Annotated in this window: 51 protein-coding genes (1 of these 51 running past the window's edge); 6 read left to right on the plus strand and 45 right to left on the minus strand. The window is 38.9% G+C overall.

Annotation, left to right across the window (positions count from 1 at the left end):
* Positions 1-304: transposase (locus BLQ57_RS04980; RefSeq protein WP_139162662.1), on the plus strand; the 304-nt coding region annotated here is incomplete at its 5' end.
* Positions 305-573: 269 nt separating this feature from the next.
* Positions 574-1221 (plus strand): DUF6266 family protein, encoded by a 648-nt coding sequence (locus BLQ57_RS04985; RefSeq protein ID WP_087938337.1) that lies wholly within the window; start codon positions 574-576, stop codon positions 1219-1221.
* A 553-nt stretch (positions 1222-1774) separates the two neighbouring features.
* Here the strand turns inward: BLQ57_RS04985 and BLQ57_RS04990 are convergent.
* From BLQ57_RS04990 to BLQ57_RS05175, 36 genes are all read right to left on the minus strand, one after another.
* The gene (locus BLQ57_RS04990; protein WP_240507749.1) at positions 1775-2155 is read right to left on the minus strand and encodes a four helix bundle protein; all 381 of its coding nucleotides are present in this window, start codon (positions 2153-2155) and stop codon (positions 1775-1777) included.
* Positions 2156-2751: 596 nt separating this feature from the next.
* Positions 2752-3813 (minus strand): glycosyltransferase family 4 protein, encoded by a 1062-nt coding sequence (locus BLQ57_RS04995; protein WP_087938335.1) that lies wholly within the window; start codon positions 3811-3813, stop codon positions 2752-2754.
* Between the two features lie 171 nt (positions 3814-3984).
* The gene (locus BLQ57_RS05000) at positions 3985-4365 is read right to left on the minus strand and encodes a four helix bundle protein (protein WP_205635611.1); all 381 of its coding nucleotides are present in this window, start codon (positions 4363-4365) and stop codon (positions 3985-3987) included.
* A gap of 463 nt (positions 4366-4828) precedes the next feature.
* The gene (locus tag BLQ57_RS05005) at positions 4829-6085 is read right to left on the minus strand and encodes a hypothetical protein (protein ID WP_240507748.1); all 1257 of its coding nucleotides are present in this window, start codon (positions 6083-6085) and stop codon (positions 4829-4831) included.
* Between the two features lie 246 nt (positions 6086-6331).
* A complete protein-coding gene (locus tag BLQ57_RS05010; protein WP_240507747.1) occupies positions 6332-7408 on the minus strand; it encodes a glycosyltransferase family 4 protein in 1077 nt (358 codons plus the stop codon).
* Positions 7409-7492: 84 nt separating this feature from the next.
* Complete coding sequence (locus BLQ57_RS05015) at positions 7493-8557, minus strand: glycosyltransferase (protein ID WP_087938332.1); 1065 nt, start codon at positions 8555-8557, stop codon at positions 7493-7495.
* A 1-nt stretch (position 8558) separates the two neighbouring features.
* Positions 8559-9509 (minus strand): glycosyltransferase family 2 protein, encoded by a 951-nt coding sequence (locus BLQ57_RS05020; protein WP_087938331.1) that lies wholly within the window; start codon positions 9507-9509, stop codon positions 8559-8561.
* A 177-nt stretch (positions 9510-9686) separates the two neighbouring features.
* The gene (locus BLQ57_RS05025; RefSeq protein ID WP_087938330.1) at positions 9687-10640 is read right to left on the minus strand and encodes a glycosyltransferase family 2 protein; all 954 of its coding nucleotides are present in this window, start codon (positions 10638-10640) and stop codon (positions 9687-9689) included.
* Positions 10641-10658: 18 nt separating this feature from the next.
* The gene (locus BLQ57_RS05030) at positions 10659-11738 is read right to left on the minus strand and encodes a glycosyltransferase (protein WP_087938329.1); all 1080 of its coding nucleotides are present in this window, start codon (positions 11736-11738) and stop codon (positions 10659-10661) included.
* Entirely contained in the window at positions 11735-12397 is a 663-nt protein-coding gene (locus tag BLQ57_RS05035; RefSeq protein WP_087938328.1) for a class I SAM-dependent methyltransferase, read from the minus strand. The genes BLQ57_RS05030 and BLQ57_RS05035 overlap by 4 nt, the downstream gene beginning before the upstream one ends.
* Positions 12398-12400: 3 nt before the next feature.
* Positions 12401-13276, minus strand: a complete 876-nt coding sequence (locus tag BLQ57_RS05040) for a glycosyltransferase family 2 protein (protein WP_240507746.1) — start codon at positions 13274-13276, stop codon at positions 12401-12403.
* A gap of 8 nt (positions 13277-13284) precedes the next feature.
* On the minus strand, positions 13285-14202 hold the full coding sequence (locus BLQ57_RS05045) for a glycosyltransferase (protein ID WP_087938327.1): 918 nt from the start codon (positions 14200-14202) through the stop codon (positions 13285-13287).
* 1 nt (position 14203) lies between these two features.
* Entirely contained in the window at positions 14204-15409 is a 1206-nt protein-coding gene (locus tag BLQ57_RS05050) for a glycosyltransferase (RefSeq protein WP_087938326.1), read from the minus strand.
* Entirely contained in the window at positions 15397-16164 is a 768-nt protein-coding gene (locus BLQ57_RS05055; RefSeq protein WP_087938325.1) for an FkbM family methyltransferase, read from the minus strand. The genes BLQ57_RS05050 and BLQ57_RS05055 overlap by 13 nt, the downstream gene beginning before the upstream one ends.
* Positions 16161-17075: a hypothetical protein gene (locus BLQ57_RS05060; protein WP_087938324.1), complete on the minus strand. Its 915-nt coding sequence runs from the start codon at positions 17073-17075 to the stop codon at positions 16161-16163. The genes BLQ57_RS05055 and BLQ57_RS05060 overlap by 4 nt, the downstream gene beginning before the upstream one ends.
* Complete coding sequence (locus tag BLQ57_RS05065) at positions 17072-17830, minus strand: glycosyltransferase (protein WP_087938323.1); 759 nt, start codon at positions 17828-17830, stop codon at positions 17072-17074. The genes BLQ57_RS05060 and BLQ57_RS05065 overlap by 4 nt, the downstream gene beginning before the upstream one ends.
* Positions 17827-18756: a glycosyltransferase family 2 protein gene (locus BLQ57_RS05070; RefSeq protein WP_087938322.1), complete on the minus strand. Its 930-nt coding sequence runs from the start codon at positions 18754-18756 to the stop codon at positions 17827-17829. The genes BLQ57_RS05065 and BLQ57_RS05070 overlap by 4 nt, the downstream gene beginning before the upstream one ends.
* Positions 18749-19858, minus strand: coding sequence for a glycosyltransferase (locus tag BLQ57_RS05075; protein WP_087938321.1), 1110 nt, complete (start codon positions 19856-19858; stop codon positions 18749-18751). Before BLQ57_RS05075 ends, BLQ57_RS05070 begins: the two co-directional genes overlap by 8 nt.
* On the minus strand, positions 19846-20547 hold the full coding sequence (locus BLQ57_RS05080) for a class I SAM-dependent methyltransferase (RefSeq protein WP_087938320.1): 702 nt from the start codon (positions 20545-20547) through the stop codon (positions 19846-19848). Before BLQ57_RS05080 ends, BLQ57_RS05075 begins: the two co-directional genes overlap by 13 nt.
* Positions 20540-21283, minus strand: coding sequence for a TylF/MycF/NovP-related O-methyltransferase (locus BLQ57_RS05085; RefSeq protein ID WP_205635610.1), 744 nt, complete (start codon positions 21281-21283; stop codon positions 20540-20542). Before BLQ57_RS05085 ends, BLQ57_RS05080 begins: the two co-directional genes overlap by 8 nt.
* Complete coding sequence (locus BLQ57_RS05090; RefSeq protein WP_087938319.1) at positions 21264-22526, minus strand: ABC transporter ATP-binding protein; 1263 nt, start codon at positions 22524-22526, stop codon at positions 21264-21266. Before BLQ57_RS05090 ends, BLQ57_RS05085 begins: the two co-directional genes overlap by 20 nt.
* A 9-nt stretch (positions 22527-22535) precedes the next feature.
* Positions 22536-23306, minus strand: coding sequence for a class I SAM-dependent methyltransferase (locus tag BLQ57_RS05095; protein WP_087938318.1), 771 nt, complete (start codon positions 23304-23306; stop codon positions 22536-22538).
* A gap of 104 nt (positions 23307-23410) precedes the next feature.
* Positions 23411-24229 (minus strand): ABC transporter permease, encoded by an 819-nt coding sequence (locus tag BLQ57_RS05100; protein ID WP_087938317.1) that lies wholly within the window; start codon positions 24227-24229, stop codon positions 23411-23413.
* An 11-nt stretch (positions 24230-24240) separates the two neighbouring features.
* Positions 24241-24966 (minus strand): class I SAM-dependent methyltransferase, encoded by a 726-nt coding sequence (locus BLQ57_RS05105; RefSeq protein ID WP_087938316.1) that lies wholly within the window; start codon positions 24964-24966, stop codon positions 24241-24243.
* Positions 24967-25011: 45 nt separating this feature from the next.
* A complete protein-coding gene (locus BLQ57_RS05110; RefSeq protein ID WP_087938315.1) occupies positions 25012-25833 on the minus strand; it encodes a glycosyltransferase in 822 nt (273 codons plus the stop codon).
* A 1-nt stretch (position 25834) separates the two neighbouring features.
* Positions 25835-26602, minus strand: coding sequence for a class I SAM-dependent methyltransferase (locus tag BLQ57_RS05115; RefSeq protein ID WP_205635609.1), 768 nt, complete (start codon positions 26600-26602; stop codon positions 25835-25837).
* A gap of 17 nt (positions 26603-26619) precedes the next feature.
* Complete coding sequence (locus BLQ57_RS05120; protein WP_139162664.1) at positions 26620-27501, minus strand: FkbM family methyltransferase; 882 nt, start codon at positions 27499-27501, stop codon at positions 26620-26622.
* Between the two features lie 462 nt (positions 27502-27963).
* The gene (locus BLQ57_RS05125) at positions 27964-29070 is read right to left on the minus strand and encodes a hypothetical protein (protein WP_087938313.1); all 1107 of its coding nucleotides are present in this window, start codon (positions 29068-29070) and stop codon (positions 27964-27966) included.
* 382 nt (positions 29071-29452) lie between these two features.
* On the minus strand, positions 29453-30667 hold the full coding sequence (locus BLQ57_RS05130) for an ATP-binding protein (RefSeq protein ID WP_087938312.1): 1215 nt from the start codon (positions 30665-30667) through the stop codon (positions 29453-29455).
* 621 nt (positions 30668-31288) lie between these two features.
* Positions 31289-32365: a DegT/DnrJ/EryC1/StrS family aminotransferase gene (locus BLQ57_RS05135; protein WP_087938311.1), complete on the minus strand. Its 1077-nt coding sequence runs from the start codon at positions 32363-32365 to the stop codon at positions 31289-31291.
* Positions 32366-33122: 757 nt separating this feature from the next.
* Complete coding sequence (locus tag BLQ57_RS05140; RefSeq protein ID WP_087938310.1) at positions 33123-33455, minus strand: HepT-like ribonuclease domain-containing protein; 333 nt, start codon at positions 33453-33455, stop codon at positions 33123-33125.
* Positions 33445-33816, minus strand: coding sequence for a nucleotidyltransferase family protein (locus BLQ57_RS05145; RefSeq protein WP_205635608.1), 372 nt, complete (start codon positions 33814-33816; stop codon positions 33445-33447). Before BLQ57_RS05145 ends, BLQ57_RS05140 begins: the two co-directional genes overlap by 11 nt.
* A gap of 1218 nt (positions 33817-35034) precedes the next feature.
* A complete protein-coding gene (locus BLQ57_RS05160; protein WP_087938307.1) occupies positions 35035-36267 on the minus strand; it encodes a hypothetical protein in 1233 nt (410 codons plus the stop codon).
* 124 nt (positions 36268-36391) lie between these two features.
* Positions 36392-36739 carry a HepT-like ribonuclease domain-containing protein gene (locus tag BLQ57_RS05165; RefSeq protein ID WP_087938306.1) on the minus strand — a complete coding sequence of 116 codons (348 nt, stop codon included), beginning with the start codon at positions 36737-36739 and terminating at the stop codon, positions 36392-36394.
* The gene (locus BLQ57_RS05170; RefSeq protein ID WP_240507745.1) at positions 36729-37106 is read right to left on the minus strand and encodes a nucleotidyltransferase family protein; all 378 of its coding nucleotides are present in this window, start codon (positions 37104-37106) and stop codon (positions 36729-36731) included. Before BLQ57_RS05170 ends, BLQ57_RS05165 begins: the two co-directional genes overlap by 11 nt.
* A gap of 688 nt (positions 37107-37794) precedes the next feature.
* Positions 37795-39273 (minus strand): hypothetical protein, encoded by a 1479-nt coding sequence (locus tag BLQ57_RS05175; RefSeq protein WP_087938305.1) that lies wholly within the window; start codon positions 39271-39273, stop codon positions 37795-37797.
* A 1157-nt stretch (positions 39274-40430) separates the two neighbouring features.
* On the opposite strand from BLQ57_RS05175, the gene BLQ57_RS05180 reads away from it, so the two are divergent.
* Positions 40431-41867 carry a hypothetical protein gene (locus tag BLQ57_RS05180; protein WP_087938304.1) on the plus strand — a complete coding sequence of 479 codons (1437 nt, stop codon included), beginning with the start codon at positions 40431-40433 and terminating at the stop codon, positions 41865-41867.
* Positions 41868-42533: 666 nt separating this feature from the next.
* Here BLQ57_RS05180 and rffA read toward each other — a convergent pair.
* The 3 genes from rffA to BLQ57_RS05195 form a co-directional block, all read right to left on the minus strand.
* The gene (gene rffA / locus BLQ57_RS05185) at positions 42534-43727 is read right to left on the minus strand and encodes a dTDP-4-amino-4,6-dideoxygalactose transaminase (protein ID WP_175444646.1); all 1194 of its coding nucleotides are present in this window, start codon (positions 43725-43727) and stop codon (positions 42534-42536) included.
* A 38-nt stretch (positions 43728-43765) separates the two neighbouring features.
* Positions 43766-44452, minus strand: coding sequence for a GNAT family N-acetyltransferase (locus BLQ57_RS05190; RefSeq protein ID WP_087938303.1), 687 nt, complete (start codon positions 44450-44452; stop codon positions 43766-43768).
* Between the two features lie 388 nt (positions 44453-44840).
* Positions 44841-45764: a glycosyltransferase family 2 protein gene (locus tag BLQ57_RS05195; protein WP_087938302.1), complete on the minus strand. Its 924-nt coding sequence runs from the start codon at positions 45762-45764 to the stop codon at positions 44841-44843.
* Between the two features lie 2412 nt (positions 45765-48176).
* Here BLQ57_RS05195 and BLQ57_RS05200 point away from each other — a divergent pair.
* The 3 genes from BLQ57_RS05200 to BLQ57_RS05210 all read left to right on the plus strand — a co-directional run bounded on the left by BLQ57_RS05200 (position 48177) and on the right by BLQ57_RS05210 (position 50944).
* Positions 48177-49049, plus strand: coding sequence for a glycosyltransferase family 2 protein (locus tag BLQ57_RS05200; RefSeq protein WP_087938301.1), 873 nt, complete (start codon positions 48177-48179; stop codon positions 49047-49049).
* Positions 49050-49052: 3 nt separating this feature from the next.
* Positions 49053-49814 carry an acetyltransferase gene (locus tag BLQ57_RS05205; protein WP_087938300.1) on the plus strand — a complete coding sequence of 254 codons (762 nt, stop codon included), beginning with the start codon at positions 49053-49055 and terminating at the stop codon, positions 49812-49814.
* Positions 49815-49903: 89 nt separating this feature from the next.
* The gene (locus BLQ57_RS05210) at positions 49904-50944 is read left to right on the plus strand and encodes an ATP-grasp domain-containing protein (RefSeq protein ID WP_087938299.1); all 1041 of its coding nucleotides are present in this window, start codon (positions 49904-49906) and stop codon (positions 50942-50944) included.
* Between the two features lie 198 nt (positions 50945-51142).
* Here the strand turns inward: BLQ57_RS05210 and BLQ57_RS05215 are convergent, their stop codons facing one another.
* The 6 genes in view from BLQ57_RS05215 to BLQ57_RS21605 are tightly spaced (at most 12 nt apart) and all read right to left on the minus strand, a layout consistent with a single transcriptional unit that may run on beyond the window.
* Positions 51143-52114, minus strand: a complete 972-nt coding sequence (locus BLQ57_RS05215; RefSeq protein ID WP_169712713.1) for an MraY family glycosyltransferase — start codon at positions 52112-52114, stop codon at positions 51143-51145.
* Positions 52111-53817: an asparagine synthase (glutamine-hydrolyzing) gene (gene asnB, locus BLQ57_RS05220; protein WP_087938297.1), complete on the minus strand. Its 1707-nt coding sequence runs from the start codon at positions 53815-53817 to the stop codon at positions 52111-52113. The genes BLQ57_RS05215 and asnB overlap by 4 nt, the downstream gene beginning before the upstream one ends.
* Before the next feature lie 12 nt (positions 53818-53829).
* Complete coding sequence (locus BLQ57_RS05225) at positions 53830-54516, minus strand: acylneuraminate cytidylyltransferase family protein (RefSeq protein WP_087938296.1); 687 nt, start codon at positions 54514-54516, stop codon at positions 53830-53832.
* Between the two features lie 7 nt (positions 54517-54523).
* Positions 54524-55678, minus strand: coding sequence for a UDP-N-acetylglucosamine 2-epimerase (neuC, locus tag BLQ57_RS05230; RefSeq protein ID WP_087938295.1), 1155 nt, complete (start codon positions 55676-55678; stop codon positions 54524-54526).
* A complete protein-coding gene (locus BLQ57_RS05235) occupies positions 55678-56670 on the minus strand; it encodes an N-acetylneuraminate synthase family protein (protein WP_087938294.1) in 993 nt (330 codons plus the stop codon). The genes neuC and BLQ57_RS05235 overlap by 1 nt, the downstream gene beginning before the upstream one ends.
* Positions 56670-57671 carry the end of a PKD domain-containing protein gene (locus BLQ57_RS21605; RefSeq protein WP_087938293.1) on the minus strand. The gene runs 6858 nt beyond the window's last position, so the window shows 1002 of its 7860 coding nt (coding positions 6859-7860); its start codon lies beyond the right edge, outside the window; the stop codon is at positions 56670-56672. Before BLQ57_RS21605 ends, BLQ57_RS05235 begins: the two co-directional genes overlap by 1 nt.

Genomic DNA, 57671 nt, shown 5'->3' on the forward strand with positions numbered 1-57671 from the left:
TAGCTGGAGGAAATTTGCCAGTTATGCAGGAACAGCGCCATTCCCCAACCAGTCCGGTACATATAGGGGAAGGACGAAAACCAGTAAGCTGGCCAATAAGAGAATTAAAACACTATTGACCTTATGTGCGGGCACAGCAATTCAATACAGTACCGAGATGAAGACTTATTACACCAGGAGGATAAATGAGGGGAAAAGTAAAATGAGTACGCTTAACATCATCAGAAACAAACTTCTCGCAAGGGCTTTTGCTGTTGTCAACCGAAATTCAAACTATGTAGACACCTTAAAATATGCCGCATGAAAAATCTAAAATTCTTCTTGCTTTAACCTTAGAATACGGGGAGGCGGTGACCGAAGTACCCATTAATCAATTCAAATCTATACCAAAGCTAGGGATAAGCCTTGGTTTTTATAGGCTTCATTCGGGTTTGAACCGAATCATAACCGAGTTTCATTCGAGTAGAAGCCAAGCATATTCGAATATGATCCGATTAAAGTGCGGTTAATACACGAATAAACTAAGGCTACTCCCTACTTTGAATTTCAAAAAATTCTAATCCAAAATAAGTTATGGCAAAGTTAATCATGCAAAAATTAGGAAAGTTAAGGGGCTCCATTGGCAATGTGGTTTTTTACCAGCTGAATGGGGAAACTGTAATGAGAAGAAAGCCAGGTCCCCGAAAAACGAAGCCAACTCCAAGGCAACTCTATACACGAAAGGCTTTCAACTTAGGACAGTTATTTTTAAAACCACTAATAAAAGAGCTAAACTTCACCTTCTCCGAATTCATCCGTGGTCCAAAAAGAGGATTTCATTTTGCCTTAAGTACTCTACTCAAAACCGCAATTTCAAATCGCCAAGGTAAACCTGTACTGGACCCGATTTTGGTTCAAATTTCTTCTGGGGAACTGGATCCGTTAACCGATGCCAGTCTTGAAAAAATAGGAGAAACTAAATTTAGATTAAGTTGGAATGCGAATACCTGGATAGGTACGCCTAGAGAGGGAGACCGCTTGTATCTATTGGTCTATTGTCCGGATGAAAAATTGTTTTTTGCAATCCGGGAAGGAGCGTTTAGAAAAAATGAATTACAGGAATTTGATATTCCTTGGCTAGAGAGAGTCAGCAGTAAAACCTATTGCTATGCTGCTTTCTACAAAAAAGTACTGAAAGGGATACGCTTTTCGGATTCGGTGTGTTTGGGAATTGGGGAATAGGGAACGGGGAACGGGGAATAGTTAACAGAAATGGTTCGTGGGGATCAGGATACAGGGGATGGGAAATAAGAATTGGTAGAGGGATTAGGGAACGGGGAACGGGGAATAAGTAACAGGAACTGGTTTGTGGGGATCAGGAAACAGGGGATGGGAAATAGGAATTGGTAGAGGGGATTGGGGAATAGGGAACGGGGAACGGGGAATAGTTAACAGAAATGGTTCGTGGGGATCAGGATACAGGGGATGGGAAATAAGAATTGGTAGAGGGATTAGGGAACGGGGAACGGGGAATAAGTAACAGGAACTGGTTTGTGGGGATCAGGAAACAGGGGATGGGAAATAGGAATTGGTAGAGGGGATTGGGGAATAGGGAACGGGGAACGGGGAATAGTTAACAGAAATGGTTCGTGGGGATCAGGATACAGGGGATGGGAAATAAGAATTGGTAGAGGGATTAGGGAACGGGGAATAGGGATCCGGAAACAGGGAACAGAAAGCGGGCTGGAAAATGTCAGTTAAATGAACTATCCCAGAAATATTAATAACTTAGGTGTCATTCTTTTAATTTTGCTTTTGAAGAAAGGTATCGGATGTAGCCATTTAAAATCTTGATGGACGCTATCACATCAGCTCTTAAACTTTCATACAGCTCATCTGAAATATATTCACAATCTCTGGCCTCCATTAGGTGGTCTAGAACTTCGGCTTGGGAACCACGCGAGTTATAATAAAACTTTCGGCTTTCAAGAAAATGGAATCTCCCCCAACCCTCAGCAATATTTGCGGTGCTTGATCTGGATGCCCTGATCAATTGGGAAGTTAGCTCATACCGCTCCTCTTTTGGAAATGAACTTATGACTTCTTTTCGGATTCTGCGCTTAAGAATATAGGCTGATTGCCAACACTTTAAATCTTCGAATGTTTCTCCAATCATAATTTTACCATTTAAAAATTAAACACCTAAAGATAATCATTTCAATTAAAAATTTCATAGTTTGAAAAAACCCTATCGGCGTCTGATTTCTAATTTAAAAAATTCTCAGTTTTCTTTTCCCTAATTCCCTACTGCTTCCCTTCTCCCTTTTCCCTATTCTCAATTCCCTTTTCCCTATCCTCCATTCTGTCCATTCTCCCCCTCTCTCCTGTTCCCTGTTCTCCTATTCCCTTTTCCCTTTTTTCCCATTCTCCACTCTCCCATTCTCATATTCTCTAAACTCTATTCCCTTTTCCCTATTCCCTCACTCTCTCATTCTCCACTCTCCCATTCTCATATTCTCTATTCTCTAATCCCTGTTCCCTTTTCCCTATTCCCTATTCTCTTTTCCCTGCTCCCTATTCCCTATTCTCTTTTCCCTGTTCCCTATTCCCTATTCCCTCAATCTCTCATTCTTCATTCTCATATACTCTAAACTCTACTCCCTTTTCCCTATTCCCTTTTCCCTATTCCCTATTCCCAATTCCCTACTCCCTATTCCCTATTCCCTATTCCCTACTCCCTATTCCCTATTCCCTCATTCTCCCCTTCTCCAACTACCTAACTCCCAAAACCCCCATCATCTTCTCAAAATTTCCCTCCACTGTATACGCGCGCTCTACCAAAGCTCTGCCGGCCTTGCCCATTTGGCTGCGGAGGGAGGCATCCCGAATCAAACTTTCCAAATAAAAGATCCACTCGGATTCACTCGCTGCCAAAAATCCGTTTTCTCCATGCTTTACCACCTCTTGATTCATCCCAACCGGGGAAGCCAACACCGGAAGCCCACAGGCCATGTACTGAATGAGTTTGTAAGCGCATTTCCCTCGCTCCCACTTATCATCGGGCAAGGGCATAATCCCAATATCCATCTCGGCTATCATCTCTCCTTCTCCCTCTTCGGTCCAGGGAATCAAACGGGTAGAAATTCCCATATCTGGCAATTGGCTTTCTTTTGCATTGATCACGAGCAAGTCAATGGGGTATTTTTCGGCCAACTTTTTAAAAACATCCTTTAGGGTAATCAGGTACTTTAGGGTGGTGGGGGAGCCTATCCAACCTATGCTCAAGCTAGGGGAAGTATTGGCTTTTTTTAGAGGGTATTTACTGAGTTTGATTACGGTAGGCAGGAGCTCCACCCGCTTGGCCCCGGCTTTGAGGGCATAGGATTTTAGATATTCATTTCCTGCAAAAACCAACTTGCTGTAGCGCATGACCTGGGCAATCTTCCCTCCTAGCAGTTGCCGAATAAGCGGTTCAGAATGACTATCGTAATTATGAAATACTGCATCATCGTAATCCACCACATAGCCCTTGCCTAAGCGGGCCAAAATCCACTCGGCAACAGGTGGCAAAAAAGGAAAGAGTTCTTTTTCTAAAAAAACTAAATCATACTTCCAAACACTCAATAACATCCAAAAACGCTTAACATAACAACCCAATACATTCAAAGGATCATGTTGTTTTCCCTTATAAAAACGTGTCAGATAGGCATCATTAAAAAATGAGGAAACCCTTATTTCCTTTACTTCAGCTTTCCAAAGAGGCAGAAACTGATAGGTTCGCAAACGGCTGCTAGCTCCTAGTTTCGGATATTTGGGTAAAAATAATATTTTCAAGGGGGAGAATAAGGGATTATGAGATTAAGAGATTGGGATATTATGGGATAAAGGGATTTAATGGATAAGGGATTGGGGGAATAGGGAACGGGGAACGGGGAACGGGGATTAGGGGGGATGGTCCTGTCCTAGAACATCATAAAAACGAAAGGAAGATTAATAATTTGGGTATTACTCTTTTAATTTAACTTTTGAGGAAAGGTATCGGATGTAGCCATTTAAAATCTTGATGGACGCTATCACATCAGCTCTTAAACTTTCATACAGTTCATCTGAAATATATTCACAATCTCTGGCCTCCATTAGGTGGTCAAGAACTTCGGCTTGGGAACCACGAGAATTATAATAAAATTTTCGGCTTTCAAGAAAATGGAATCTTCCCCAACCCTCAGCAATATTTGCAGTACTTGACCTGGACGCCCGGATCAATTGGGAAGTTAATTCATAGCGCTCCTCTTTTGGAAATAGACCTATGACTTCTTTTCGAATCCTTCGCTTAAGACTATATGCTGATTGCCAACACTTTAAATCCTCGAATGTTTCTCCCATCATAACTTAAGAATTAAAAATATAACCCTTAAAAATAATGATTTGAATTAAACTTTCCATAGTTTGAAAAAACCTTATGAAGGAATACTGATATTAAAGATATTTCCACACTCCTGTTCCCTATTCCCTGTTTCCTTTTCCCTGTTCCCTCAATCTCCATTCTCTATACTCTATTCCTACTCCATATTCTCAATTCCCTTTTCCCTATCCTCCATTCTATCCATTCTCCCCCTCTCTCTCCTGTTCACTGTTCTCCTATTCCCTGTTCCCTATTCCCTTTTCTCCTGTTTCCTGTTCCCTATTCCTCTCAATCTCTTACTCTCACACTCTCCTATTCCCTAATCCTTGACCTCTACGCCCTGTCCGCACCCTGGCCCCTTCGCTAAATTTATCCACTGGATAAATTTTTAACGCTCGGTCCTCCCTGTTCCCTATTCCCTTTTCCCTGTTCCCTTTTCCCTATTCCCTACCCGTTATTCCCCGCATTTTCAATCTCCATTCGTTTCCTCGCCTTAATCTCCTCCCGCTGCCGATAATATCTCATCTTCTCCTTGACCTTCTGAATTCGCATCTGCTTATTATGCGCAATCAGGTAAAAGCAAAAGAGCAAAAAGTAAATCATCGTCATATTTTTCATGCGCATCACTACTCCAAGATTGCTGAGTGCATTCATAAAGGCCAGCGTAACCGGAATAAAGGTGATAATTCCTGCTTTCAGAAATAAGGGCATGTCTCGTATGGCTTCAGGGGTCCAGTTACGGTAAATAAATAGACTCAGCCAGAGATAAACTAGATTCTCTACCGAAGAAAAGAGGGAAACAAAATTATGTGCATCGAAGAATAAGGGTCGGAACATATAAGTAAAAAGTCGCATGGGTAAAGAATAAGACGAAATATCTACTGCAGAACCCACATTTCCTCTACTTAGATTTCCTGCCGTTGTTTCTGAAAGCTGAGTCAAAGTTTCAAGATTCAATTCCTCTATTTTCAAAAATTCTGCAGTGGAGTCCAACAACAAAAAGGTACCTACTCCTGCAGCTATACTCATTAAAACTTTAAATTGGATTTTTATTTCAGACCCTAAAATAATAGCCATTGCCACTCCACCAATTACAGCTTGTCCCATATGAGGTCTTGCCATATAAACAAAGAATAAGGCAATTAGCCCTTGCCACCATCGATCTTTGTACTTCTGCACCGCAAATAAAAACCATGCAATCCCCCAAAAACAGATGGAATCTTTGCCAACTCCCGCTGTCCAGAAATGAAGATTGAGAAAGTAAAATACAGTAGGGAACAGTGGAATACCGAGGATCTCATGATTGGTAGGGAATCGCTCCGCAGTCAAAATAAAAATATAACGTATTCCAATAAAACCCAAGGCTCCAAATAGGATATTCCCGGTGATGTAACTCAATCCTAAAATTTTGCTTGGCACATAACATAACCACAAAATAAACCAAGTAGAGTCCCCAAAATAAGACATCCAAGTGACTTCACCTTTAACAAGCGCTTGCTGCATTCCCAAGCGCCAATACCCCTGAGAATCCCCTCCAAAATTAAGAATGTACCAGGTAAAGAATAGGCTAAAAAAAACATGGTAGGCCAAGAGGTAATGTAAATGCAATTCATACTTTTTAGGTAGCCCAAACCGCTTCGCCATACTCGCATTGGAGTTGACGAGGGCAAGGATGATGGCTAGTATGACAATGATGTCGAGCATTTAAAATTTAGAGATTGGGTTATTAAGTGATTAGAGATTGGAGATTAAGAGATTTGAGAATAGGAGATTGGAGATTAAGGGAGAATCGAGGTCGCTTGAGTAAAGGAATGGACCTTAGTAATGCTTTTTAATAGTTTTAGGATGAGCTTGCTCTGAGGCTAAAGCGTATCAAGGACCGAGATTACAAAGTTGGAAAAATCAGGTTGATTCCTTGTCCTCTTTTCCCTATGCTCTGTTCCCTATTCCCTAATATCCAATTCCCTTCTTTTCCAACAACTCAAGATAAAGTTTCTCGACCTCACGGCAATATCGCTCTGCTGTGTAATTTTCCAAAGCCCGCTGTCTTCCTTTTTCACCCATAATATGACAAAGTTTAGGATTTTGGATTAGATGATTGATTTTTGCAGCGATTTGATCAGGGGAATAAGCGTCTACCAAGAAGCCCGTTTCGCCATCTATGACGATATCCTGCAATCCCCCAACTTGGGTAGCAATCACTGGTAAACCATGGAGCATAGCCTCTGCAGCTACCAAGCCAAAGCCTTCTCTTGCAGAGGGTATCACCAAAACATTCATTAACTCATAAAATGAAGAAGTCTCCGGTTGATAGCCTACAAAAATAAATTGATCGAGAATGTCTAGGCTTTTAGCTAGGCTAATCAGTTCATTTTTGTCTTTACCTTCACCTATAATTAAAACTATTATCTCTTTATTATTTAGTAAAAAAATGGCCTTAATTAAATCTGAAACGCGTTTATGGTCGTCAAAAAGCCTACCTACAAAGCCTATAATAAATTTATCACTTGAAATAGAAAATCCATCTCTTAAGACGAAAACATCCTCTTTAATCGGGTTATGTCTTACCTGTACTCCATTTGGAATTATCCTTATTTTTTCTGGCTTAATCCCTGTTTTTTCTTTTAGATACTTTCCAACATTACTGGAAATAGCCTGTAATGCATCAGCTTGGCTTGACATTATCCTAAGTAGAAAATTAGCCATTTTAGAGCGATTTTGGGGATCTGAGGTTTCTTCAAAAATTGTTAATGGTACATTTCCAAAAAAAGAGCCGATAGCAGCCATGCTCATTCCTTCAAATACAGCCCCATGTAAAATGTGAGGTTGAAAAGATCGGATAATTTTTAATACTTGGCGATATTTTGACCATTCAAAAGGATGTCTAAAAGAGCCAATAGCTGTAATTTCTACTCCTTCTTTTTCCAAAGCCTCGGCTACCGGACCACCTTTCCAAGTACAAATAATATGGTGTTGATATTTGTTCTTATCCAGACCACGAATTAGGGTAAGAATCGTTTGTTCCACACCCCCTGAGGCGATGGTTTCTATGCAGTGTAGGATGCGGATCAAATTTAAGAGAATTGAGATTTAGAGATTAGAGAATTGGAGTTAGGCGCCAATATAAATCTCCATAAGTCTTTGGATATAGTTTTCCACTGAAAACCGCTGAGCTTCTTTTTTTGCCCGCTCTCCCATGGCTTGGCGTTCTTCGGGAGAAAGATCAATGAGTTGCTGCATGGCAAATTGAATCTCGGCTAAATTTAATGGATCGATAAGAATTCCTGATTCAGAATTGCCCAAAATTTCTGCCGCTCCACCTACTTTAGTTACTATACTTGGTAAACCTACTGCCATAGCTTCTGCCAATGCCACAGGAGAACCTTCACTGTATGATGGAAGAAGGAATATATCGGCCTCCTTCATAAAATTCATTGGATTTGATTGAAAACCCCAAAAAATTATATTCTCATTTAAGCCTAAATCATGTGTTTTTTTTTCTAAACTTTCTTTTTCAGGTCCTTCTCCAAGAATCCAAAGTTTTAAAAGGTTATTGTTATAGGAAAGTTTTGAAAAGCAACTTATTACACTTGATAAATTTTTTATCGTAACTAACCTGCTCACAGTAACCATTCGTAATTCTTTAATCTTATTTTTCGATTTTTCTACTACGAGATTCTTTGAAATAGGATTATAAATAACAGTAATTTTCGATTTTGGGACTTCTTTTAATTCGAGAAGTTTAATTTTAACCCTTTCTGCGACACAAATAACCTTTGTAGCCTTTCTGTAAACTTCCCGGAAAAGATATTTCCAATAGGAATGGTGATTGGGTATTCCTATTTCTTCTGCGATTCTAATGGGAACTTTTGCTATATAGCTTCCGATTATCCCGTGGAAATTTGCCTCGGCACCTTGACAGTGAACAACATCTGGTTGAAAATATTGAATTTCCTTCCAAATCAGGTAAATCAATTTAAAATTTGGAATTTTCGAATTAATCCCTAAGATTTTAAGGGAAATTCCAATTTCCTTAAGTCTTTGAGAAGCCCTTCCTCCTCTTTTCAAAACCAAAATATGCAGAAAGACTTCATTATTTAAAGCCGGTAAAGAATTCAACCCCACCTGCTCTACACCTCCAAAATCCATTTCTGAAACGATCCGCAAAACCTTCATTTTAGGTGTAGATATAGCGAAAGCAAAATTTCAAATACTTTCTGAATAGCGTGTAGAGAAATTCAGAACTAAATACTTTATTTAATAAAGGATAAGGGAGATGATAAAAGCCTGAAACCAAAAAATAGGAGTATCCTACATGCTTTAAAATTCTTATAATTTCTAATTTATTTGAATTGTCTCTGAAAAAGATCGGAAGATTAAACAGCACCCATTTTTCCCGAAAAGTATCAAAGCCTTTAAGTTTGCTTTTCTCCAAGATGAGAGGTCCAAATTCTTCTGAAAAAAATATTTTGGGAATTAATGTATAGGAAATAGAATGGCTTTTTTGTACTTCAGAATAGACATCCTCCTGTGAATAATAAACCAAAGGAAGTGGAATAAAAACCGGAGTACCAAAGTCCAAAATGGCTCGAAAAAATAGATCTAGATCCTCGCCTAGGGTCAAGTTCTTATCAAACTGAATTCCTGATTTGAAAATTGATTGATGATAAATCAGGGCAGAAGTAAAAAAAAAAGTATTCCGTATCGCTTCTTGAAAATAGTGATGAAATACTTTAGGACTTGGGTTTTCAACTTTCTCCCATTTTTTTGGTAAATCCATTCTGTAAGAGCTTCCAAAAACTCTTTGTTTAGGATGGGATGATATTACTTGTGCCATGACTTCCAGATACTGAGGATGCCATGCATCATCCGCATCCAAAAAGGCTATCCATGAATACGTTGCCTTTTCAATACCCGTATTTCTGGCACCCGATACTCCTTGGTTTTTTTGATGAATTAATTTAACCCCTTCCCCATATCCCTTCTCTACCAGCTCCTCTCCTCCATCCGTGCTTCCATCATTGACTACTATAATCTCAAAATCCTGAAAGCCTTGATTCAATACAGAATCAATCGCTCGTTGGATATAGGGAGCTTTATTGTATAGGGGGATGATTACGCTAAACAAGTGGATGTTAATTACTAAGGGTTGCTGTGGATCGTCACTGCGAGGACGAGGTACAGCCTGCCCCGAACGAATATCGGGGAGGACGAAGCAGTCTTTTTACTCACTTTGGGAGATTGCTTCGGGGCAGTAAGATTCATTCTATAAACAGAATTCGGTATTTGCCCCTCGCAATGACGTTCATCCCAAAAAACGTTTTAAACGAAGAGCATTTTTGAATCCCAAAAGCTTGGAAAGTAGCTGGAACTTTGGACCGCCGATATAAGTCTTTTCAGCTACTCCTAGATTTTGGATCAGACTTTCTGCTTTAGCGATTAAATCAGGATAGTGAGGAAAAACATCATAGATAAACTTTTGATAGACTTTTTTTAAGGCGATTCTTACCCTTTTCGAGTCTTCGAATTTCAATACCTCCCTTTCATAGCATTGATAAGAATCCAATAGAGACTTTATAGCTTTTGCTGACTTTTGCTGACTGACATTGCCTTCACCCGGGCTTCGGTAATAGACATTCCCCTTCGATTCAAAGAGTACCTTCTCTGCATGCAACAGCACACGAGTAAAAAACTCTCCATCCTGATTAATCGTCATGCTTTCATCCCAAGGTCCTGCTTTCTCAATCAAAGATCGATGGGTCAGGTAAACCCCAGGCTGATTCATCTCCTGATGGTTCCAAAATTGAAGTAACAAATCCAAGCCAAAATTAAAATCCCGAAAAACACCATACGGTATAGGATAAGATTTTTTCGGATTATCTTGAAACATCCTCCACTCACATGAAGCCAATACGGATTCTGATTGGCTTTCCAATAATTTGATCTGACGGTTTATTTTATCGGGAGATAATAGATCATCCGCATCCAAAAACTGAATGTATTCCCCTCTTGCAGCGGCTGTGCCAACATTGGTTGCAACTGAAACACCCTGATTTTCCTGGTCAATCAATTGGATTTTATCTGGATACTTTGCAAAATATTCCTTAAGAATCTCAAAAGAACCATCTGTAGAACCATCATCCACCAAGACTATTTCTAAATTAGGATAAGTCTGACCTAATGCCGATTCTAAAGTCTCTCGGACAAAAGCAGCTTTGTTATAAACCGGAATAACTATGGAAACGATGGGCTTTTTCATTTGCTGTATTTACCAGAACTAAACTGGGATTGAATTATAAAGGGACAATAACTCCTTACAATAATTCTCTTTGGAAAATTTCGCCGCCTGCATTTTTGCGCGTTTTCCCTTTTCCATCCTTTCTGTAAAATCCATTTTCAGGAAATCCAGCATGGAATCTTTGATTTCCGGAAGATAGTATGGGTCGATCAGTATTCCTGAAGCAGAATCACCCAGAATTTCCGACGCCCCTCCTATTTTGGTAACAACAGACGGCAATCCTATATGCATGGCTTCGGCCAATGCCAAAGAAGAACCTTCCGAATACGAGGGCAATACAAATACATCGGCTTGAGATAAATATTCAAATACATCGGACTGATATCCTTCAAAGCTGACATACTCCTCGATTTGATTTTCTCCGACTAAGCATTCAAGGTATTCTCTCTCCTCTCCTTCTCCTACAATCATCAGCTTAGGCCGGAAATCTGTTCCATGGATAATTTCACCCAAGGCAAGAATTACAGACCTGATATTTTTGATGGCCGTCAGACGGGAGACTGTGATAAAGACCAATTGATTGTCTGATGATTCCTTTTTGCTTTTCACTTCCGGCAATTCAACCGGATTGTACAGGACTCTTCCCTTGGATAAGGGTAACTCCCCTATTTGGTTTAGGTGTTGCATGACCGCTTGCGATACACAAATCACCTGATGTGCAAACAGATATGTGAACCTGAAAAGTATCCTATACAAAAAATGATGATTGGGAAATCCGATTTCTTCTCCTATTCTAATTCTTACTCCTGCCATAACTGCCGCCAATAAGCCATGGAAATTGGCTTCTGCCCCGACTGTATGGACTACATTGAATTTTTCCTTTTTGAAATACCGGTACAACTGATAAATCAATCCAATATCAGGGATCTTGGCTGTTTGATTTATTACCCAAACCTGATGTTCACGGGCCTTTAAGTCTTCTGAAACCTTCCCACCTTTTCCTAAAGAAATAAACTGCATTTGTATATCAGGGTATGCTTGAAAACCATGCGCAGCAAGTGCCGCAACCTTTTCCACCCCTCCAAAATTCAGTTCAAAAACTATCCGGGCGATTTTCAAGAACTAATTTTCCTTATTGCAAAACTTGGAGAAATAATCCTTTCCATAGTCAAATAAATAATTTCCCAATTATGCTCATTACAAAACTCATAAATTGCTTCAATCACTCCATACTTCCAAGGCACATCGATTTCCCCCACTATAAAATCATGACCGGCAATAATTCCTCCCTCTTTGATTTTAGGTCTATAATTCTCCAGTTCAAGTTTAGTGATCTTATAGTCATGGACAGTATCAATATATATCCAATCAAAATAATTATCTGGAAACTGATCTACCACCTCAGTGGATAAACCTCTATTGATCACCACTTTTCCTTCCTCAATTTCTGTTTGGAATTTCTGGCTTACCTCATGGAATAGCTGCTCGGGATATCGCTCGCTTTTCCAAACATCGATAAGGTGTAATGTAGCAGGTTGATTGATATCCAAAATCTTCCTGCTGAAGTCACCATGATCCACTCCCAATTCAGCGACCACACCGTTTTGAGGGAGAATAGCCAACAACTGTTCCCTTGTAGCCAATAATTTTCCATTTTTCAAATGATTGTATCCGATTTCGGTAACTGGCATTTCCTCAAACTTAGGCTTGTTGATAAGCCTATGTTTTTGGGTGTAGTAGTTGTGAAACTTTTCCTTTATGGTGTGTAGCAATCCCATATTTTATCTTTTAGTTTCTCCTCCTTTAATCAAATTATAATATTCTTGGACAGCTCCTCTATTTATAGCATGACATACCCTTAAAATGGCTATTGATTCTTTCGGTGAAATAGTGAATAATTTTTTTAAAGCGAAACGGTAACGCCTCAGAATAAAATCCAGAAAGAAACTAAGAAAAGCAGCTTTCTTTCCTTTAAATCTTCTGGTATATGTACCTCCCAAAAGCCTTTGATATTTATTGACCAAATCAGAAGTTTGTTGGCGGGCAGGATGTAGGACCAAAATATTTTCTTTGTAAACTATGGTATATTTTTGGCTGATTTTTCCTGAAAGTTCGGAATCTCCGTTGGATTTCAGTTCTTCATTGAAACATCCAAACTCCTCTAAAACAGATTTATATGAAAACCAATTGGCAGTGATGGCATGCCCTTCCTTGGCATAGATCTCCGTAGTGAATCCAGTATATTTTTCATAAACCTCTGCATCTGTCAAACGATTTGGATTTTTGAAAATTAAAGGAACCGGACCGGTTAAAACCCCGATTTCTTTTTTGAAATCTTGGAGAAAAAGTTCCTGGGCATTCTTTAGCCAATCTTTGTCAGGTATGCAATCAGAATCCGTAAATGCAAAAATTTGTCCTTTGCTTTCCTCTATACCTTTATTTCTTGCCGCGTAGGAACCTGGTTTTTTCTCTTCCAGTATTTGCAATGGATAGGAAACCGAAAAATCGTTTGGCAATACCAAAGGCAATTCAGGGTCATTGTTGACAACGATTACTTCCCAATTTTCCTTTTCTAATGATTGTCTCTCTAAAGATTCTAATAGTCCAAGTAACCTTTCAAAATCTTTATAATAGGGAATTACTATTGAAATAATCACTCTCTTTGTTATTTGAAAAGAAGGGTTTTATGAAAATCAATAAAAACTTTTGTTGCTGAAGGATAGGTTAGCAAACCAATTAAATTTGAAAAGTAATAGCTAAATGATTTCCCCCATTTTTTTTCTTTCATGGCATAATAGAAAAGGTGAAAGCGGATTTGAAAAAGCTGAAGCTTAATACTCTTTCTATCTGGAAAAGCCGAATCCAACAGTTGATAGGTTTTATAGGATAATTCAGATTTCTCAAAACTACTTTTGGAAGACCAAAGTCCTTGAGAATGAATCCTGTAAACCGATGGACCAACCTGTGAATCAAAATAAAAATCTCCAAACTGTAAAAGATAGGCCCACAAAAAAGTATCCCCATTAATCACAACTTTATTAAATTCTTTTGGTAAATTAAATATAAGTGGTTTTCTAAACACAACAGAGGCTGAAGGGATATCAGATTTTGTAAAGATCAATCCTGAAAAATCTAAATTTATTTTCTCTACTTCCTGTATAGATTTTGATAAAATATTTCCTTTTTCATCACATTTGAATCGGTTGTGAAATGACCCAATATACTCCTTATGATTTTCCAAAAAATTGATCTGCTTTTGAAGTTTAAGCGAATCAGTCCAATAATCATCCCCATCGCATATGGCAATATATTCTCCCTGACACTGTTCCAACACCCAAAGGTAGTTCAGTGTGGAACCCAAATTCTTTTCTTGCCTCTTATATTTTATCCAATGACCATGTTCATGTTCTTGAATATACTTTTGTACAATCTCCTCGGTTTTATCCAGAGATTTATCATTGGATATCACCAACTCAATCTCAAAATCAGCTTTTTGATTCAACACACCCTCAATCGCCTCTCCTATATATTTTTCAACATTATAGGCAATCATACAAACACTTAATTTCGGTTGTTTCTGCACCTTACTGGTTTTCGAAATGGTAAAAATCCACCATTGATCCTAAAAAAGCCTCTTTACCGCATTGATTGATCGCCAATTCCCTAATCCGCTCAGGTTTATACCTAGAATAATTCTTTTTCATAGCGATAATGGCCGCTGCCATTGTCTCAGGTTGTTTGACAGGGACCACCAATCCTGTTTCGGGAGTGACACTATCTTCTACCCCCCCATTGGCGGTACTTATGATGGGCAAACCACACATCATTGCTTCCCTCACGGCAATCCCATGGGGTTCCTGAATGCTGGGAGAGACAAATACATGGGCTTGGTTTAGGACGTTGGAAATTTGATCTCTCGGAACAACAGGAAGGAATTCCCCTTTTTCAAAAATTCCCAATTCTTTGCTTTTTCTAACAAAAAGATTTTCCTGAACATTGGAGGATTTTTTATCCCCCCCTTTTCCTATCATGATAAAGCGGATCTCAGGATCGTATTGAAGCACAATTGCCATCGCCTCTATAAAATCTTCTGCACCTTTGATAAAAAGTGAATTAAGAAGTGTAATGACTGTGAATGCTTTCCTTCTTTTACCTAAATCAATCATATATTGAGCCTCATCCACCAAATTCCATATCACTTTGGGATTGCATTGCGGCTGATTCATCATCACTTGCCGGCGCTCATCCCAACTCACCGCAGCAGTTTTCTGGGCTGATTGAAATGCATCCATAATCAAGGTGCCTCGCAATTTGGAATAGTAGTGAAAAACAAAAACCTGATGTTCCATAATCAAAAAGGGAATATTGGTCTCCTGACTAATATGGTGGGCATAAATTCCTGCATCCATTCCACTTTGAGCATGTATCAAATCAGGTACCCAACCTGAAAGGACCAAACTTCTGTAAGCTTTAAGGAAAATCTTTTTTTCCAAATTGATTTGTAGTTGATCTGGGACCCTTCTGTTTGCGGGAATATCAAAGCCATAAGCAGTTGGACCTTGCCGAACCTTGCTAGTTGAAATTGGCCAAGTAGGTTTCAACCGGGATTTAACAAAAACCCAAATCCAAAGTATCAAAGTATAGGATTTTTTCTCCCCATATAGCACTTGAAAATCAAGCCCCTCTTTGCCCTGAAGAAATTGTGCCTGTTCATGAAAAAACGAACCTGTCAAGGGTTGCTTGGGAGTAGGGTACCAAGAAGGGATAATAAGGACCTTTAAATCCGACATTTAATTTTCAAATTCTTCCTTAAACATACCAAATCCAAATCATCTCTAAATAAAAAATAATCATCCTTGAAAATAGAAATTGCACCATCCTGTTGCTCTATGGGTAGATTTTTAAATTCAAATTTTATCATTTTCGCACTGAATTTTTCAAAATCAATGGTTTTGAGAATCTGGAAATCGTAACCTTCCGTATCCAATTGCAAATAGTCTACATTCAAAAATTTCGGATGGGATGCTAACAAATCATCGAAGGTTATTCCTTCAACCTCAATCCTCGCAATCTCATCTAATTTTACATTTAAGTTGGTTAGATGGTTGATATCCACTGACCCAATGCCTGCCGCCCATGCAGGATGATTCTTCAACCCAATATCATTTAATTCAAATAACTCCAATACCCCCTTTTTCTCAAAGATTGCATAAGGAAGCAATTTAATAGAATTGAATTTTCTGTAGTTTAATTTTAGCTTTTCAAAATATCTTGGGGAAGGTTCCAATATCAATCCTTCTGACTTTCTTGTTGTAACTTTCTGATAAAGGTGATCGAAACTGACCCCGTCATTTCCTCCTATTTGTATAAATTTGAGTCTTTTATTTTTGGGAAAATTCGAATTGAAGGTTCTATCAAAGTCAAAAACTATTTTTCGGTTAAAAATCCCCCCTCCAATAATTTTCTTAGTTACAGTTGATTGGATATTGAGGTGAAATAAAATCAACCTATAAAGGAATATATTAATCCGGTGCTTTAATTTCATTTATGGATTAAATAAGCTTCTGAGGGATTCTCGTACCAACTAAACATACTGACAAAAGGAAAACCCGCAACTATTTTGTCATTTTCCACCATTGATTCCTTATGGGTAGCAAGGTCATATTTATCTTTTTTGTATCCGGATTCCAATTTACGCTGAATTCGATAGGCGTAAAACCAAAAGTTCCATGCCAGAACAAAAGGTATTTTCCCGTCGGCCCTACTGGTTTTAGGATAATAGTATTCCTTCAGCACATAGTTGAAAACAGGCATGTCATAATTTTGGGCATCTCCTAAAATCTCAAATACTTGGGTCATTCTGGTAAACAGTTCCAATATTTTTTCTTTCTTTCCGCCTATGGTTCCAGGATTGAAGACAGGGTAATGAAGGAAGCTTACGGGCAAGGATTGATTGAATTTTTTACTGAATTGCCTCAGAGCTATCAAGGTCCAAATCCCATTTTTCCAGGCTCTGCGATTACCTCTTCCCACAAACAACTTATCGGGTGAGGACTGGAATAAAGGCAAAGGATTCTGATTGAAAATAACATCATTGATGTCGGTAGAGAGCATGTAAATATTGTCAGGAAGATGTGGGATAAATTCTTGGTAGATAAAAAACCGTTCATCGTTCAGTGACATTCCGCCCAATTGACACCTGACAAATCTGATTTTTTCGGTTTGGTATTTTTGGATAAAGTCAAGAGACAGCCTATCGTGAAAGACCACCGCCCATAGCCCATAATTTTGGACAGAATTGTACCAGTTTTTGATATAGTCAAAATTGTCCGAATCCTGATATCCTCCCCGCACAGGGTCCTGTTTTGATGAAAAATAGGTGGATAGTACTAAAAGTTCTTCTTTTTCAGATGGTAGGATTTGGGGAAATTCTTTCAGGTCTTGGACTATCCTCATTTTCCTTTATACAACTTATATACAAATCCAAACTTGTCCGCAAGGAAATACTTTACAAAATCCAAAAGAAAAGCATCTTTCCAAATGCTCTGAGGAGAAGCTAAACAGCGTTGAACATATTGTTTCAATGCCATGCTGAAGTTTTTATCATGCAAATAATCCCGTTCCTGTCTCCAACTATGATTCCAAAGATGGACTGATATTGTTTCAGATCGAATATATCCTTTAATATCATTTCCTCTTTTCGCAAAAGGAAGTGGATAAAAATACTCAGGAGAAAAAACTTTGATTCCCTCTTTTTTCAGCCTTGCATTCAGGAAGGTCGGTATATCCATTGGGGCATTATAATCAAATGAAAGTTGCCTATATCCATTTAGAAGTTCTAGAATAAGTGGGTGTTTTGCTTCCGCCCCGATAATAGCTGCATTTAAGCTACCCTCCTTTTGCTCCCCAATAAAAAAATTGTATGAAAGTAAACTATCCACTTTTTGGATCAATAACATATCCGTGTCCAAATATATTCCTCCTTCGCTGTAGAGAACCTGAAAACGGCAAACATCAGAGACAAATGCATATTTCTTTAATCGATAGGCTTCTTTGGTAAATTCAAATGAAGTAACATCAAAATTGTCTTCATTCCAGCATTTAAGGGTATAATCAGGCAGCCATTTTCTCCAGCTTTGGATACAATCCTTTTCCAGTTCGGTCATCTGACCTGCGCCAAACCAACAATAATGAATAATTTTAGGTATCAAATCAACTTAACGGATTTAAGAATCCTGATGCCAAAAATTTTCAAACCTTGAAATTGTCCTTTCAAAAGTCTATGTTTTGCTGCAAAAAAATATAAATCCCAAAATATAGATGAACCAAATGGTAAATTTAATAGCATGTCATTAAAGACATTTTGAAAAAATAATTCAGCTTTCTTGTCAATTTTATTTTTACTGTGAATACTTAAAAAAATTTTCTTAAATGCCGGATATGATTTCTTATACTTTTCACTATAAGAGTTGTTAATAAAGGAGGTAGTTTTGGAGCCCTCATTTATTCTCCAAAAAACAATCGATTTAAGATTAATCCTATAGTTTAGTGACTTTAACAATACTCTTACATGAAATTCCATGTCCTGAACAGCAATTATTTCTTCATCAAACAAATAATCAAATGTGTTCAAGAAGCTTTTCTTGTACAATGCCATAGGAGTTTGAAAAATATTATTGGTGCCTCCAAAGTTTACAAAAAATTTCTTGTCATCATTAGAATCATAAATAGGTATTTTTTCACTTATTGATGACTGAAATTTATAAATATTACTCAGGACATAGTCCAAATTCGGATGTTTTTCAAACGTGGAGATTTTATCAGCAAAGAATTCTTTATTTATTACATCGTCTGAATCCAACCAATTTATAAATTCTCCTTGAGATATTTCATATGCATAATTCCTCGCTGCATTTCCACCCTTTTTCCGATTCTCGGGTCTTTTATAAATTTTGAACCTACTATCCAAACCTGCATATTCCTCCAAAATCCTCCCAGAATCATCTGTACTGTGGTCATCCACAATAATACATTCCCAATGGGTATAGGTCTGTTGTAAGACTGAATCCAGGGTTTCCCTGAGATAAGGGGCTTTGTTGTAGTTGGGGATTAGGATGGAGACGAGTGAATTATGCATCTACGCAATCAAGTATTAATGCATTTATATTTTTAAAATAGTTAGTCGAATTGTGATTTTGTTCGATAGTGGATTTTCCTTTTTTACCGAATATTTCAGCCAATTTCCTATCAACGTGTAATTGAATCATTTTTTCTGCCATTGCTTCAACATCACCTTCTTCGACAATAAAGCCGTTTTGTCCATCAATAACTATTTCAGGAATTCCCGCATGATTTGTACTGATTACTGGTAATCCTGCTGCCATCGCTTCTAAAATTGAAACAGGCGTCCCCTCCTTATCCCCATTTTCAGCTCTCTTACTATGTTGAATAAAACAAAAAGAGTTAGACATCTCATTTTGAATTTCTTTCCGGTTAAATACCCCTGAAAACTCAATATCCTTGATGTGCAAACTTTTAGCTAGATCCCTGCAGATAGATAGCAATGGGCCATCTCCAATAAATTTGAGTTTAAGTTTAGGACACTTTCCCTTTGCAAGCTTATATGCCATCAAAGTCAAATAAGGAGCCTTTTTTTCAACAAATCTGCCTATTGAGAGCAATTGATTGGAGTAATAATCAGGTATAATTTTTAAAAAATTAGAATTAGGTGCATAAATTATCTTTTTAATTTTATTTTCGGGTGCTCCAAGATTGATCAAATCATGCTTCATGGCTTCGGATACAACAATTATCGATTTGGCAATGGTAAACATTTCTTTATAGGCCTCTCTATTATTGGAGATAATTTCCCTAACCGATGCATCAAAACCATGAAAATGAACAATTAAGGGAATTCCAATATTCTTTACAACAGGTGCAACCTTTGCACCAGCAGGGCCATAATTGGCAAAAATCAAATCAATCTTTTTTTTCTTTAAATAGTCACTAAAATAAAGTTGATCAAGAGGTTTTTGCAAAAGACCAAGTCTTCTGAGAATACTGTGATGCAATTTGGGTTTTAAATAATTCGCCAAATCCTGATCTTCGGATTGGTTAGGAAACATACCACCAAAACAATGGAATATTTCGCCGTCTATTCCATTTTTTAAATTTTGAATAAATGTTTCAGAATAAGCTGAAAAAGTCGGAGATGTGAAGCAGATTTTTATTTTTTCCATGCCACTATACCTAAACCTGTAAACATATTATGATCACTGGATGCAGATTTTATATTATCTTTTTTATAGAGCTTTAGGATAAATGGTTTCAAAACAATAAAGAGAAACTTTTGAAATCTTATGGAAAAACCCCTTCTTTTTATCCAAAGTGAAATCAATTGAGCCATAGAAGCATCCCAACCTCCCAAGCAAGTTATTTCTATTTTTGTAAAGCCGGATTGTTCTAGTAAATTTTTAAGTACAAACGGAGTAAATCTGTAAAAATCATGAGGAGATTCATGTGTAGGCCATAAAAATGGAACTGTCAAAATAAGAGGTGAGTCAGGTTTCAATACCCTATTTATTTCTGTTAAAGTCATTAACGGGTCAGGACAATGTTCCAAAACTTCTGTTGCAAAGCCCGAATCATATGATCCATCCTCAAATGGCATTTTCTTCCCATCCCAAAAGTAATCAGGTTTGACACCCTTATTGTATTCCAAAGCCCCAAAAATATCAAGACCCACATACTTGGTAACACTATTGTTGGCTATAATCTCATTTTTATAGGGCATTTCCCCACAACCAATATCGAGCAAATCCCCATAAAAAGCTCCCCATTTGGAACACAAAAATTGATAAATCGACCTTTTTATATAAAAGCGATCAAGATTTTCGAAAGTAAGTTTTTGAGGATTAAAATCAATCATCCCAAGATTTAATCAAAATTCTTCCTGTATAATCAATCCTATGTAGAAATACGGGATTACCTATTTTTGCAAAATATTCATCTACTGCCAATTTACACCCTTTCCAATGCCCATAATCGTCAATAATTAAAACACCTCCCTTTACTAATTTTGGAAAGAGAATTTCAAGCTCAATTTTTGTTGATTCGTACCAATCGGTGTCAAGTCTTAACAATGAAATTTTATCCGGAACTTCCATATTTAATGTTTCTTCAACCGGACCTTTAATAAATTTTATTCGATTTTCTGGATAGGACAAGGTGGATATGTTTTTAACCACTTCCTCAAGATGGCTAACAGCCCAAACATTTGATTTTCTTTCCTTATCTTCATTTAATAGTTTAGAAGCGCTCGTTCCATCAAATTTTTTATCTTCTTGCTTTGGAGCTGTCATTCCCTCAAAAGTATCATAAAGCCAAATATTTCTATTATCAACACATAATTTTTGAAGTTTCAAAATCATGGCCATAATGCTTCCTCCTTTCCAAACTCCACACTCAATAAAATCCCCCTGTATTTTATTGTTATGAAGATATTCTATTGAATTAAATAATGTTAACAACCTTTCTGTTGACGTCATAGTAAAAGGTGTTACCTTATTAATTAAGTCAATAACTTCTTGCTTGACATCTTGTGGAAAACCTGATAATTCAGGTTTTTCTATTTTAATTTTCTTTTTAATCCAATTTCTCAACATACCAATTAAAATCTTCTAAATAAGTACAGGCAAACGGTGCCCAATCAAATTCTCTTTTTATTCCATGCATGTGAACCTCAAAAGAACAAACCTTTTCAAGTGTTTGATACTTCCTTCCTCCCTTACCCTCACCGAGATGTGCAGTTAAAAAATACTTTCCCATATATATTTTTGGATTCTTGATCTTACAAATTGCTTTATAATTGCCATCATCAGTACAAAAAAAATGCTCTGATTGAAATAGCCAACAATGCATTATGGCTCTATTTTTTTCATCAAATAATTGAAATGAAAGAGTGGCATTAGGAATATGTTCAACTGAATTTATCACAAACTCAATTATAAGCTCTTTTCCAAAATTATGAAATCCCATAGGATCAGAAGTATGAATATTAATTTGGCAAATTTTTGAAATATTATCTATTTTAAAGTCCTTATATGAATTTGACAGATGTAAATTGGAGGATAAATATTTTCTCAAAACAAGTTCTGTTTTATCTATAAACTCTACGCTGCCATTGTTTAGTAAAATTGATTTTCTGCATAGGTTTGAAACAGCATCCATATTATGGCTTACAAACAATACTGTTCTTCCCTCTTTTTGACTCACATCCTCCATCTTTCCCAAGCACTTTTGCTGAAATTCATAATCCCCCACAGCCAAGACTTCATCAATAATCAATATTTCAGGTTCCAAATGTGCAGCCACGGAAAATCCCAACCTTACTCTCATTCCAGAAGAATAAAACTTTACAGGAGTATCCACATACTTTTCTACTCCTGAGAAGTCAATAATTTCATCCAGTTTACGGTCTATTTCCTTTTTTGTCATTCCAAGGATGGTGCCGTTCATATAGATATTTTCCCGACCGGTAAGTTCCGGATGGAATCCGGTCCCTACTTCCAGCAAAGCGGCTACCCGGCCATTCATTTCTATCCTGCCGCAGGTGGGTTCAGTGATTTTGGAAAGAATTTTCAACAAGGTTGATTTCCCTGCACCATTCTTACCAATTATCCCAAGTACTTCCCCCTGTTTCACCTCAAAGCTGACATCCTTCAATGCCCAATGGATGGATTCTGATTCCTCTTCAAATCTCCCTAGGCTTTTGATTCGCTTAAAGTTTTCGACAGGAGCTTTAATGTTATTCCATATCTGCTGCGCAAAGGTATCCGCCCTCTTTTCTTGCAAGCCTATGCGGTAGCGCTTGGAGATGTTTTCTACTTTGATAACCGTATCCAAAATTATAATTAGTTAAAACTGTTCAAACCACCTCCAATGTCTTTCAGAATCATGAGTTTTTTTCAGAAAGATCATGGAAGAATTTTTTATATCGTTTGAATATGGATTATGTATTCTATCAGAAAAAAAATACTTCTTTCTTTTAAAAGGTATTAAATTATAGAGAAATTTAATTGATGAAATAAAAAGTTTTTCTTTGGCACTCTCTTTTGGATCAAATTTTTCAAATATAATCTTATCAATTTCTATATTATCAAAATTTAAAATATAAGAAATAACTTTTCTTATACTAAGCCAGCTTGAATCATCAATTGCGATAATTCCTCCTGGTTTTATCATTCTTTCTATATAATAAAAATCAAGTAATGTATGATCAAAGGTGTGGTAACCATCAATTAAAGCAAAATCAAATTTCCTGTTTTCACTTAGCAGTTTAGGTAATTCAATTTCGGAATATCCTTCAATAAAACTAAAATTATCAAATCCCTCTCTAACCAGATTATTGAGACCTATCCCTTCCCAATGGCTATTCTGAAATGGATCTATTATCGTATGATTTGCATTTTCTCTACCCCTTAAAGCATCGCAAATTGCCAAACTAGATACGCCAAAAGCACATCCAATTTCAATAGTTTCGAAAATGGATTCATTTGTGCTTATCGTTTCGATAATTGCATCAACTTCGCTTTTGGAAATTCCAGAATGAATTTTCTTATTTGTTCCCGTAGATGTTTGATAAATACCCGAGTCTAAAATTTCTGTAAGCAATTTACTTTTTATCATTTTTTTAGGTTTCAATTAAAAACTTCACTTTATAATACTGAACACCAACAATCTCCTATAAAATCCTCTCTTACTAATGCAAGTTTGTGACAGCCTCATAGAGGCTATGCTACATCCGCAAACACCTTCTCCATTCGGCGGAAATAAAACAGACCAAAAACAAACAAAATGACTCCGACAACTGCTCCTGGCCAAACCCATTCCCATGGCATTGGTCTATTTAAGAACATTGCACGAATGCCTTCAATCACCCCAACCATGGGATTAAGTGAATACACAAACTGCCATTCTTCAGGTACTGCAGTGGTGCTGTATACCACCGGGGCCAGATAAAGTAACAACTGCACTACAAATGTTAAGGCATACTTCACATCCCTGTATTGTACCGCCATCGCCGAAAGTAACATTCCAATCCCAAGGGAAGCCATCAGCAGCTGCACCAACATCAAGGGTAAAAATATCAGGTTCCATCCCGGCATGACTTGGAAATAAATCAATAATCCCAGAAGCACGATAAAGGATATAGTGAAATCCAAGAGCTTGGAGAATATGGCTGCCAAAGGCAGAATCAAACGGGGGAAATAGACTTTGGTAATCATCCCCGCATTGGCGACTAAGCTATTAGCAGAGTCGGACAGGGTACCTGAGAAATAATTCCATGGCCATAGCGCTAAGTAAGAGAATAAAATATAAGGCATGCCGTCCGAATCTACTTTGGCTAATCCACCGAAAACTACTGTAAAGACCAAAGTTGTAAATAAAGGCTGAATGATTGCCCAGCCAATGCCAAGGATAGACTGAGCATATCTTGCTTTGATTCCTCTTACAGTCAAGAAATATAAGAGATCCTTATATCTCCATAATTCTGCAAAGTCTATGACTTTCCAACCTTTGGAAGGTTCAATTACACTAACTTTTGACATTGAAAAGAAGACTAAATTTGAATTTCAGACAATTTCCACAAGGCCATACATTTATCGAAATATATTCCTTGGTCATCTAAATTATTTTCATGGATTATTTTGCGTGGCTTGGGAAGGTTAAATGGTTCCTTTTCGAGATTGATTGGCCTCCAGCCACCTGTTTGAATATCACGGTTAACCCCTCTGTCTGTATAAGAAGTGGTCAGTAAATACTTTGAACCTGAATTTTTGAAATTGGACAGTGAATGATAAATATCATCAAAAGAAAAATGAACCAAACAGTCCCTGCAAAATATCAAATCTACCTGAGGCAATTCACCTGCGATGATATTCCCGGCCTGAAAAGTCACTTGGGGATCTTCTGCATATTTGACATTCAAAATGTCAATCAAATCCTCCACAATATCCATTCCGATGTAGGAAATCCCTTTTCTATCCAGGTGTTGCATCCAATTAAAATCTCCGCAAGGTGCATCCAGCATACTTTTCACGCCAAACTCTTTGGTCAAGCGGTCCAACTTTTTCAATAGGGTTTTGGTATTTTGTATCTCTGAACCCCTTCCCGATGCACTCTCGGTTGACCCCCAGGTATTTTTAGAATAAATCTTATTAAAAACATTATCGACATTATCGACATCATCCATATCAGAAAAAATATCCTTTGGATAGTAGATATATTCATTGGCACTGATATCACCCTTAACTTTTCTGAAATAATACCTGAGCTTATTTAACATGCTTCAAAATTATTATTGATTTGTCTTCGTCTATTAGTAACCTTTTTACTTTCCAAAAACTCTGTTGACTTTGATCTTCAGATTATTTACTCTGATCCTTAGATACTTGAGGTAAGCTTTTAATAAATTACCTGATTTGGGATTTGCATCATTAATTTCCAAAGAGATATTGAAATGCTGGCCGATATTTTTGGTTAGCGGCAGCCCTGATGTTTTGTTGATAAGATTCCCACCATGAACTACCTGCAACCACATCTTTGGTTCTTCAAGTTCTATAGTCTTTATTTCCCTTGAAATGGTCTGATGTTCTACTTTGAAGATTGAGGTATTTAATGAAGCACTGTTTTGCACGAGAGAGATAAAAGCATTGCTTAATATTTTCTTCTGATAAAAAATACCTAATTGGGTATCCAGAATTACGCCATTAGAGCAGTTGATGGCAAAGGGAGTTTCGGTTTTCAGTTTCATTACTTCAGACTGTATTGAACAGATAAAGTCACCTGAAACGGCATCATCTCCATCTATCCTAGTGGAGATAAAGGAATCGTATTGGTTTTTCTCCCTATTCATAATTTGTAATATCTCCCCATTCAATTTCTTCCAGTGATCAGTATAATGAAATGCTATAATACCATCTGTATCCTGGGCAGCGATGCTATCCAAAAAATGACTGGGGGTTCGGGTATCAAAAAATACGATCCATTGAAAATCTTTACAGGTTTGGTTTTTGACACTTGGATAGCAAAAATCAAAAAACAACTCAATTCTTCCTTCAAGCCAAACATCAGGATCCATTCCGAGATTGTACGGTACCATTTCGAGGTACTGTACATTGAATCTGGTAAAAAGGAAGTGTTTGAAGTTCATTTTAAGGCTTCTTATTGAGATTTGAAACCTCGCTATTCTCGCCCTTATAGATAAAAATCAAATTATGATAAAAATGGATGGAAGTGATGTTCAAATCCAAGTATGAAGGCTGGTAATCCTTATTTTTAAACTCGGAATGGTTTAAACCGTCCGCCAGGGATTTGAAGTAGCCCATTATAGAATTGGGGTTATTTCTATCCTCCATTTGACCTCCATAATGCTCCCAATAAGAAGTCTGCGTGTCTTCCACAACATAGATTCCGCCAATGTTGAGTTTTGGAAACAGGTGATGGAAGGTAAATAGCACATGTTCATTGAGGTGACTCCCATCGTCAATGATAATATCCAAGTCTCCAATTTCAGCACAAATATTATCCAGAAATTCTGGATCGACCTGACTGCCCTGAAAAATTCTGATCCGGGATTCCTCATGTGGCTTTTTGTCATAGATATCAAAAGAGAATATATGGGCCTTTGGAAAGTAACGCTTCCACATACGCAGCGAAGCCCCCCCGCTAAACGGTTTGTCATATCCCCCGACTCCTATCTCTAGAAGGTTGATTTTCTTTTTTCGAATTGACTTAAAATGAAATGCATAGTGAGGTGTATACCAATGTTCGCCCCATTTGTCTGTGCCAAATAGTTGAGCTAGAAAAGTTAGGTCATTTCTTTTACCAATAGACAATAATGATTTTCCAAGGGTCTTTAATTTTCTTACTTGTAAAGGAGTAAAAAACTGCTGAAAACCTGGCAAAACCTTTTCTCTCAATATTTTATCTAAGAAAATCAAAATGATAAAGTCTCCTCCTTTGAAGCTATAAAATTTCCTTCTTTAATTTGAATATCTTCTGGACAAGTGATTTTTTTATAAGTTTTTAAACTAAATATCTCTAAGCCTATTTTATGAAGAGTTCTTTGTAATCTAACTTGTTCTTCCCCTTTATTTGCCTCAAAAATCACATTCGGTAACTTATCCTTGATATAATTTTCTCCTCCTCTAATCACCCCTTCCTCAAACCCTTCCGTATCAATTTTAATTAAATCGGGCTTGATTCCATTTTCCACTATTAATCCATCTAGCGTTTTTATTTCTACAGGATAGGATTTGATTGCTTCTTTCCGATTACTAAAATCAGTCTCTGAAAGAGTACCCAACCAAGTCTCACCCTCCGGAAACTCTATATGAGCTTTCCCTTCTCCTTCACCCAAAGCTAACCCAAACCACTCTCCTTTCACCTGGTTATAACTTGCCAATCTTTCAAAATAGGACTTGCATTCAGGGTTTGGTTCAATTGAAAAAGTGTGAATACCTGCAGACAGTAGGAGTAATGAGTGAGTGCCATAATTTGCCCCAATATCCATAAAACAGGCGGGAGGATTTGAAGAGTTAATTTGATTCTCATAGAAGGCTTTGATTTCATAATCATGCCCCAAAACTGAAAGGGCAGTTTCCCAATCCAGCCAAAGGGACTCTGACTCCAAAGGAATTCTAATTTCTTTACCAGCAAATTTCAAAATCCATTCTCCCTGTATGTCATAATTTTTTCCATCGCGAAAAATCCTTCCATAGAGAGCATGGAAAATTGATTTTTCATAATACGTCAGCTTATGATAAAATTTATTTAGCCTTTTCCTTTGGGTTGGATCTAATACTGCTTTCTTTACCAAGGGTTGGGTTATTTTCCTGATGGTAGAAAATTTTCCGTTTAGTTTTAAAAGAAATTCGAAAAGTCTCAAGTTGATTTTTTTAAATAATTATTCGTGTTACTCCCACTAGCGTCACCCTATTAGGAGTATTTTTAGTGACTACAGATTTAAAGGCAGGATTACTTTGATATCCTTTATTAGAATGGACTAAAGCGGCATTCCCATTTATTGTCTACTGATTGACGATTTTTGATTGACGATTTACGAGAGGCTAAGTAGATTTTGGACTTTTTCTCAATCTTTAATCTTTTCAGCTTTCTCTCTTTAGACTTAAGCCTTTCCTTGCCCGCATCCAAGCTCTTCGCTATCCCGATTTATCGGGAGTCCACTGGACGAATTTTTTACGCTCGGTCCTCCCTGTTCCCTATTCCCTGTTCTCTAATCTCTATTCTCCTCCCTGCTTACTGCCTCTACCTATTTTCCTTACAAATAACTCTTCGTAGCTATGTAATGATGCAAATATTGAACACCCGAAGCCACATGCCCCATAAAGCCTAGTAGCAATATCCCATAGGAAACCAAGGCCGGTTTGGAATCCTGCTTCTGTCTAAAATCCATCCAGGTATTTTTAATGATTACTAAGTATAAGATGGATAGGCTAATCGGGATTTGCCAGTAGAAGTTGGCATCAGGAAAGCGGTATCCTTCCTCTGCCAAAAGCAAATAGACCAAAAGACTAACTAGAGATAGCAAGAGTGCAAACTGTACTTCAGCTTTTTGTAGTAAACTTTTTCCCAATAGGCCGAAAGCCAAAAGCAGAAAGGCGAAGCTTGCCAGAAACTCTAAAATGGGGCTTTCGGCATAGAGTTGATACACTGCAAAGGGTAGCCAGATCACAGAATGCTTTTCATTACGCAGGTAAATCAGTTCATCCAGCGAGTTTAGATAAATCATCTCTCTCAAGCCCAATAAACCTAAAAACAGCACCGAAGAAAACAGGATAGTTTTCGCATTAAGTTTTTTCTGCTTGATATAGGCCATCAGTGGAAATACCGGAATAAAGGCAAAGAGGAAACTGGGTTTGGATAATAGTATCAAGAGCGCCCAAAGAGCCATGAGGTACCACCGACTTTTTTTCTGATCGTCTAGCCATTTCTGAGCCTCCCAAAACAGCAGGAATGAAAATGGCCATACAAAGGTACTGGTACAATTATGCCATACGGTTGGGGTAAATTTGCCCATATACCAATAGGGCCCTTCGAACTGAAATAAGTAGTAAGGGAAAAATAGCATCAAGCCTAAGCTTAGAAGCGCCATAATAAAAAACTGCCCTTGGGTGTTTTGAATCAAGTATCGGTAAATAAGTGTGAATTTTAATAGGGTAAATGCTGCTAAAATAACTCCTGCTGCGAAAACCTTAGGACTCACAAAGGGAATAAGTAGTTTAGAAAATAATTCTACGCTTAGATAGAATAGTGGTGGGAAGATGAATTTGCCATTTTCTAGGTAAAACTCCAGAAGCCAAATATGTCCCAGGTAATCCGAATAGATTTCCTGTCTCGCCTGCATCCCATAAAACTTTCTAAGCATCAGGCTTGCTACTAGCAGCAACAGTATAAAAAACCAATGCCGGGTTAGTAGGGACTTTATGTTGGTGATGGTCTTCAGAGAAGCTTTATGTGTTGATGAATTGATGAACCGTTTAATGGAGTGGTACTCGGCAGGGTGGGACGGGCTTCGATTTCGAGACTCTAGTCTTTTAAGTGCTTAGCCTGGCTTCGACTTCGCTCAGCCTGACAATAGCTTCGACTTTCCCGATACTGGATCGGGACAGGCTGCTCAGCCTGACAGTGGCTTCGATTTTGAGATGATATGGGTAAAGGCCTCATCGGACATTTTTCAGCTTTCTGACTTCAGCTTTCTGACTTTCCTCAATCTCTCAATGAAGCAAATGAGCCAACCAATATCTCCATCACCACTGCTTTTGCAACAAGAAATCACTGATATGGGCGTGCTTTACTCCCTGAATGGTATCTCTGAAGAATCCATCCATGGTAATGACATATTTGGGAAAGTGATCGTCGATAGCCAAAAGAGGCTTAAATTCCCGATCGATTGTTTCCGGACTTTCCAATTTGTAAGCCACTTGAATATAAAGTTTTTGCTCCTTTTTTTCTGCCACAAAATCAATTTCCCGCTGTTCAAGTTTGCCCACAAAGACTTGGTACCCTCTCCGCTTCAGCTCTAGGAATACAAGGTTTTCTAAAACCCCTGCAATAAGACGATCTCGGTACCCCATGGTAGCATAGAGCAAAGAGATATCTGCGAGATAGAACTTCTCCTGAGTCTTCAAAATTTCTCTTCCTTTTAAGTCATAGCGAGATACCCGGTATAAGATAAAGGCGCTCTCAAGGGCGTGCAAATAATTATAGACGGTATTTAGATCAATTTTTCGTTGTTGGCTTTTGAAATAATCCGCGACATTTTTCCCTGAAAAGGTATTTCCAATATTATCAAATGCGTATTTAATCACCCGGTTGAGCAGTTCAATATCTCTGATTTTATGCCTTTGCACAGAATCCCTCAGAATCACGGAATCATAAATATCTCTGACTACCTGATAGGCTGTTTCATCCTCATAGTCCATTGTATGAATGACAGGAAAACCACCTTTTCTGAGGTATTTTATAAAAAGAGAAGGTTTACTTTCATCTATTTCCGAGTAGAATTTTTTGAAATCCAAAAATTCTGAATATGACAAGGTATATATAGGGAACTCTACATATCTACCAGCCAATAAAGTGGATAGCTCAGAGGATAGAAGATGTGAGTTGGAGCCTGTCAAATAAATATCTACGTCAAAGTCTACCAAAAATGAATTGACAGCCTTCTCCCAATTTTCCACTTCCTGAATTTCGTCAAATAATAGATAGTACTTTGAAGGTTTCTTTATCCTGCCTTTGACATCCTCATAGAGACTTTGTGCTTGGGTAAGATGTAAGCTTGAGAAACTCTCAAAATTGAGGTAAATGATCTGATTTTCCTTTACACCTTTTTGGATCAATTCGTCCATCAGCAGCCTTAGTACTGTGGATTTCCCGGATCTTCGGATACCGGTAATAATCTTGACTTGAGGCTTTCCGATAAATTTCTTGAGTTTATCGATGTAGAGTTCTCTTTTAATCATTTATTTAAGGTTATAACCATAAAAACACTCAATTTACATAAAGTTTTTTAGGTTATAGGCAGAAAAACTATAAAATTACCGAACTATTTAATTTAGGTGTTAAAATGGCGCGGACTTTTGGTTAAAGGTTAATAATTAAGTCGTCAATTCTAGGTTCCTGCCACGCCTGGCAAACATCTGTCTAATGCAACCTGCGACTGCCAACTTATGTACGATTTTTGATTTACGATTTACGAGAGGCAGAGTAGTTTTTAGCTTTTTTCCCAACTTTTCAGCTTTTTGACTTAAGACTTCAAACTTTTCCCTTCGGTCTTCGGTCTTCGGTCTTCTTGCTCTACTATCAGCTTTCTCACTTTATACTTCTGACTATTCCCTGCCCGCATCCTGGCCCATCGCTATCCCGATTTATCGGGAGTCCACTGGACGAATTTTTTACGCTCGGTCCTCCCTGTTCCCTATTCCCTGTTCCCCATTCTCTCACTCTCCTATTCTCTATTCCCTATTCCCTGTTCCCTGTTCCCCAATCTCCAATCTCCATTCCCCAATCTCCATTCTCCTCCCTGCTTATTACCAACTGCCACTACCTACTTTTCACAGCCATAAGGCTATAATAATTAGACATCAATGATTTTGTACTCTTAGTAAAATCCGACAGACCATCCGCTGTTCCTCTCGGGTTAGGTCATGGTAAAGCGGCAGGCAGAGTACTCGAGAGGCGATATCATCGGAAACGGGACAATAACCTGTGGTATAATCCAAGCTATTTAACCCCGGATAAAAATACCGTCTGCTACTGATTCCATTATTTTCCAGGGCCTTCATACTTGTAATCAAGCCCTTTTCCTCCTGAAATAAAATGGGAAAATAGGCATGATTGTAATCCTCCACCTCCTTTGTATTGGGAAAACTCACGCTTAAGTCTCTCAATTGCTCCCCATAAAAACTCGCTTGTTCCTTTTTTCGGGATTGGATTTCTTTCATATAAGGCAAAACAGACAAACCCATCGCTGCGTGAAATTCGGAGTTTTTGCCATTAATCCCGACGCCATTAAAGTTGTCCGGTCCATGATGGCCGAAGTTCCGCAAGAAGGAAATCCGTTTTAGGAGTTGGGGGTCTTGGGTAAACACCCCTCCTCCTTCTATGGTATGGAAGATTTTGGTAGCGTGGAAGCTGCAGGTGGAAATATCCCCGTATTCAAAAATGGATTTGCCATCCACTTTGACGCCAAAAGCGTGGGCAGCATCGTAAATGACTTTGAGATGATGCTTTTTAGCAATCTCCTCTATCTTTTGAACTTCACAGGGAATGCCATAGACATGAGTGGCCAGAATAGCGGAGGTTTTTGGAGTGATCGCAGCCTCAATGAGATCTGCATTGATACACATGGTATCGGGTAAAATATCCACAAACACCGGCGTGCAACCTTCCCAAACGATGCTCGAGGTAGTAGCCACATAGGAGAAAGGCGTGGTGATAATCTCTCCCTTGAGATCAAGGGCCTTGATGGCGAGTTGGAGGGCGATGGTACCATTTCCTACAAAGAGCAAATGGGGAACGCCCAGGCGTTCCTTGAGTGAGAGCTCGAGTTCGTTGACCAGAGGGCCATTATTAGTCAGCCAGTTGCGCTGCCAGATGCCATCTAGGTAGCGGTCGTATTCCTCACGGGGAGGGAGAAAAGGTTTGGTTACAGGAATCAAAATAATGTAGAATTAAAGAAGTGGGCGTTTGTTTTAAGATCTAGTTTGTTATTGAACTTATGAATTGATGAACTGTTTAAATGAGTGGTGCTCGGCAGGGTGGGACGGGCTTCGATTTCGAGACTCTCGTCTCTCAAGTGCTCAGCCTGACAATAGCTTCGATTTTGAGACTCTCGTCTTTCAAGTGCTCAGCCTGGCTTCGACTCCGCTCAGCCTGACAATAGCTTCGACTTTCCCGATACTGGATCGGGACAGGCTGCTCAGCCTGACAATAGCTTCGATTTCGAGACTACCGTCTCACAAGTGCTCAGCCTGACAATGGCTTCGATTTTGAGATGATGTGGGTAAAGGCTTCATCGGACACCCGACACCCGACATCGGACATTTTTCAGCTTTTTGACTTAAGACTTCAAACTTTTCCCTTCGGTCTCCGGTCTTCCGTCTCCTTGCTTTTATTTCAGCTTTCTCACTTTATACTTCTGACTATTCCCTGCCCGCATCCAAGCTCTTCGCTATCCCGATTTATCGGGAGTCCACTGGACGAATTTTTTACGCTCGGTCCTCCCTGTTCCCTGTTCCCTGTTCTCTATTCCCTAATTCCTGTTCCCTGTCATCCATTCCCTATTCCCTATTCCCCAATCTCCATTCTCCCAATCCTTGTACTTAGCACTTGTACTGAGCTTGTCGAAGTATAAGCATTCAGGGATTTCTCACTAATTATTATTTACTTTCTACTTACTGAATTCTGCCTTTGGTGTCATAGTAACAACTGGTCAACCTGAGATTTAAGGAGAGGAATATCCTTGTTTACTATCCCCCATATTATAATATTATCTACTGAGTCGTAGGCATGGATCACCCAATTGCGGAGGTTGACAATTCGCCTTGCTTCTGAAATTGGGATATCTGGATTTATCTTAAGTAGTTTATTGGTTGCCTCTCCGATAATTTCAAGCTCTCGTTCGACCGCCCTTCTAAGAATTTTTCTTTTTTGGAATACAGTAAAATCTCTATCTTCTCCCAAGTAATCGAAGATCGAAGTAATAGCTACCTGAATGTCAAGCAAAAGCTTTTTCTCTTCAAGCAGCATAGAGTAGTCTTCTGGTTTGGAGTACTTTTTCTTTAAAGAACTTATTATCCAGAGAATTGATAGTGATAAGATCTATTTTCCGTAAGAATAAGTTCTCCAAATCCTCATGTAATTTGAAGTAATTATCTGTGTATTGATCAAAGGGCATGGTTTTGAAATTCACCAAAAAATCTAAGTCACTTTTTGATGAAAAACGTTGATCTAGAGAGGACCCAAAAACAAATAATTCCTCTACTTGATATTTGAGGCACAAATCCAAGATTTGCTGTTTGTTTTTCACTATCAGCTCTATTCCTTTAGGAACTTTATAGTCTCGGTCTGTAGAATCTGCAACTTGATCGAACAGCGTTATATTGCTCATGGGGAATTGTTATTATAGATGTTATCTAATTGATAAACTCTCGAACTGAAGGAACCTCTTGTAACGGCACAAAGACGGGGAGGGTTGGTGGGTCAGGGTTGCCTACTACCAACTAATTTACGATTTTTGATTTACGATTTACGAGAGGCTAAGTAGATTTGGGCCTGATTCTCAATTTTTAGCTTTTCAGCTTTTGACTTAAGACTTCAAACTTTTCCCTTCGGTCTTCGGTCTTCGGTCTTCGGTCTTCTTGCTCTACTACCAACTTTCTTACTTTATACTTCTAAATCCAACTACGGCCCACTGATTTAAGAATTACGATTTACGAGGGGCAGAGTAGTTTTTAGCTTTTTTCCCAATCTTTCAGCTTTTTGCCTTAAGACTTCAACCTTTTCAAAAAATTCATTCCAAAATTGAATCTGGTTTTTGTTTGACCCCAATAAAATTTCATAGTAGGTTATTGAGGATACCTTAACTATTTGATATTTCTGAGATAAAAGAAAGAGCTTGGATTTTGACTTATCCTTCTTTCGAAAATATTCGATTAAAACTCCAGAATCTAGGTAAATGATTTTAGTCTCCACTGATTCAACTGTTCTCTATGATCTTGAAAAGCCTTCCAATGAGAATCTTCCATTACAGGACCTGAAAGAAGAAAATTAGAAAATTCAGACTGGCTTTTTGATTTGCTCAATCCATGAATATTTTGAATTTTTTTTGCTAGCTGCTCCATTGTTTCAGGGGAAAGCTTTCTTGTCAAATCAAGGATTTTTGAAATTATAGTAATATCGTTTGACTGGTAAAGTTCCAGATCTGGCTCATTTACTTGACTTTCGATATTTTTTTTTCCAATGCTCACTTTACAAAGGTAACAATTAGAAGGGAATCGATGAACTGGGGAACTGTTTAATTGAGGGCTTCGACTCTCCCGATACTTCATCGGGACAGGCTGCTCAGCCTGACAATGGCTTCGATTTTGAGATGATGTGGGTAAAGGCCTCATCGGACACCGGACATCCTGCATCGGACATTTTTCAGCTTTCTGACTTTAGACTTAAGCCTTTTCCCTGTTTCCTAATTCCTGTTCCCTGTTCCCCGCCCGCATCCTGGCCCCATCGCTAAATTCGTCCACTGGACGAATTTTTTACGCTCGGTCCTCCCTGTTCCCTGTTCCCTATTCCCTATTCCCTATTCCCTAATCTCTCAATCTCTCAACCTTCAATCTCCCTTTTCCTGCAAATTTGTCCAGATCGTATCGAAACCTGAGATCATACCAATCGCATGGCTTGCCAAATATTGAGGACTGGAGAATTCATTGAGAAATCTACCCATCCATTGAAGCAGTCTACCTTGGTAAGGAAGCAAGGTATCTTCCACCCAATGCGGGAGTTTGTAAGCTGGCACCAGATTAATAAAACCTGCTGCGAGGGCTGTTGGTACAAGCATATGAGATCCATGAACTCCTATGACCAATTGGCAATGGGAATAGGCTTGATTTCTTTGAATCTCTGAGTCCGAATGAATTTCTGCGACTCGTTGATCTTGTATGGGTTGAGCAAAGGAGCCGGAAATTCCAAGTCCACTTACACTGATCTCAGCCTGCGGAAAAGCTTGGAGTAAGAGTTTGACCGTCTCCTGAACTAATTGATTTTGTCTTCTGAGCAAGAAGGGTTTGATCAGGTGAAGTTTTTTGAATTTTATTGCTGCCTTAAAACCAAGGTCAAGCCATTTGCTATTATGCCAAAACCGATCTTCTCTGAGAACAAAATTGATTTTCAGAGGGGCTTTGGAAAATTGCTTGATAGGAAACCGGGAAATTTTGACTACCTCTTCTAATTTTATTCCCAATTCTAGGTTTAGATGAGTGGGTACCTGACTCAAAAAAACCTCCTCGAAACGCATCAACTGGCTTTTGATCCAAGAGTCCAAACCTTCTACTTTTTGATCCAAAAGGTTCACAGGTAAGCCTATGGACCAAACTTCCACCTCCTCCTTGGGGCACAGCCATTCCGACTGGGAGGAAATCAATACAATGATGCTGTATTGGGGATAGCGCTCTTTGAGTAGATAGGCATTCCAAACTTTGGTAAACACGTGTCCAAAGCAAGAATCAAGACAATTGATGAATATAGCTTGATTTCCAGTTTGCGGGCGGATAATTTTAAATTCGGCTACCGCTGAAGTTTCACTTTTTAAAGAAGCTGCTAAAGGCGCGCTAAGCCAATCCTGGTCTTTTACCTCGCAGTATACTTTTCCTGATTCTTCTGCGATTTGAATTGGGAAAAGTCTATCATGTCCAATGGGTAAAGTACTCCAAAACTTCAGGCTGCATGTAGGGCATTCGTGCTGTGTCAGGATATGTTTTCCCTGAAACAGTAAACCACTGGATTCAATCTTAGGCCATTTACATTCAGGGCATTGGGAGAAAAAAGAAGAATTGAGATCCAGCAAAGTTTTTTTGGTTGGGGCCCTCCACGCAGGGTGCTTGTCGAATCGATGAGCTGTTTAACTGAGGGAAGACCTGAGCGAAGAGGTTATATTTGTTAAGGGTTAAATGGTTCTGGGTACTTAATTCTCATTTCAAAAGAAGGTTCTTCACTTCTACCTCCAACTTTGGTAAATGTTTAATCAAAATAGACCAAATATTTTCATCTGATATACTATCATAAGCATGAATCACATGATTTCGAAGGGCAATAATTGATCTTGCATGCTCAATTTTTTCAAACGTTGCCGCATCATTTTGTTTAACTCGGTTGACTGCTTCTCCTATTATTTCCAAATTTCTCTCGACAGCTCTTTTGAGCATTTTATTCTGCTGGTATTTGGAAAAAGAATGGATTTGATTTTTACTGATAAAATCATTAATCTCTTCAATAGCTTCCAGAATATCTGAAAGCCATTTTGCAGTCTTACTTTCCATAAACCTTCAAATTGCTTTCGTCAATAGATTGAATTAGATAAGGATTATGGAGTGTCTGCTTCTCAAGAAGGTCTACTTTTCTGCCAAGGACATTTTCTAATTCTAGCTTGAAGTTGATATAATTTTCAAAGTATTCCTCAAGGGGAATGGACCTAAACTTTACCAAAAAATCAATGTCTGAACTATTGGTAAATGGTCCTTTTAATGCTGATCCAAAGAGATATAGATTATGGACATGATACTTTTTGCAGATCAGTCTGATTTTTGGTAATGCAGCGTTGATTATTCCTAAGCCGTTTACTAGCTGATAGGAAGCTAGCTCTGGTTCTTTTACTTGATTTTCGATATCTTTTTTTCCGGAACTCACTTAACAAAGGTAACTATTGGCAGGAAATCGATAAACTCGGGAACTGTTTAATTGAGGGCTTCGATTTCAAGACTCTCGTCTTTTAAGTGCTAAGCCTGGCTTCGACTTCGCTCAGCCTGACAATGGCTTCGACTCTGTTACCAATGAGAACGATGCTTAATATCTCAAAATTGGGGTTAGTCCGAGCTGCCTGACAATAGCTTCGATTTTGAGATGATGTGGGTAAAGGTCTCATCGGACACCCGACACTTGTGGTGAGCGTAATCGAACCATCCTACATCGGACATTTTTCAGCTTTCTCACTTTATACTTCTGCCTTGCTCTGTTCTTTTAATCTCTAACTCTCCTATTCTCTATTCTCTGCTCCTTCTTCCCTGTTCTCTGTTCTCTGTTCTCTATTTCCTAATCTCCGTTCCCAAAAAAGCTTCGCCCTTTCACTCCCATCTTTTAGCCCCTTTGAGGGGGGATCAAACTATTTCAATTTTTGAATTAGTTTGCTAGAGATTAGAAGCTAGCCTGGACTGAGTAATAAAATTACTCGGTTGCACATGAATTACAAATCTTTCTGATTTTTTTCACCAAATGACTTACAATTCTCAAGGTGTTTTTCGAAATACCTATTTTGCAATAAGCATGTTACATCATGGGCATTCTCGAATATATAAAATGCGGATGATCCTACCTCTCATTAAAATGAGCCAAATTGTATTATTTCACCTTTAAATTCTTCAGGCAATGGATAACTGGGAAAGTAAAGGATATACTCACTTTCCAATCCCTTAGGAAAAATTTGATCCACCTGCTCCAAAGTCCAAATCTCAGGGCTATTGGGCATCGTTTTCCCTAAAAGATATGGTATACCTGCAATATGATAGATTGACAAAACCTCTAGCTGATCTTTAGGAAGCTGCCTATGAAAGCGCTCCAATTGACTCACTTGATTTCTACTGAGAAGAATATGCTTTCCTTCACCATATTCCCATAAATTGGTGTAATTCCACAAAGGTTTTTGTTCGAAGGGATGCCACCATAAACCATTAAAAACCAAAAACACGGAGTTCAAGACAAGTCCCCATGAAAAGATCAACTGATATTTTTGAGGATTTATTTCTATCAATATCCATAAAGCCAAAATCCAAAAAACCGCAAAGTGAATTCCAAGTAAAAGCCAATAGACATTACTCCCAAAATGGAGAAAAAATGGAAGTAGGACCAACACTACAAGCTGCGCTTTTACTTGAGTTTCCAATTTTTCAAAGAAACTTCGGTCAAACACCCAAAAACCAACTCCGGGAATAATAAATAAAAAAAGATGATGCCATTGCTCTGCTATCCAAGTGAAAGAAAACAGTGCAAGAGTCCAAACAAGTAATAAGATGTATTTTAGGTAGGGATTTGTTATTCTTAGCTTTATGGTCAAAAGTCCTAAAATGAACAATACGATCCAAAAAAGACCTACAGCAGTACTTTTGAACAGTAGCCAAAATTGATATTCTTCCCTAGTAATTCCTGTTTGAATTCTTTCTGTTAATCGAATCATAAGGTTCTGCTGAAGGAAAGTATAAAATACTAACTCGAAAAGAAGAAAGGGAATAAGCATCAGAAGAAGTTTTCTTAAAGAAAGCTCTTGCTTTAAATAAAAAATAAGGAGTGTCAATCCTCCGAAAACCAAGGCATTTGGAATTTTGATATAGGCCATAGTTGCCAAAATCAAACCCATAGTGAAGTATTTTTTTAAAAGGGAAAAAGGATAAACCAAAGCCACTAACCAAAAAGTGGCTAATGATACAGAAAGGTGATTATACGAAAGGCTGGCAGGTAAAAACCCATATCCAAAGGCTAATCCCAAAAAACTTATGGCTAAAACTGTCCATGGGAAGCTCTTTTTACGAGTGACTTGGCGAAAATAAATGGTAAGTGAAAAAGCTGAAAGGAAATAGAATACTAAACGAAGAAATCGCATACCCTGAATTCCGAATTGGATTCCAGTTATCTCAAAAAATAATTTGAAGAACAAATCATAGTTAAAAATCCCTCCTTTATTCTCCTGCAAAGGATGAGCAAGCAAGAGGTAAAGCCCTTCATCAGAGACATTAAATCCTCTGTTGGAGGATGTGATAATTAAGATAAGACAAATAGCTACTGCTCCGAATAAAAGTTTCTGCACCTATTTAGAAATCATTTGAACCTTCGGCAAAATGCAAAATAAATTGTGAATTAATGGATTTCTTCTTTTGGAAGGATTTGATTTTACTTCACCTCAACTAATAGAATTCAATTTTGCTCAATGTCTTTCGATTTATCAGCCGTAGGGTAGGATTATGCCTTTCATCGGAGGGAATAAATAATCGTTTTCATCTTACTGGCATTGACATCGTGGTTTCCGATAAAACCTTGGGCCAGCGCTGGGATCGTCGTAAAACCTAATACCCCGCATTTCGCAGTTCGTTCCTCACTGCTTCATACGGGGCTATTGAAAAGTTAAAGGCCTTCAGCCTTTTTCTATTTTCATACCAAACATTGGTTTTTAGGACCAGCCTTACAGCATTTACGGTTTTTTGGAGCATTGGAAAACCGTCAAAAAATGGCTTAGTTCCGAGCCTGCCTTTGCCGGTAGGCAGGCTTGTCTCGGAAATCCAGCCATTTTTAGGTTTGCAAATGCGACAAAAAATCAAATCGCAAGCGCATTTTAAGTTTAAGAACCAACTTCAAGCGATTTGAAGTAAAGGCTGAGGCTGATCCCGATCCATCGGGATTGGTTACTTTTTGGCCGCAAAAAGTGACAGAAAGGTAGAGGCAAAAGCTACTGTGGATGGTTAAGTTTCTACAAAAAGGCAAAAAGAAAGAATAACCGTTTCCATCTTGCTGGCATGGAAATCGTGGTTTCCGATAAATCCTCGGGCCAGCGCTGGTAACACTGACATACCTCAATACCCCGCATTCCGTTCAGCGTACCGCTTCACTTCATACGGGGCTACACAATCGGCCGTGCCTGCCTTTGCCGGTAGGCAGGCCATACGGCACTTCAATTCATCAATTCCTCAGTACCCCAATCCTCAAGATCTGGGATGAAATAGAGTAAGAATGAGATTTTTCGATGGACAACGAATTACAGCTATGGAAGAAAAAGAGCGCTGGGATGTCGCAGGGGCGATACTTCTCCATAGGCCCTATTGGTGATAGGTGGATTTGCTACAAATTTTACACATTTTAGGTATTTATTACTTAATGGGATTCTCATAAAAACATAGCTACTTTTCTCTGATCGTTTCCTCTTTTAAACTTCTTTTCTAAATTGTCAGGAATTACTAAAACCCGGCTTGTTTGCGACCCTTATTATTAATTTCCATTTTAGCTTTAATCGTCTTCTTTCAGATCAATGGAGAAAAAATCCCGGCAAATGAAGGGGCTTATGGAGACGGTGTTTTTTATCGGGAGGTGGGTAGGAATTTTCTCGATGATATGGAGGAGTCGGGATACAATTTGGTTCAACTGACACGAATCTTGCCCTTTGGACTGTTAAATCTCTCCTTTTCGGCTTTTCATATCGTAAAAGACAATCAGGGCTTACAAAATGGAATGATTATCTGGCAGGTGATTTACCTAGGAATTGCCCTTTATTGGTACTTTCGGATCAGTAAGAAACTCCGACTCAAACCTGCCATCTTCACCTTGGGTTTTATTTTGCTCTTTGCTAATTATGCTTGGCTTAAATCCCTATGGTACCATCCCTTTAGTCCCGACGGAATGGCTTTTGCCCTAGGAATGGGGCAAGTGAATTATTTCTTGCGCTATGAAAAATTCAAACTCGGCATGGTTTCCATTTTGGGGACCTTTGTATCCCCATTACTTTTGATTTCTGGTTTACTGATGCTCTTTTTGCCGGGAGATAAACTTCCCCTTCATGAAGGAGAGCGACCCAAATCCTTGTTTCCTGCTGCTTTAGCATTGGCCTTACCTGTTTTGTTTGCCCTTCTTGGTTGGGGCTTGGGAGCTTGGTGGACGGAAGATTTAATCAGTCAAATTTTCCATTTAGTCGCTTTGGCATTTATTCCTTTTCTGGTGATTTATGCCGCGAAAAAGAGTTCGATCGATTGGGATCTAGCCATTCAGCAATTTAAAAAAAGAACCAAATCTGATCGTATCAGCAAGGGAGTGATGGCTTTGGTAGGAATTTTACTGCTGTTAATCTTATTGTCCGGTAAAAATGAAACTTTAGGTTTATTAAGTCTGGCAAGGGAATCTGCAAGAGGCATGTTCCGCTTTCCCGGTGATTTTATTCTTTCCAATAGTCTGCATTGGGGATTGATAGGAGTACTAACCCTACTCTATCTGTATCGCTTCTTACAGGAAATGGGAAAATTGGGTTGGTCTGTAGTTTTGATTTTTGCGCTAGGCTTACTTTTCAGTTTGTTCTTTAAGGCCACCACCTTTGCTGCTTGGATACCCCTTTGGGCCATTATTTTAATCAAAGGGATGAAGCGGTATCGATGGAGTGTCAAGGATCAGATGCTATTAGGCATTGTGGCCTTAGTCTTTTCTCTATTTTGGCTTTCAATCAACACTGATGAATTAGCGCTGTATTTGGGAGGAGAAGGAGGATCAGACTTAATTTCTGAGTGGGCCGTTCAAAAATGGGCCATGCATCAACACGGCTTAATTTCCTTTGGCACCTATGCCCTACTCGCTCTTGCTTTTGGATTATTTACCCTGAGTTTTTACTGGAGAAAGAAAAGGTATTTGAGGCAGATGGGGAATTGATGAGGAGCTGGTAAATGAGCTAGGTAGTGGGGATATTTGTTAAGGGTTCAGGGTTCAAAGTTGTCGAATTGACGAATTGATTAACTAACAAATTGAGTGATGCTCGCAGAGGTGGGGTGGGCTTCGACTTTCCCGATACTGAATCGGGACAGGCTGCTCAGTCTGACAATGGCTTCGATTTCGAGACACTCTTCTCTCAAGTGCTTAGCCTGGCTTCGACTTCGCTCAGCCTGACAATAGCTTCGATTTTGAGATGATGTGGGTAAAGGCCTCATCGGACACCCGACATCCTGCATCGGACATTTTTCAGCTTTCTCACTTTATCCTTCTGACTTGCTCTTACAGATTCCTGTTGGGCTGAAACCCCAGAGATTTTTTGTTCCATAATTGAATGGGCTAAAGCGGCATTCCTATTCATATTATGATTTTTGAAATCGCAAAGATGGGAAGGGCTTCGACTTTCCCGATACTGAATCGGGACAGGCTGCTCAGCCTGACAATGGCTTCGATTTTGAGATGATGTGGGTAAAGACCTCATCGGACACCCGACACCCGACATCGGACATTTTTCAGCTTTCTGACTTAAGACTTCAAACTTTTCCCTTCGGTCTGCCGTCTTCGGTCTTCGGTCTCCCTGCTCTTATTTCAGCTTTCTGACTTTAGCCTTCAGCCTTTTCTCTCATACACCCGATCCTCTGGGAATTCAAAACTTGGCAGCTCATAAAACAAGGGAAGTCTCAAAAGGCAATCGGAAAAACCTTGGGCATTTGGAAGGTCGCGTTGAAATTCCTCGGGTTGATTTTTTTGGATAAACTCGCTCTGATGCAGGCATTGGTAGTGGAAAACTGCCAAAATCCCTTTCTCCTTCAATCGCTGAATGTATTCCTGACGGAAACTCGCATTTTCAAAAAGCAGGTAAAAAAGATGGTAGTTTCCAGGTTGGGATTGAAATTCTATATTTCCTAAACCAGCCAATGCCTCTTCCAGTATTTTCAAATATTGAATGGAAAGTAAGGCCGGTTCTTTTTTGGATTCCTCCGAAAACCAGGCCGAATAATCCTCCCATATCGCTCTTCTTCTAGCCTGAATCTTGTCCAGGTTTTTCAATTGGGCATAGAGAAATGCAGCTTGCAGCTCAGATAGTAAAAAGCTACTTCCCAGATCCTTCCAACCGTATTTATCAATTTCCCCGCGAAACATAGCGGCTCGGTCTGTTCCCTTTTCCCAAAGAATCTCAGCACGCTTGATAAGCGAAGGCTCATTGACAATCAGCATCCCTCCCTCTCCACAATGCACATTTTTTGTCTCATGAAAACTGAAAGTGGATAGCTGTCCAAAAGAACCCAAGGCCTTTCCCTCAAAATAGGAATCAATCGCTTGGGCCGCATCCTCGATTAAAACGACCTGGTGTTTCTCAGCCAACTCTTTTAAAACACTCATTTGACAGGGCACACCTCCATAGTGAACAGCTACAATAGCTCTAGTATTCTCATTGATAAGTTGCTCTACCTGGGATTCATCCATCCCCGGAAAACCCGGTCTACTATCGACAAACCTTAGCTTTGCCCCCCTGATAGCGAAGGCATTGGCGGTAGAAACAAAAGTAAAGGATGGGAGAATCACCTCATCTCCGGGCTGTAGGTCCAAGAGTAAGGCTGCCATCTCCAAGGCATCGGTGCATGAAGTGGTCAGGAAGCATTTTCCAAAATCGTAATGCGCTTCGAAAAAAGTATGGCAAAGTTGGGTAAAATGACCATTTCCCGAAAGTTTGCCCTCTTCTGCAGCCATTCGCATCAAGTCAAATTCCTGACCGCTGAGAAAGGGTTTATTAAAAGGAATAGAAATGGCGGGTGACTTCATTTTTCGGATAGATGAATATACTATTTTTTGGCAATTGATCAGGATAGCCCTCTCCAGAAGTGATAGACATAACTTTTTTCTACAATGCGATAGCCAAGATTTTTGTAAAGTCTCATCGCAGGAAGGTTAGCTTCTTGGGTGGGGATTTGTAAAGTTTTTACGCCCTGATCGAAAAGAACATGCTCAGATGCAAGGATAAGCTTTTTTCCCCAACCTTGTTGACGATGATTCGGATGCACTGCCACCAAACCGATTCTTCCCATTTCATTTTTTTGAGAAAAGGTAATCATCCCTTCTAGGTTTTCTCCAAGGAGTAAATTGCCCGAAAGAATCGCTTGTTTGATCCATAGATAGTAGAGTCGCTCAAACTCATCATGGATGAGCCTAGGGTCTTGTTTGAATCTGGAATAAAGTCCACTTTCTAAAGCTAAGAAACGAAGCGTTTCCAACTCCTCTGGGCTAAACTCATCGAAACCCTTTGCTAAGGGTCCTCGAATACTTTCCTGAGGAGAAGTAGCTTTCAATTCCTTTTCAAAAGTCACTTTGGTATCCACATGCCTGATTCCTCGGTTAGAAAAAGAAATAGGGGAATCCGAGAAAATGTAAACCAATTTGAAGTCTTTGGAAGATTCAATAAACCTTTCTTCCGTAAAATCGGGCCGCCAATGGATTGATCCAACAGGATAATCGAAAAGTTGGGTATCGAAGGGAAGAAATTCAATCATAAATAGGATCCTACGTCTAGTTGATTTTATAAATATCTGATTCTTTAGCGATAGTTTTGATTTAGCCCCCTAAATAACTGAACTGGATTAGTGATTTAAACACTAATTTTTTTGTGAAAAAATAATGTAGGCGATGGAGGAGAAGCAAGATGGAGATGTTGATTCCTTTAGATCTCCAGTTCAAACCGTGAGTGAGACACTCACGGGGGCAGAAATTGATTAACAAACCCTGAATGAGACTCTCAGGGTGATAAAACCAGATCAACTCCTGTTCAAATGAAGTCTGGAGAAACTCAGTTTCAGTGAAAGAGGATTACCAAGCTACTTTCCCCACGGGATAATCAAACAATTAGCCATCAAAAGAAAGCGGGTTGATCAGGAGTAGGATTTAAGGCTTAGTTTCTTTTTCAACAATGTAAATGGGACGGTTTTTAACACCCTCAAAAGTCTTCCCCACATACAAGCCTACCATTCCCAAAGTCATCAAAATAAATCCACTCAGCACCCAAAGGGAGATGATAAGAGAAGCATAGCCCGCCACAATAATTTCCCCCATAAGGTAGCGCCAAAGGGTAAATGCAGCAAAAAGAAATCCTGTCAGCGCGATGATTACTCCCAACTTAACGGTCAATCGGATTGGCTTATCCGAATAGGCCAACATGATGTCCAGGGCCAAATTAAAAAGCCGTTTGAAGTTATAGCTGGATTTACGCCCAGCATTATACGCATGCTCAACAGGAATAGCGATCTTAGGAAATCCCACCCATTGGACCATGGTGGGGAAATAACGGATGGATTCTCTCATTTTGACAATTTCCTGAATTACCTGACGATGGTAAATCCCAAAATTGCCAATGCTTGCATCCTGACGAGCTCCTGTCAACCAAGAAAGAATTTTATAAAATCCCCATGAACCTAAGCGTTTCAAAAAGGAATCCTTCCTTTGGACTCTTTGTGCCAAAACTATAGGAAAACCCTCCTTTGCTTTTTGATAGAGTTTGGGGATTTGAGAAGGCAAGTCTTGGAGATCACAATCCATGACGCAGATCCACTCCCCTTTTGCCTGATCCAATCCCGCAGCAATGGCATAATGCTGACCAAAATTTCTTGAGAGCTTGATGCCTTTGACTTGGGGATGAGCTTTGGCTGCTCGCTCGATCTCCTGCCATGAACCATCCGTGCTGCCATCGTCGACTAAGAGGATTTCAAGCTCCAAGTTCAGGTCCTTTAATGCCTGAAGAATTTCTTTGACCAATCGCTCTACGAGACCGGCACTTTGAAAAACGGGAGATATAATAGAAAGCTCAGGCATGGTTGGTAAAAATAGGGAAAGTGGAGGAGAAATTTAGAATAGAGGAATTTTTGCCTTTTGTGAAATTGAGTTTTGAACAAGTCCAAGCTGTAGGCATAGAAAAAGGAAAGGATTATTGATGAATTGTCGAATTGACGGGAAGTTTGGAAGAATGATAAAGGGTTCAAGGTTACCGCCAAAGGCAGGTTTGGAACTAGCTCATTTTACAACGAGCACAAAGGCGAACCAAGCTGACCCTGAAGGGGTCAAACTTTGATTAGCCCCGTATGAGGGAGGAGAGGACTGAGCGTTAATAATTTGTCCAAAAGGACAAATTTAGCGAAGGGCCAGAATGCAGCGCAGACGACCGAAATGCGGGGTAAGCAGGCATGTCGGCGTTCCCAGCGCTGGCCCAGGGTTTTATCGGAAACCTCGATACCCATGCCAGCAAGATGAAAACGGGGCCTAGCAATTTTCAATGAGCAATGGATGATTTTCAAGTTCTGTCCTGCCCTGCGGGTTTTATTACAATATCTATTACTATCGAGAGCTATGAAGAAGTATCGCCCCTGCAGGGCTTTATCTTGGAGTGTAGAATCTTATCCGTGGGCTAACACCCACTTTGATGAAAAATCGCGTTCTTCCAGAGCTATTCACCAACTCTGTTGAATCGATGAAATCAGATTTTAAATCAAATTAAGGCATGTATAAGTGAATTAGGCCTGTCTAGAGGCGTTAATCATTTGTCCATTTAGTCTATAAAATGACCCTGAAGTGCCTGTCCCGATTATCGGGAGGCAAACCATTAATAGCCCCGTATGAAGCAGTGAGGAACGAACTGCGAAATGCGGGGTATTAGGTTTTACTATGACCCCAGCGCTGGCCCGGGGTTTCCTCGGTAAGTTCGATGTAAATGCCAGCAAGATGGAAACGGTTATTGAGGAATTGTCGAACTGATGAATTGATGGGGAGTTGTCAGGAAGTTTGGAAGAATGGATTTTGGATGTTGAAGATCCTTTTCGCTGCTTGGTATGGGCTTGATTGCTATATGGAAGGTATTTATTAAAAATTCCAAATAATAAATTTAAAACCGGCACAAGTGAACCTACGACAAGTAAACCTTAAGACATTGCGCCAATTAGGTTCTGACCTTCCCGATGACGAGGCGTACACAGCCAATTGAATTTTAGTACCTGCAGAATGACCATTTTAATTTCACAGAGTTTCACGGAGAAGTTTTTTTAGCATGGCTTGACAATTTGTTGCACTGTATTCCTTTTTGCCTTTTTAAGCTTTTTGGAGTTTCACCGAGTTGAAAAGCTGAAGCTTTTCTTGGAGTTACGCTATCCACTAAGAAAATAAATCCGGCTGGTCCCAAAACAAAGCCTAAAGCTATAATCAAGTGCCGTAGGCCTGCCTACCGGCAAAGGCAGGCACGACCGATTGAATAGCCTCGGGTTTTAACCCGGGGATAAAGGTATGAAAGCGGTCCCAGTTCTGGCCCGGGGTTTTCTTGGTAAGTTCGATGTAAATGCCAGTAAGATGGAGATGATTATTCTTTCTATTTGCCTTTTTGTAGAAACTTAACTATCCACAGTAGCTTTTACCTCTATCTTTCTGTTACTTTTTGCGGCCAAAAAGTAACCAAAAACCCTTCAGCCTCAGCCTTTACTTCAAATCGCTTAAAGTTGGTTCTTAAACTTAAAATGCACTTGCGATTTGATTTTTTGTTGCATTTACAAACCTAAAAATGGCTGGATTTCCGAGGCAAGCTCGGAACTAAGCCATTTTCTTAACGGTTTTCCAATGCTCCAAAAAAACGTAAATGCTGTAAGGCTGGTCCTAAAAACCAGGTTGGTGTTTAGATCAAAAAGCCTGAAGTGCCTGTCCCGATTATCGGGAGCTTTAACCTTAAATACCTGTGCACCTTAGGCGTAGCCCCGTATGAAGCAGTGAAGTGTGAACTGCGAAATGCGGGGTATTTAGTTTTACGGCGGACCGGTGACAGGCATTTCCTCGGTAAGTTCGATGTCCATGCCAGCAAGAACTTGTTCGCCGTGGCGAATGGAAACGATGATTCTTTTGGTCTCTAGGTAAAACCGTGAGCGAGAAACTCACGGTGACAAAAATTTTCTAAGGCTTTCACTTCTTAGAAGACCAAAACTTGGTACTAGTTCTCCATGTAGAATAAAAATTCTCTTTACCCCAAATGCAGCTGCCACTGATTGGTGTTTAAAAACCCTTCTTAATTCATGAGAATCCTGAACTTTTCATACATTTGCTTTTTCTTAAGGACTTGATAAGCAATTAAAAGAGTTTAATTTTAGCACACCCCGCTAAAAAACACCTCCCGTAAAAATAATTACATCCTGTGACCGGTATGTTCCTAAAGGTTTTCATTTCTGAGAACTCGATCAGAAAAAATAGCATGGAATGTGTGAAGAGATAAATATGGAGTATTTAGGAGATACAAAACCTATCAATCATAGCCAACCCCTGGTTTCTGTATGTGTACCCACATTCCAACATCGGCCATACATCAGTCAATGCCTAGAGAGCATCTTGATCCAAAAAACAGATTTTCCTTTTGAAATCTTAATTGGAGAGGATTTTAGCACAGACGGAACGCGGGAAATTTGTATGTCATATGCTGAAAAATATCCTGAAAAAATCCGCTTATTTCTTCGGGATGGGAAAAACAAATTTATCCGAAATGGAAAGAAAACAGGCAGGTACAACCACTTAGGCCTGTACAAAGAGGCCCGGGGTAAATATGTTTGTATTATAGACGGTGACGATTATTGGTTAAATCCCGAGAAGCTATCGCATGAGGTAGAATTGATGGAAAAATTTCCTGAAGCCTCCATCTGTATCACGCAAACTCAGATTGAAGGAGTCTCTACACCCACTAAGGTTACTGAAGACATCAAGCTCTACACCCCAAAAGAATTAAAATATGAGTTTTACAAAGGGCATATTTCAGGTTGGATGATGAGAAATCACATGGATGAATTTCTTGCTAATCCCATTTCGATCAAAGCGCCTGTATTGGATAATCCCCTATTTAATTTTTATAAAGAGAAAGGTAAAGTTATTCTCAGCCCTGAATTGACTTCATTCTACAGGAAAAATCCTAATGGCACTTATAGCTCCAATTCAAGGAAACGGAATCAAATGGATAGGTTTTATTTGAACTGGCACCTGTATCAGCATGTGCACAAGGATACATTGCTCTATCTGAGAACGCTCCTTTTTATGGCAAAGAGGTATTTTGCCAACTTCGTCTTTAACAAAACCACTGCTTGATCTATGGCAGTACTTGAATCAGACAAATTGTTGCTACTGGGGCAAAGCGAAGGAGAGATACCGGTAATCATGGATTTGGCCTATTCGGTTTTTGGGATGTCTCAATTTGAAATTATCCAAAACTTGGCTCTTCCTGATTTTCCTTTTCGAAGTGACCTTTATAAAAGGTCCATTTTTTTAGATAAAGAGTTCGACTTTAAGAAAAATCAAAAGCAGCCGGTGCATTTCGGAGTGCTCCATTCTAATGTAAAATACATCCTCTTTGACCATTTTTTGACGAAATATGGCATAACAAAAGATCGGTATATCACTTTAGTCGATCCAAAAAGTAGTATTTCACCAAGCAGTAGCTTAGGCAAAGGAAATTTAATTCAACCTCAATCTACCATCAGTGCTATGTGTGAACTTGGATTTGGGGTCACTATTAAAAATAATTCTGCGATCAGCCATCATGCCCAATTGGGAGATTTTGTGAACATTAATCCGGGGGTGACACTCTCGGGTTTTGTCGAAATAGGAGAAGGAACCGAGATTGGTTCGGGGGCTGTAATTTCAAATAATATTCGTATCGGAAAAAGATCTTTTATAGGGGCCGGTAGTGTGGTAACTAGGGATATCCCTGATGATGTCATTGCCTATGGCAACCCATGTAAAGTGATCAGAAAAAACGAACGCTGGGATAAGGTAAGCGCTTATCTCAAAACAAAAAATTCAAGTACGCTTGAAACCAATAGGAGTATGAATACGGTGGGGAAAGTCGAGTAACAGACCTGACTTTAAATCCAAAAAACAAATTGAGGGGTGAAATAAAAGGTTGTCTAAGTACTAAATTCTGAATTAAAAAGGAAAAGCATATGAATATACTATTGACAAGTGCGGGTCGCAGAACCTACCTGGTAGACTTTTTCAAGGAGGCATTGGTGAAATATAATGGAAAAGTCCATGCTATCAATAGTCATGAAAATGCTCCGGCCCTCTATCATGCCGATTTCTATTCCATTGCTCCTCCTATTTCTAGTGAGCAATACATCTCATTTCTTCTGGAGTATTGTAAAGCTAAAGCTATCAAAATAATTGTCCCCTTACTTGATTTAGATTTGCCAGTATTGGCAAAAGCAAAGCCTCTGTTTCAGACTGAGGGGATCTACGTATTAGCGCCTTCGGAAGATATTGCCCTGCTAGCAAACGATAAATATTTGACCTACTTATTCCTGAAAGACAAAGGCTTTGATACCGTTCAGAATTTCTTGTCTCTTGAAAGTTTTGAGGAAGCACATAAATTGGGAAAAGCCAATTTTCCGGTGATTATAAAACCTAGATGGGGAATGGGTTCATTATTTACCTATGAAGCTGAAAATAGTGAAGAGCTTCACTTTTTTTACAAAAAGGCCAAAAGACAAGTGATTAATTCTCACCTAAGCCATGAAAGCCAGCAAGATCCAGGTCAGGAAATCCTTATTATGGAGAAAATTGATGGTGAGGAATACATGCTTGATATTATAAATGATCTGGAAGGCAACCACAAACGAACGGTCGTCAATAAAAAGCTGACCAGAAAGTTGGGCGAGACTGAAGCAGTGGTCACTGTGGCGGATTCAAAACTTGAAAAATTAGGGCAGGAAATAGCTTCTTTTTTGAGACACCCCCTGGTTTGCGATGTAGATGTAATAGTCAACGCTAAGGGAAGTTATATACTTGAGTTTAACCCTCGCTTCAGTGGTGGCTATCCTTTTTCACATCTAGCCGGCATCAACTTACCCCTAGCATTGATTCAATGGGTCAATGGGGAAGAGGTCAATGAGAGTACAACTTTGATCCCTGAGATAGGGACTCATTCCATGAAAGCTATATCCATGGTGAAAGTTAGAGCTATGAATTTGACTACTTATAATTAATAGTATTCAATCCCTTTCTTTGCACTTGGGGTTAGTTGCGATTGGCTTCGAAGCCTAATCAACAATACAGTGGATAATTTCGATATACAATCCGAATTTAACCAAAAAAAATACCCCTAAACACCGGGGCTTGTTTAGGGGTAGAAGATGAGAATAAGTCTGAATGATTGTCCTCTTATCCTAGTCTAATTCCTTCATTTAGCCATTCGAATACGCATTGTATTTTCGTTTTAGATTGATTTTTACGGCTAGATACATCAATCCTGTCAGTAGAATAATTGCCAATCCTTCTATTGAATCCGGGGTAGTTCCTGTTCGGATAAAAACCAGGTAATTAAAAATCCCTTGCAGTGTAGCAAAAAGGATGGCTATAAGAATGTGGGAAATTCTACCCTCATTGGCCATCAGCTGATAAAGATGTTTTCGGTGTGGTTCGGTTAGCTTTTCCCGATTGAAAAGCCGTGTCCCCAGCGTGAGAAACACATCAGCCCCGAAGATCAAAAGAATCAAGACCACGGTCCATCCTCCTCCATTGAGGAACCATTGAGTCATAAAATAGATCATCAAATAGGCAATGGAAATACTTCCGATATCCCCGGCAAACATCAAAGCCCTTTTTCTCAGATTAAAAATCAAAAAGGCAAGAATGGCAAGGATCTGATAGTTGATTAAGTTTTCTTCAAAAATCTCAAGTGCTTGATTGAGTGCTAATAAAGACCCAAAGAAAACTATGGCATAAAGGCCGGTGATCCCATTGATCCCATCCATAAAATTGATGGCATTGATAATTCCCAGGGCTACAAAATAGAAAATGGGAAGAAAATACCAGTCTAATTGTCCAAACAATCCCAAATCATAAAATGCTAAGGATAGGGCAATAAATTGGACAAGGAAGCGGACCTTTCTGGACAGAGTATACATGTCGTCCAAAAAACTAACCGTTGCAATCAGCGCCAATCCAATAATCATCCAAGCATGCTGAAAATCATACAAAAAGAACCAAAGCAAGGCAGCTATGGGAAAGATAATCCCCCCTCCCCTGACCGTCACCTGAGTATGGGAAGAGCGATGATTGGGTTTGTCAGTGATATTGAATTTTTTGGCTAGGGTGAAATAGATAAAGCTGACTATCCCTAAAACAATAAAAACAAGAGTATGGTCAAACATCATGTGGTTTCCTGATTTTTCAGAATGACAGAAGTATTCACCCATTGCCAGATATGGAAACTACTGTCAATATCCCCTTCAAAAAAGCGTTGAAGTTCTTTTCTTAATTCTTTTTTCTCGAACCAAGGCATGTTTTCCAATTCCTTTACTTCTTCGCTAACCCAATCTTTAAGGTCGGAAGACAGCCATTCTCTTTGAGGGGTCTGTAGTGGACGTTTAGGAGCTAAGCGTATACTTTTATTCAGAAATTCTCCAGCTATTTCTCTGAACAACCATTTCTGTTTCCCATCTTGAACCTTAAGATTTTCATCTAAACAGAACGCGGATTCAACTATTCTATAATCTAAGAAGGGCTCCCTAAGTTCGGTACTATGCCTCATAGAAACCCTGTCCGAAAACCGTAAAGCCCTTGCCAGTTTAGTTGAAAATAAGTCTCTGTATTGTAAGTTTAACAATCTTTCTCCAAAAGGCTCCTCCAATTCAGTCTTTTGATAAATTGCTGCAAACTCGGAGTTGAGGACATTCAATCTATAAGGACTTTTTTTCACTCCTTGGATATTAGTAGATACTGCATTGAAATAATAATCGTATCCAGCCCATACTTCATCCGCCCCCTGACCGTCAAGTAATACTTTTATTCCTTTTGATCTAGCTGCTTGAAATACTTTTGAATAAGCTAAAGTAGGGATACCTCCAAAAGGCTCTTGCTGTTTAAAGGATTCCTGATAAGTCAATTCGGGAATCTCATCGGCTGTTATCAGTACAGGATTCAAAGGAAAGGAATAATCCTCGACGAGTTGTTTAACATAAGGTAATTCATCATACCTATCATCCCCTGTGTAAAAAGTGAATGCTTCTATAGAGGAATTATCAGGAAATTGATTTTGAATCAGAGACAATAGCATACTGGAATCAAGACCTCCACTTAGATTGAAACCAACAGGAACATCGGCCCGAAATCTAAGACTGGTGGAATCCAATAGTAGTTCTTTAAAATACGACTTTAAATCTTTGGGTAAATTAGCCTTTGCCTCAGTAGTCCTTTGAATAAAATCATACCACTTTTCTACTTTGAATTCTTTCCTAGAATAAGTAAGCATTTCACCTGGACCAAGCCTATAAATCCCCTTCCAAAAAGTTTGCTTACCTTTTTGATACTCTCCATTCACAAAATACCCCGCCCAAATAGACTCATTGGGAGTACGACTAATTCCAATTTTAAAAAAAGGTGAGATTTCTGAAGAAAATACTAAGGAATCTTTAAAAAAAGAATAATAAAAAGGCTTCACGCCAAATCTATCCCTTGCGGCAAAAAGCACTTCATCTTTGCTATCCCAAATTGCAAAAGAGAACATCCCATTTAACTGGTTCAAACACTCTTTACCCCACTTGATGAATGCAGCTAATAAAACTTCAGTATCAGATTGAGTAGAAAAAGGGTAATCCTTTAGACTGGACTTGAGTTCAATATAATTATAGATTTCCCCGTTAAAAACTAATGTATATCTTCCATCAGGTGATTGAAACGGTTGATTAGACTCTGGTTTCAAATCTAGAATCGCCAGTCGATTATGACCCAGGGCTATTTTTGCTGGTTCATAATAGGTATTTGTAAAATCGGGCCCCCGATGCTTGGTGAGCATACACATTTGAAGGATATCGGTTTTGTTTGCAAATTTCCCGACTATACCATTAATTCCACACATTAATTAAAGCGATTATAATTTTAAAATCAGGTTTTCGGCCTTAACCCAATCTTCTATAGTATCTATATTGACGTAATATTTTGGATCGTTTTCAAAATAGGACATACGTTTACCGTACAGACTACCTCCCATCAAAACTTCTTTTTTTACCAAGTAAATACTTCCATCCCTGAAGTAAGCCGGGGGAAGATTTTGTCTTCTAGTAATCAACTCATTTTCTCCCGTTGCAATTTTCAAATTACCCTCGTTATCAGCCTCAAAAGTCCAATGCGGATTGAAATGATCAGGAACTCTGAGCACAGTCACCAATGAATCAGCTTTGGACTCGATAAATTTTGAAATTGCCTCATCAATTAATCCTTCTTTTCGAAAAGGAGATGTCACTTGTAAAAGACAAATTGCATCAAAAATATCTTCTTTTTCCATGAAAGAAAGGGCATGCTGAATCACAGGAACAGTTGGAGTGTGGTCAAGTGCCAATTCAGATGGGCGCAAAAAAGGAACTTCCAAACCCAAATCCTTACCCACTTGAGCTATTTGTTCATCATCAGTTGACAAAATAGTTTTAGTAATTAGTTTGGAACGAAAGGCGGCTTCAGCAGAGTATGCTAAGAGCGGTTTACCTGCTAGATTTTTTATGTTTTTGCCAGGTAAACCTTTGGAACCACCTCTCGCGGGTATCACTGCGAGAATTCTCATTGAACTGTTAAAGTGTTATTGTTTTATGATAGACTAGAGGCAATTCAGCCAATAAATTTGCTATTTGGAAGCCTGCATCCCCTCCACCATAAACATCGGATGAAATTGGTCTAGGACTCTCAGAGATTGATCGCAAGGCTGCGAGAATTTCTGATTTGGAGTAGTTTACATCAATTACATTATTTCCTCTTGCTCTCCTATTCTGACGGGTTCCAATGTTTACCACGGGCACCCCCAAAAATGCACATTCTCTTATTCCAACACTGCTGTTTCCAATTAGACCTTTGCTATGATAGAGTAATTTTAAAAAATCAAGCGGATCCATATTCTTAAAAAAGTGAAATTGATTTAAATCGTTTTTCTCTCTAAAGGATCGAATCCCTGTGCTAGTACCATCTGCTCCGGCATCCACATTAGGCCAAAACCAAAGCACAGGTTGGTTCATTTCATGCATTGCTTTCAAAGATTCCTCAATATGATGGCGTGACTGAGAAACTTCAGTAGTGACGGGATGTTGCATGACCACCCAGTACCCTTGTTTAATATTTGGATCACCTCCCACTCCACCATATTTGGTGATAGGATCAAAATCTAAAGATGGATAATTAACTATTTTCTTTGCCAGGTCTATGCTTGGACATCCTGTATTAAAGACGTAGTCTGGATTTTCTCCCAATGCTAACACCCGTTTCTTGGCATCTTCAGAGGCGACAAAATGATAGTCAGCTAATTTAGTTATGGAGTGACGAACCTTTTCATCTATATTTCCAGTCACTTCACCTCCCTGAATATGAGCTAAGGGTATATTCATATAGGATGCTGCTACTGCAGTAGCCATGGTTTCAAACCTGTCGGCAATTGTAACCACAACATCCGGGTTTAGATTGTCAAAAACCGTAGATAACTCAAGGATACCAATCCCTGTAGTTTTGGCTGCGGCAGTTAAATTTTCTCCTTCCAAGACATTAAATACTTTCGCTGCAATTTGGAATCCGTCTCGCTCTATGGTTTGAACGGCTGAACCATATCTATCCAATAAAGCCGAAGCGGCTACCACTAACTGAAGCTCAAGATCTGGGTGATTTTTAATCGCAGAAAGTGCTGTTTTTATTCTAGAATAAGAGGGTCTTGCCGTAACGACTACACAAATTTTTCTTTTCATTAATTGAGGTCTTCAAAATTTAAAAATTCCCACTTCTCCATTTTTCGCTTTGTTTTCCTTCCTAATATGCTTGAAAACTGATTCGCAGGAATTCCCTTATCACCTGGTTTCTTTGACTCAAGATCATCCATAGTAATTGAGTGACCTATTTCCAGTTTCTTATTTACAGCCAAGCTTTTTCCAAAGATTCGCTTTAACTCTTTAAATTTAGTATCGTCGTTTTTATCGACTGGATGGGATAAAGATTTTTTGATTTGTTTAATTCCTTTACACAATCTACTTGTATCATCTATAGAAATACTAGCAATTGAGTCCGGTCCAAATTGTCTTTTGTCAAAGACCACATGAAACTCGAATAATTCAGCTCCCAAGCTTGCTGCTGCAAGGCAAGCAAAAATATCTCCACTATGATCTGAAAAACCAACGGGCATATTAAATTTTTCTTTCAATTTACCGATCATATTTAATCCCCATTGCTCAGGGTCCGTGGGATATGCAGTGGTACACTGAAGGATACTTAAGTCAACATTTTGCTCATTAAGCCAAGAAATAGCCTCTTCGAGTTCATACATTGTACTCATCCCTGAACTCATGATGACAGGCTTTCCTGTCTTTGCAATACGCTCGAGCATCAATTTATTAGCTATTTCACCCGAGCCAATTTTATAGGCATCCACCCCAATTTCATTTAACAAATCTACTGCTGCCACACTGAAAGGTGATGAAATAAATTGCATTCCTTTCTCATGACAGTGGTCTTTTAAACCTTTCCATTGATCAGGAGTGAACTCCATTCGCTTCCAATAGTCAAATCGAGTCTCATCTTGCTTCGAAAATTTTATCCGAAAAGGTTCAAAAGATGAACTTTCAGCTTCTGCTATATGGGTTTGGAATTTAACAGCATCAACGCCTGTTGTTGCAAGTGCATCTATAAATGCATGCGCATTGCCCAAGCTACCGTCATGAGCTTGGGCTATTTCTGCAATTATCATTATCGAATCAAAATAAATACCCCTGATTTTTCTACTACTTCTCCTGAATTACTGGTGAATTTGCCTCTATAGACGTAATTACCATTTGTAGCTTCTACTCCTTTAAACTGACCATCCCATCCCTGATCTTCCAGTGAGTTGGATTCATAAATCAATTCCCCCCAAGTGGTGAAGATATAAAACTCCATACTGGCTATTCCTCTGAATACAGGCTTGAAGAAGCTGTTTTTACCATCCGCTCGGAATGGAGTGAAAGCATTGGGAACTTTTACCCAATAATCATCTGAAACCTGAATTACTTGCTCATAAACAGATACACAACCAAATTCATCGATGACCTGAAGTTGAATAGTGTAAGTGCCTGCTTCCTCATAGAAATGGTTAGGATTTACCTCGCCACTAGTAGTACCATCGCCAAAATCCCAAGTCCATAAGATCACCTTTCCTAAGGATAAATCTTCAAACTGGATTTCTTCAAAAATCTGAATAGTATCATTGCTGATTAGGTTTCCATCACCTAGATCAACCTCATAGTCAAAATTAGCCACCAAAAGCTCATCAGCGATGATTACTCGAATTCGCTGAGGAGCATTCCAGCAGCCGGAGCCTTTGATGCTGCTGCTGACACGATAATCTCCCGATAAATCCACTTCATCTATATCCGAAAGCTGCATGGCTGTCCCTGCCGGAGACAAAATATCATACTCATATACATCAGGATTAAAGCCTTCTATGTATCGAGTGAGGTCCACAGTTCCATCCGGATCACAAACTACCGAAGGATTGGAAACCCGCAGGTCAGGAATTCTATTCACAAAGACTTGTACTGGTTTTGGCTCTATTCCACAGATTCCAGTCCCTATAGCATTGACATAATAAGTATATGGAGACCCACTTTCTTCTAGACCTTCTATACTCAAAGCTCCATTTGAAGCAATGTTATAAGTAATTCCAGCATTGGTTCCACTTGAAATAGGCTGAGTACCATTCGCATCAAAATA

The sequence above is a fragment of the Algoriphagus faecimaris genome (assembly GCF_900101705.1).
GTDB classification, from domain to species: Bacteria; Bacteroidota; Bacteroidia; order Cytophagales; family Cyclobacteriaceae; genus Algoriphagus; species Algoriphagus faecimaris.

What these genes read in the sequence shown, in the direction of transcription:
- BLQ57_RS05215 (WP_169712713.1), bottom strand. Translation starts at nt 52,114, where the DNA reads ATGATGTTTGACCATACTCTTGTTTTTATTGTTTTAGGGATAGTCAGC.
- BLQ57_RS04990 (WP_240507749.1), bottom strand. Translation starts at nt 2,155, where the DNA reads ATGATTGGAGAAACATTCGAAGATTTAAAGTGTTGGCAATCAGCCTAT.
- BLQ57_RS05105 (WP_087938316.1), bottom strand. Translation starts at nt 24,966, where the DNA reads ATGTTAAATAAGCTCAGGTATTATTTCAGAAAAGTTAAGGGTGATATC.
- BLQ57_RS05110 (WP_087938315.1), bottom strand. Translation starts at nt 25,833, where the DNA reads ATGAACTTCAAACACTTCCTTTTTACCAGATTCAATGTACAGTACCTC.
- BLQ57_RS05205 (WP_087938300.1), top strand. Translation starts at nt 49,053, where the DNA reads ATGGCAGTACTTGAATCAGACAAATTGTTGCTACTGGGGCAAAGCGAA.
- BLQ57_RS05210 (WP_087938299.1), top strand. Translation starts at nt 49,904, where the DNA reads ATGAATATACTATTGACAAGTGCGGGTCGCAGAACCTACCTGGTAGAC.
- BLQ57_RS05095 (WP_087938318.1), bottom strand. Translation starts at nt 23,306, where the DNA reads ATGATAAAAAGTAAATTGCTTACAGAAATTTTAGACTCGGGTATTTAT.
- BLQ57_RS05000 (WP_205635611.1), bottom strand. Translation starts at nt 4,365, where the DNA reads ATGATGGGAGAAACATTCGAGGATTTAAAGTGTTGGCAATCAGCATAT.
- rffA (WP_175444646.1), bottom strand. Translation starts at nt 43,727, where the DNA reads ATGAAGTCACCCGCCATTTCTATTCCTTTTAATAAACCCTTTCTCAGC.
- BLQ57_RS05200 (WP_087938301.1), top strand. Translation starts at nt 48,177, where the DNA reads ATGTGTGAAGAGATAAATATGGAGTATTTAGGAGATACAAAACCTATC.
- BLQ57_RS05060 (WP_087938324.1), bottom strand. Translation starts at nt 17,075, where the DNA reads ATGAGGATAGTCCAAGACCTGAAAGAATTTCCCCAAATCCTACCATCT.
- BLQ57_RS05195 (WP_087938302.1), bottom strand. Translation starts at nt 45,764, where the DNA reads ATGCCTGAGCTTTCTATTATATCTCCCGTTTTTCAAAGTGCCGGTCTC.
- BLQ57_RS05005 (WP_240507748.1), bottom strand. Translation starts at nt 6,085, where the DNA reads ATGCTCGACATCATTGTCATACTAGCCATCATCCTTGCCCTCGTCAAC.
- BLQ57_RS04985 (WP_087938337.1), top strand. Translation starts at nt 574, where the DNA reads ATGGCAAAGTTAATCATGCAAAAATTAGGAAAGTTAAGGGGCTCCATT.
- BLQ57_RS05190 (WP_087938303.1), bottom strand. Translation starts at nt 44,452, where the DNA reads ATGATTGAATTTCTTCCCTTCGATACCCAACTTTTCGATTATCCTGTT.
- BLQ57_RS05145 (WP_205635608.1), bottom strand. Translation starts at nt 33,816, where the DNA reads ATGAGCAATATAACGCTGTTCGATCAAGTTGCAGATTCTACAGACCGA.
- BLQ57_RS05140 (WP_087938310.1), bottom strand. Translation starts at nt 33,455, where the DNA reads ATGCTGCTTGAAGAGAAAAAGCTTTTGCTTGACATTCAGGTAGCTATT.
- BLQ57_RS05100 (WP_087938317.1), bottom strand. Translation starts at nt 24,229, where the DNA reads ATGTCAAAAGTTAGTGTAATTGAACCTTCCAAAGGTTGGAAAGTCATA.
- BLQ57_RS05225 (WP_087938296.1), bottom strand. Translation starts at nt 54,516, where the DNA reads ATGAGAATTCTCGCAGTGATACCCGCGAGAGGTGGTTCCAAAGGTTTA.
- BLQ57_RS05130 (WP_087938312.1), bottom strand. Translation starts at nt 30,667, where the DNA reads ATGATTAAAAGAGAACTCTACATCGATAAACTCAAGAAATTTATCGGA.
- asnB (WP_087938297.1), bottom strand. Translation starts at nt 53,817, where the DNA reads ATGTGTGGAATTAATGGTATAGTCGGGAAATTTGCAAACAAAACCGAT.
- BLQ57_RS05055 (WP_087938325.1), bottom strand. Translation starts at nt 16,164, where the DNA reads ATGAAATTAAAGCACCGGATTAATATATTCCTTTATAGGTTGATTTTA.
- BLQ57_RS05075 (WP_087938321.1), bottom strand. Translation starts at nt 19,858, where the DNA reads ATGGAAAAAATAAAAATCTGCTTCACATCTCCGACTTTTTCAGCTTAT.
- neuC (WP_087938295.1), bottom strand. Translation starts at nt 55,678, where the DNA reads ATGAAAAGAAAAATTTGTGTAGTCGTTACGGCAAGACCCTCTTATTCT.
- BLQ57_RS05035 (WP_087938328.1), bottom strand. Translation starts at nt 12,397, where the DNA reads ATGGGATTGCTACACACCATAAAGGAAAAGTTTCACAACTACTACACC.
- BLQ57_RS05165 (WP_087938306.1), bottom strand. Translation starts at nt 36,739, where the DNA reads ATGGAAAGTAAGACTGCAAAATGGCTTTCAGATATTCTGGAAGCTATT.
- BLQ57_RS05025 (WP_087938330.1), bottom strand. Translation starts at nt 10,640, where the DNA reads ATGAAAAAGCCCATCGTTTCCATAGTTATTCCGGTTTATAACAAAGCT.
- BLQ57_RS05080 (WP_087938320.1), bottom strand. Translation starts at nt 20,547, where the DNA reads ATGATTGATTTTAATCCTCAAAAACTTACTTTCGAAAATCTTGATCGC.
- BLQ57_RS05235 (WP_087938294.1), bottom strand. Translation starts at nt 56,670, where the DNA reads ATGATAATTGCAGAAATAGCCCAAGCTCATGACGGTAGCTTGGGCAAT.
- BLQ57_RS05085 (WP_205635610.1), bottom strand. Translation starts at nt 21,283, where the DNA reads ATGTTGAGAAATTGGATTAAAAAGAAAATTAAAATAGAAAAACCTGAA.
- BLQ57_RS05125 (WP_087938313.1), bottom strand. Translation starts at nt 29,070, where the DNA reads ATGCTTAGAAAGTTTTATGGGATGCAGGCGAGACAGGAAATCTATTCG.
- BLQ57_RS05070 (WP_087938322.1), bottom strand. Translation starts at nt 18,756, where the DNA reads ATGCATAATTCACTCGTCTCCATCCTAATCCCCAACTACAACAAAGCC.
- BLQ57_RS05050 (WP_087938326.1), bottom strand. Translation starts at nt 15,409, where the DNA reads ATGTCGGATTTAAAGGTCCTTATTATCCCTTCTTGGTACCCTACTCCC.
- BLQ57_RS05015 (WP_087938332.1), bottom strand. Translation starts at nt 8,557, where the DNA reads ATGAAGGTTTTGCGGATCGTTTCAGAAATGGATTTTGGAGGTGTAGAG.